Source organism: Acinetobacter sp. BD54, assembly GCF_044778325.1.
In the GTDB taxonomy this organism is placed as follows: Bacteria; Pseudomonadota; Gammaproteobacteria; order Pseudomonadales; family Moraxellaceae; genus Acinetobacter; species Acinetobacter baumannii.
Window position 1 is genome coordinate 57,672 of sequence record NZ_JANJEP010000011.1, and the last position, 54,596, is coordinate 112,267.

A 54,596-nucleotide genomic window follows, 5' to 3' on the forward strand; every position below is an offset into this window, starting at 1 on the left:
ATCGATTCTGGATTGTTATGCAACCAGTTCGCATGGACTACTTCAACGGTAAATCTCAACCGGCTGATACTCGACAATATATGGCTGAAATTCGTGTTGAAGTTACGCCACGTGATGTCTATAACCCGAAAGGTTTAGGTATCGCCAGTATCGTTTTACGTGCAAAAAATTAATTTAGGGAAGTCTCAAGATGCAGCTAAAGTTTAAAAATCTTGCACTGAGTATGGCGCTAGTCGTTGCTGGTAGTTCTTATGCTGAACCAAGCCAACAACAATCAGGCCAGCAACAGCAAGCTACGGCGCAGCAAACTGTGCCTTCTTCTCAACCACAGGGTAATAACCAATCTCAAGGGAATAACCAGCAACAAGGTCAACAGCAAGCCAATAATCAACAGGCTCAAGCTGAAGCGCCTTCGTATATTGGAACACCTCCACCAAATACGATTAATTTAGGTAATGTTCAAACTTTTGGTAATTCGTTCCCACCACCAGTACGTGTAGCGAAAACTAAAGATGAGATTGTTGCTGAAATTTTAAGTATGGAACTTACCCCGCAACAGGTTAAAAACATCAAGGATCTGCTCTTACGTCAAGAGCGGGATGCTTCTACACCATATACGACAACGGCGCGACCAATTGTACGCTCTGTTCCAATTGATTTGAGCCCAGCAGCTCAACCGCCAGTCTTACGGCTTTCTATGGGAATGTTAACCAGTATTGTTTTTAGCGATCTGAGTGGTAATCCGTGGGAAATTGAAAAAGTTACGTTCAACAAAGAACTGTTTGCAGACGACAGACCAGAACAAGGGCAGGGTCAAGGTGAAAAATCTGATATTTCATCTAAAAACACGAACATATTTTCAATTGAACCTCTTACCGCTACCGCTTACGGAAACGTGACAGTACGTTTAAAAGGTTTATCAACACCAGTAATTTTCATTTTAGCCACTGGTCAAAATGAAGTGGATATGCGTATTGATGCGCGACTAGCTGGGCGTAGTCCAACATCTGTCAACTCTTCGTTACGCGCAAATATGAATGCCACTGGCGTTATGTCGAGTATTGATAGTCAGACACTACTATTTCTAGATGGTACGCCTCCAGTAGAAGCAGAACGCATTAGAACTTCAGATACAAGTGTTGAAGCTTGGAATTTTAACGGTCAATACATTGTTCGTAGTAACGATACAGTGCTTTACCCAAGTTATAAATCAACAGCACGTTCAACAGGCGGCACAAGTATTTATGTCTATCCGGATCCTATTAATCAGGTAACGATTAGTAGAAACGGACAACCGACTACAGTGTATTTTAATAATTAAGGTGTGCTATGAGTGCTGAAAATAATACAAATAAACCAGATGACATCCAGTCTTCGCAAGAGCAATTCACTGGTCAAAATGAAGCGACTCACTCGACTCATAATTCCGATCCTGAACGCAGGGATCCTTTGACGCCTGAATATGAGACGTTTGAAGAAAATCAGACAGCAACTTGGATACCAAGAAATGATGCAGATAATCGCATCAATATGAAATTTGGTGATAAGTTCAAGCTCTACTGGCGTGAAAACGGTGTGTTCCGTTTTATCATCTTAACTGTTGGTGCAGTAATTCTTCTTATCCTATTTTTCCTCATGAAGTTCATCTTCAGACAGGATGCGCCGGAACAAATTAATCCGGCAAATATTAAGATGGATGCTCCGCAAAGCAATACTAAGCAAGCGGAATATGTATCACAAGAGCAATATACAGCTATACGTAAACAAGAAGAAATTCTAGCAAGACAGGCGGCGGCTAAAGGCGAAAGCTATACACCACGTAATCTTGTTATTGCTCCAACAGATGCTCAAGGTCAAGTGGTATTACCTTCAACATCTAATGCTCAATACGGCGCTATGAACCCGCAACAAGCTGGTTTAATGAATAGTACTGGCCAATTAACTTATGCAAATCCAGCAGTGGCAGGACAACAAGGTCAGATGCAACAGCAGGGAATGCAGCAAGGCCAACCGCAACCTCAATACATACCAGTTCAAACACAAGATTACGTAAGTGATGTTGCTGCGAATTATGAGCAAAATAACAATCAATTTGCGAACTGGTTTGATGAAGAAAGTCAACGCCAAATCACTGCAAATAAAGAGCAAGAACAAACAATTAACAGTTTTGTTCTTAAACAGATTGGTCAGATCACGGGTGCTGAGTTTGACGCTAACGGAAATATGATTCCGAAGAGCAAAGACAAAAAAACTAAAGCCGGTTCATACGCACAAAAAACCTATTACACGGCGCCAGCAAGCGCAGACAATTCCGGAAACGGAAGTAATACAGGTAACGGTGCAAACAATGCTCAGGATGCTTCGCCGTTTTCCGCTAACGGAAATAATCCAGTAAACGGTAAAAAGTCCGGAACCGGAAAAGTGTTGATTCCAGCCGGAACTCGTTCAATTGCTCGTTTATTGGGTGAAGTGAATACAGATGACGGCAACCAAGTCTTTGCACAAGTTACCAATGGCCCATTAAAAGGCCGCAAAGTGTTTGGAACAGTTTCTAAGTCAAATGACAATATTCAATTCAAAATTGATCGTGTCTTGAGTGATGGTAAGAACAAAGAATTTTCTATCGACGCCGTGGGTCAAACGTTGCAAGGCTCATATGGAATGGCGACATATATCAAACGCCATACTTTACAGCGTTATGGTGCATTAATCGCAAGTGGTATTGCACAAGGTTACGGTCAGGCATATAGCCAAGCTTATGGCCAACAAACTTATACAAGTGGTGCAACAGTGATTGAGACTAAGGATCCATCTGGTGAGCGTATTGCCGGAAACATCATTGGTCAAGTTGGCCAAAATGCAAGTCAGGAAATTCAGCAAATCGGGCGTAAACAAGTGACATATATCACTCCAGTCGGCACCGTTTTCTACATTTTCTTTAACCAAGATGTGACTGAATAACAATCGAATTTGGAGAAATTAAAAATGTCAAACGAACCACAACAACCTAATTATGATGACGATTTTGACTATCAGACACAGGCACAACAACCAGTTGATTCGACTGATAGACGTAATAAGTTCATTTTAATTGGCGCAGTTATCTTCGCTATTTGTGTTCTTACGTTCATGTTTATTTCAACAAAAATGAAAAAAGCACCACCGAAAGATCAAACTATTGAAGCTCCAGCTCCAGATCAAACGGCATATCAACCACCGCCACAACCAGTGCAAATGCAGCCACAACAACCGGTTGGATATTCGCAAAATTCAATGGTGGCCGTGCCAGAAACGATGCCAAAGTCTACTGATCCAGTGAACGGTACAGTGATGGTTAAAGATATGACTGGTAAAGACGTTGATGCTTATTCCGTGGACGGACAAAACGCCATTATTCAATTCAACAATGCTAATGGTTTACAGCCGATCCCATTGAATATGCCAGCTCCAGTAGCGCCAAATATCAATAATCAGGCGAATAATTTTAATGAGCAACGTGTGATTACGTTAGAGCAAGAAAATTCACAGCTCAAGGCTCAAAACAATTCACTACGTACATTGGCCCAAGATCAGCAACTTAAAATTGGACAGTATCAAGCATTGATTAAAAATGCACGCGCAAACAACGGCGCAAATATTGTGCAATTACGTGAAACTAAAAAAGGTGTTGCTTTGAATAAAGCATTACCACGTGGACAAGAAGTAGTAGCGACTGTAGGCAATCGTGTTTGGTTATCTGACGGTAAGCAATATAACTCATATGGAGTAGGCCAACGTCTACCAACGGGTTATCGCGTTCTTGATGTAAATGAAATGGCTGGCGAAGCTTCATTTAAGTAACAAAGCTACAAACTAGACCAAGATTATAGGGGGCGCGCATGGAAACTATAGATATTTTGCAAAATATGGGTTTCTTCTTCGTAGCAGCTACCGAATTGCTTCGATACTTCTTTGTAGTGTCTGGTTTTTACATATTTCTTCATGCGCTGGTTGATTTTGTTCAAATTTCACAACCAGCTTTAGCAGGACGATTTATGACTCAAATACGCCGACCAAGCGCATTTGGGGCATCGATGAAACTTATTATCGCAGCGTTTCTTTGTACGTTGGGTTTAAGACTTCAGTTGCTAGACATCGTTGGGTCACTCATTAGTGACACAACACCAGCAGGGGTAACTTATTACGATTACACACAGTACACAGGCAGCTCTTATACAGACGAGCTCAACTTAGCAGTATTGGTAATCATCGGGGTTTTACAATTTTTTGGATTATTAGCCATTGGTCGTGGTCTATGGATCTGGCGCGATAATGCTGACGGCATTGCCAAATTATCTGTAGGTCAAGGAACAATGTTCATGATAGGAGGAATGTTAGCTTATAAAGTTGAAGTTGTGCACGCATTTTTAGCGTCGTGGTTTGGCTTAGACTTTTTCAAAATCATAGGCTTAACCTAGAAATGAATATTAATTTTTTTAACATCTGAGCTGGTAGATCCACTCAGTCCAAAACCAACTCCTAGCCAATTTCGGCGGAAAAAGGAAAGAAGGAAAAATTTTTTATGAGCAAAATCAATAACTTACAGAAAGTAAAAAACGTTGGTCAAGATATCTATGCACAACTTGGCGTTGCTTTCACTATGGGTTCATTAGGTATTACTAATGCGATTGCGGCTCCAGATACTACCAATCTAACTGGTGGTAATCGTCAGGGACAAGCAACAGGTGGTGACTCTGTGGGTGACATCCGTGATCGTGGTATTAACGCAATGGATGCATTCATGTCATTCCTTCAATATGCGGGAATGTTAGTTGGTTTCATCGTTTTCGTAATGGGTGTTATCGACTTCTTAAATATCGGTAAGCCGGGTAAAGATGCCACTGCTGGTAAAGCTGGATTGAAGCTCTTGATTGGTGCTGTTTTAGCGGGTGCTGGTTACTTCTACTGGTCTGCTGCGAACTCTGCCTCTGGCAACGTCTAAGCGCGTTTAAGAGGTATTGTAGGGAGAGCTCCGGCTTTCCCTACAGCTTAATTTAAATATGCGATTAAGGGGATTATCATGATAAACAAAAGCATTCAACTCGATACCATAGGTGATACTGAGAAGTTTTTACATGCTTTAAAAATTGATTCTTCTTCCTTTTTCAAAAAGCATGACCATCGTTGCTATTTTTGTGATTTTCGGGATCTTCGTTTTCTTGAGGTCCACCATCTAGATGGAAATCACAACAATAATAATGAGTCGAATCTTGTGCCGGCTTGTACTTTATGTCATCGAGCGCATCATTTAGCTTGGGTGCTAACAGATCGTTCGGGGTTGTTAGGTATATGTCATGAGTTGGACCAGATCAGAATTAATCATCTACAACGTTTTGTTCTCGTTTTAGCTAACCATCCGGATCCTAAGCTGAAGGCATTTTTTATCAAGGGTGGGATGTTCCAGACCGTACTTGATAATATTGCAATGGAGTATTACCGTCCGGATGTTGATGAGAAGACGATTCGTGAAAGTATCGATTCTGAATTCCCTCAAGCAACGATTGATTTAAAAGAATCACTCTTTACTGACCGTATTAATGCAATTTATGTGAGACAGTCTCTATCATCAAATGATGGGTTAGAACGCCTCATTTATGCAATTAATGAGGTTAAGCAGAGTAATAAGACGATAGCGCCGAATGCGTTTTTCCCGTTTGTTCTGTTATATAACCAAAATATCTTTTCTAAAGAGCAAATTGATTATTACCTTTCATTAGATGAGTTTAATCCGGAGAAGTGGACTCAGCTTTTTGAAGAACAACTTCTTAAAGCCGGTTAATGGAGGTCATTATGATTGAAAGTAACCTAAATCCATTTCTGTTTAGAGCTCTGCCAAATATAGAGCATGCTTGTATTGGTAACGCTTACGATTTAATGGCCAATCAATTCGAACAAGCGCCTATAAATGTTCAAGAATGGTTTCACTTGCATACCGGCTTTATAGATACCGGATTAGAGCTTACTGACGATGTTGAGACGGCTTTTGTAACGATACTATCGAACCAAGTAGTACGTTTACTGGAGCAAACACGATTGCCTTTATTCAGTACTCCGGATCCTGAATTAGAACCATTTATTGCCGATAGTATGGATGATGAGCTCTGTCTGGTATCTATTTCACTAGAAAATTTGACGGCGCAACAAATCAAGATTCGTACTTTATTAGGTTTTGGTCCTCAACTAGTTATATTGAAGTCAAATAGTGATTTTTTTGACATGCATGGGTTCGAGTTGGTAGTAACTGATTCTTTCCCTTGTACTTCATTTCGATTGTTTATTGAGTCAAGTAAGCGGAATTTACTATCTACATTCAACAAAACTTTTATGCTTCAGCAAAACACTATTGCAAATGAACTTTTAAATGGTCCAGCAATCTATAGTGATTTATTTAAGCAAGCATTACGTCAACAAATCTGTTCAAAGCTATGTGCTGAAGATGATTTGGAAATATCAGTACATGACAAGGAACTTTGTGATGATGCTGGAAATTTATATTTTCATATTGGCTTTAATCAGACATTTAAGCATCAGTTTTTTCATTTAGTTTCTAAAAATATTCTTATTTCTCCTTTTCATATCGAACGTCTAATTGGCGAAGGAAACGAACTTCTTGAAACACCGGCTGCTGCTCAATCGAATTTAGAAAGTTTAGTTACATTCATGTTGGTGTACATGGCCATATATGAAAAAGAGGCTCTAGATTCAATCAATTCAACAAATATTAATGATGATGATGTTCTAAATATGATTATGTCTAAATTGGAACAACATTCTAATAATTACCCAAGTTTTAGTTAAAAAGGTGAGATCAGCTATGGTAAGCACTGCGACTCCAAAAAGAGCAGATACTAGAAGTACTGCGAATAATTCTAAAGCGAACACCAAGCCAACTAAAGTGAAAAGACGCTCTTCTTTAGTGTCTTCACTTGAGCTGATACTCGTATCGCTTGCGAAAATGTTTAAAGCTTCAGCAAATGACTATTGTGAAATAGAAACGGTTGATGGTCGTTTCAATTTGGTCATGCAAGACGGTACGATGGTTACGATCTTGAAGTATGAAGGTATTCGTTCAACAATTGATTATCACCAAACATTTATGGGTGAAATTGACCGCTTAAATAACTATCTGAAGAATAATTTAAATGCAGTAAACAGCCATAAGATTATGGTGTTATTTAGACGTGATGATGCAGTAAATTCAGAATTAAATCGTATTGTTGATATCCAGAAAAATACAGCACGTAAAGTCAATATTCGTCTGGATTCTTTCATTGATGAAATGCGTGATGTTTATGCACCGTATATTTACGATGAAGAGATCTATTTTGCTTTAATGACCAATCCGAAAATTTTGGATAAATCCGAAATTGCCGGTGATTATAGACGAACTGCTGATATTGTTAAGAAATACAATATTCCACCGATGTCAGATGCACAGAACCTTTTACATGGCTTGTCTTCGTTAAAATCAATTCATGATACATTCGTATCTGGTGTGATTAGTGAACTTGAACATCAAGACTTTAAAGGGGTTGTAGATAAGCTAGATGTAAGTGCTGCTATTACGGCAACTGGCCGTATGATGAATCCACGCTACTTTGATCCAAACTTTAAAGCATTTTTGCCGAATAGTGGAATGCCTATTCCTTTACGTTGGAAAAACCGTACTGATCCTCAAGATCTGTCTCACGTTTTATATCCTCGTATTTCTGATCAATTAATGACTCAGACGATTACTCCATTAAACAGTAAAGATAAAGCCGGAGACATCACTGTTCCAAAAAGTGCTGTTCAATGCGGTGATATGGTCTATGTTCCAATTCCTTTAAAAACACCTCCATCACCAAGTTTTTCAGGCACATCTTCTGTAATGCCTACATTTATTGATTTCTTCGACCGAATGAATCAACAAACAACTGAAACATCAGATGGTTCAAGTCGTGCAATTCCTTATGCCGTCTCATTTATGTTATCTGGCGATGGGATGGCATCTATCGGTATCAAACGAGCCGTAACGGCGGTAGTAGGCTGGCAAGGAGCTGCAAACCAGCAAATTAAGGCCGCTGGTGATTCATTGCAGCGTTATAAAGATTATGGTGGTTGTGTAGTCGGTTTACAGGTTTCGCTCATGACTTGGGATGAAGCTACTCCAAGAGGTATTGAGCGTTTACAGATTCGCCGATCTAAACTTTGGCGTGCTGCACAAAACTGGGGACATGCCGTTCCACTAGAGCGTACAGGAGATGCTGTTAAAGCTTATTTAACTCATTTTCCTTTATCTACTATGCATCATGCGCCACTTTGCCCAGCACCTTTACCTGATGCATTGCATTTACTTCCTCTTGACCGGCCAGCTTCCCCATTTAAAAAGGGTACAATGGTACAACGTACACCTTGCGGAAAATTAATTCGTATCGAGCACTTCTCTGAAGAGCTGGCATATAACTACACCATTATTTCCGGTACGATGGGTTCCGGTAAATCGATGCGTATGAACGATGAGCTGTTTGAAGCTTGTTTGGCGGCCGGTCTAGAACGCTTACCTTATATCTTTATTTCAGACGTTGGTGTGTCATCTTCAGGTCTGGTTTATGGCATCCAGAATGCTTTAGATCCTTCACGCAAACATTGGTGCGTGTATAAGCGAATCTCGAAGAGTGCTAAGGACGCAATTAACCCGATGGAAACTGCGGTTGGTCTTCAGTATCCATTATCAAACGAGTTTGATCAGATCCGCGCATTCCTTGTAACGCTTGTTACTCCAGCGGAAAACGAACATCCTGAACCTGAGATGAGCGCGGTAATCTCTTTGATTATTCGTGAAGCATTTAAATTCTTTGCTACTGATAATGATCAAAGTCAGCCAAAGATCTATCAAACAGGTCAGTCACATGAATTAGATCTACTTTTACGTGAATTAAGAATTTCATTATCTGAAACACTTCCGTTGCATGATCTGGCTTTATTGTGTCATCAACTTGCTGAACAAATTGTTTCTAATGAAGAAATACAACAAGTTAGAAAGAATAAGCTTTTACGTGCACGTAATTTGGCACACCGTTATGCAATGCCAATTTTGAGTGACTTAATTACGGTTGCCAAGAAAGAAGAAATTCAGCGTATTTATGGTGATTATAAAACCTCACACGGCGAAAATATTCTTGATGCAGTAACCCGTTCTCTTTCTCAAGCAGCAAACGATTACCCTAACTTTAGTACGTTTACTCAATTTGATATTTCTGACGCGCGTATTGCTTCTGTGGATCTGCAAGACGTAATTGTTAAAAACAACCGTAAAAATAACTCATTGTTCTTCCAGATCGTGCGTATGTTCTATAAAAAACGTATCGCATACAGTGAGGAAGACTTAACCCGTGGTGAGATACCTAAAGATTATCTTGACTATTACAGCAATTTAGTTGCAGAGCTGAAAATCGATAAAAAATATATGGTTTTCGATGAGATGCACAACATTAAATCTGACAACTTTATGATTGCTGAACTTGAGCGTGACAGTCGTGAGATCCGTAAATGGGGTATTGCTTACTACTTAAGTTCACAATATATCAGTGACTTTGGCATTCTTACCAAAGCTGCCAGTCGTTTTGTTGTATGTTCTCAAGGTTCACCTGAAGAACGTAAAGACATTGTGAAATACTTACAACTTACTCCAGCTCAAGAAAAACGTTTAACTTCCATTGTGGGTTTACGTTCATCTGGTATGACGTACCTTTCTAAAGTGATTAACGAGCGTAATGATCAATATGTTCAATTCTTCACCTCTATGATTGGGCCTAAACGCCTTTGGTTATTAACGACGAATCCGGAAGATCAGGCAGTTCGAAGCATCATGCGTAAAAAACATGATCTGGAGACATGTATTGATATCTTGGCTACAGTGCATCCCCGTGGTGTGAAAACCATTGTAAATACCCTGAAAGAGCAACGTGCTCTTGAAATCACTTCTTCAGCAGCTTTAAGTCTGGAAGAGGAAGAGAATATTAAGCTGGGTATTTATACCGAACTGGTGGATGAGGCGATTAAAACTTATAACTTCATTCAAAGCCAAAAACTCAGAGTTGCATAATTAAGGTTAAGGAAAAAGCTTTCATTTATGAAACCTTTTTCCTTTATTTCAGAAATTTGAGTCATGAATTTTCACGGTAATTCACTAAGTCAGATTCAAGATAAGATCCAGATCTTAATTTTTGAAAGTGATAAAGAAGAGTCATTTTTAGGTGAAACGATTCATTTTTATCAGTTCTGGATTGAACTCTTGTTTTTTCTAAATCAAAAGAAAGAGGTTGAGATTGATATGAGCAAAATACAATCATCAGAAGACCTTCAGGATTTGGCAGAATTGGCCTACGGTCACTTATATACAAGCTTCATGGAAAAGTATGGCAATGATTACTACCAGACAGTAAAGCCGCTGCGTGAATATCTTGATTCGCTGCCAGCTTTTAATCCGGAGGATCCTAATTCTTATGAATCTACTGCCACTAAAGAACAACATGCAAAGATCATTTGTAAATTTTCAAATACCGGTTTAAAGCAATAGGGATAAATGATGGCTACACCACGTTTTAAAGGTGCATCGGATAGATTTAAACCGAAGGACCAGCGTGTTGATACACGGGATATCATCACTAAAATACACGTAGCTCTTCAAACGTCAGAAGGGTCGATGTATTTTGCCATAACGATCACAATTGTAGTTTTTGTAAGTTTCTTTTTTCCTTTATTACTCATAATTGCAACGCCAATTGCAATATTGATCACACGTAAATATTTAATACCCCAGCTTCGCTATATCAATATGCCTTATCGGGTGCCGAAGCATGCAAATATGCCAGATGGATCATTCGATGGTGTAGCGCGGAAAGTAAATTTAAGGAAAAACCCTGAAAAAGCTTATGGGCAGGGGGTTTATTATTACGGTATTGACCGTCAAAATCATCAGCAAATCTGGAAAAGTGATAGTGATGAACGTGTACATGACTTGCTAATTGGTACGACTGGTGCTGGTAAAACTGAAACCATTAAGATGGTCTTGACGAATCCATTACTTCAGAATTCTGGTTTTATCTTATCGGATGCGAAAGGTACGACTGAACTTGTAGCCGAACTTATGTATTTACTGACGCGATTCATGCGTCAAGACGATTATCTAGTCACAAACTTCATTACTGCTGGCCGTGATTTGCTGGTACGCCAAGAAGATAAAATGACAAACACATTTAATCTTATGTCGTACACTTCTGCTGCAATGTTGAGTGAACAACTCGTCTACCTTCTCGCGGACTCTGAGGGTTCTGGCGGTGACATGTGGAAGGATCGTACCATTACCTATTTAACGGCCACAACACACTTATTAACTTTTTTAAGGGATAGAGGATTATTATTACTTGAGCCAAAAACATATGTTGAATACCAAGAGCTCAATCAATTAATACGAGCAGCTTACGGGGAAGATTTTGATGATAATTATAAAAATTTTGGTGAGATTTATATTACGGCCGTTTCACCTCTGCGTGCCTACCTTAAATCATTAGCAGGGTTTGATGAAGGTAAACTTTACAAACAACCGGAAAAATGTGTTGAGCAGCATGGTTATGTAATCATGCAATTTACTCGTGCTATTTCAGATCTTAGTTTTAACTTCGGTCATATCTATGGAACCAAATCTGGCGAAATTGATATGTTCGACGTAGTTCTAAACCGTCGTTGCTTGATCAATGTTTTACCGGCATTGCAGAATGCGCCCCCAACAATCCGGATGCTTGGTAAACTTTTTGTAGGCTCTATTAAGCAGATGATGGCAGGAGCGCTGGGGAACCGTATCGATGGCATGGTACGTAATGTCATTGAAGCGAAAATTACGGCTTCAGCGACATGTTTTAAGATTGTTCTAGATGAGCTGGCATATCAAATCGTAAAAGGCCTGTCTGTGATCCCAGCTCAAGCACGTGGTTTGACATTCAGCTTAACGTTTTCAGCGCAAGAGCTTAAAGATATCTTCGTTGCCGATGAAGCTGAAGGTGAAGCGATTGTAGCTAACACCGGTACTAAAACTTTTGGACGTATCAACTCCGGTACGGAAGGTTTATCGATGCAGCGTTTACGTAGTCTGGTGGACCAAGTGACACAGTCAGTAGTAAACGGCTACAACATTGCTTCTTCAGCAATGGGAATAAATTATCAATCTTCTACAAACGTTAATATCGAAAAGCAGGACCGGATTAGTTATCAGGATATTGCATCTCAACAAGAAGGTCAGTTCACGATCGTAGTTGCTAAAAAGATCGATGGTGGTAAAGAGGGTGGTGTATTCGCTATTCATGCTCAAACTATGTTTGTACAACCACCGAAACTAGCAAAGATCCGGTTAAATGATTTTGTTTCGATTGAAAAAGAGCTGACCTATTTTGATAGTAAGAAATATGATAATGAGCTTAAAAACTTTGCTTATCAGTTAGCAGAGAACAAGATCCTCCAAAGTTGTCCAAATTATAAAAAACATGCCATTGGCGTTCTAAATCAGGTCGATACTCACCTTGAAAGTATCAGTAAAATGGCGAAATTATACGAGACTGATGTTAAGTCCGGTTTCTTCGCAATTATGCGTACAATGCAAAATATGCTGGATTCAGTTCAAATATCAGGCTTTAGTGCTCCTTTTTATGAAGTTGTTGATTCAACTTTTGCAAATGAGATCGATGGAGCTCTAGATTCAATATTTACTGAAATTAAACTTGATACTGAAGAAGTCGATGTTGTTTTAAATAAAACAATTGATCACATTCAGGATGAACGTTCTCAGGATCTATTAACAAAAACTAGCGAAACAATTATCGATGAGATCGTCGATCAATACCTAAATTTAGATTCAAGCGAAATAGAGACAATAGAAGCTGTTAATGCATATATCGAAGCACTTCCAAACGTTTACGATGACCAACTTTATAGTGAAGAGTTTGCAACAACGGTTAGAGAGCATTTAAAGCAGCATGATATCTATATTCAATCGTTAGATATTCCATCATTCGAAGACTTATTAGAACTTGATCAATGTGCGGCCGAAGCTCAAAAGAGTATCTTCAGTGATGATTTTGAAGAAGATGATTTATTTTCAGATGCTCAAGAGCGATACAACTATGTAACCGACTTCATTAAATGCAAAAACTTAGTTTTTGAAGAAAAGGAAAAGGAAATCGAATCTGAAGATCAGGAGATCTTGAGCAAGCTGGAAAAGTATCACGAAATTGTATATCGCATGATCAGTGCGAAGCTCAAAGATAAGTAAACTGGAGAACAACATGTTAAATGAGGTTACTATGAGTGCGTACCAAATTAAGCATAATTATGATATTGGTGATCGAGGGATTTTTATTAAATTTCTTGATCAACCTAAAAGTGATGAAGTTAAAAACTTAGCTATTTATTTGCAATTTAAAGCAGAACTAATACTTGATGAAAGTATCACACTGGACAATATGACAATTGCTCAATTTCTTTGGCTTCAAGGTGCAAAAATATTAGATAATAAGCCAGATACATATTGTGTAATTGATATGTATTTTGACCGATATGAAAGATGTGGTGAATGGTATCGGCATAGTTTTAGCGCGTATGATGAAAAATATGGTGAACAAGCATCAAAATTTTTAATTAATAAAGCAAGAGGTAAAATTCTTGAAGGCAATGTAATTTAGTATGAGTTTGATACTACTTGATATGTATCTTTTTAGATGGAACTCTTTTGTATGCCTATACCAGTGTATGAAGAAGTGTGAGTTCTAATTAACTATGCGACATTCCAAACAACCATGCGATAAGGCTTGCTCAAGGGAATTTAGATGAAAAAAACAAATGTCCATATCTTCATTTGGAAATTTGTAATTGGATTATTCTTTTTTAGTTTTCTTATGACTTATGTTCACTCAAATGCTGAAATTACAAATTTATCAATGTTGTTTTATGGGTTTAAGGTAGGTCTGTGGTTTGCAACTATTGCTACCACTTTGATTTGTGTATTGCTCGGTTTAGCAAAGCTCTTAAACAATAAACCTGAGAAAAATGAGCTTATTTACTCATGGTTTTATACATCGACAAAATATACGCTAGTGTTTGTTTGCACATTAGCTGTTGCTATTTTTGTCGCATAGTTAAGTGTAATTTTTTTGGTCTTATCGCAACATTGATTAGTAAATTTGTCGCACAGTTCTTTAGAATATTGAATGTATTTTATTGATATTTTATAAAACTGTCGCTTAGTAAATTGGAACTGACACTTCATATTGGCATCGATGCTGAAACCTTGCAAATACGTGCAGTACAGCTTACTACAAATAATGTGAGCGATTCGCAAGTACTCGGTGATTTACTTGCTCAAATTCCCTTAGATGAACGAATTGATTCGGTCTATACCGATGGTGCTTATGACACGAAGCACTGCAGACAAGTCATTCTAGATCGAGATGCACATGCGCTCATTCCGCCAAGAAAAAATGCAAAACCATGGAAAGATCAGAAATTGAGATCTTTAGAGCGGAATGAGTTACTGAAAACAGTTAAACGTTTAGGAAGAACGCTTTGGAAAAAATGGTCTGGTTATCATCGTCGAAGTTTAGTTGAAACCAAGATGCATTGCATCAAACTATTAGGTGATAAATTAACAGCAAGGAGTTTTTCTAGTCAGGTGAATGAGATTCATGCACGCATAGCCGTATTGAACAAATTTACAGAATTAGGTCGTCCTCATACCCAAGTTGTCACTTGAATTCTGTTCAAATGAGCAGAGTGTTATCTTTTAAATCTTTGTGCAACAAAGCCCATCAGCTCTACGATGTTAATTTAAAAAAAACTAAAAACAGGGATAGAAAATTTTCGCTAAAGAGCTTTTTGATTTTCGATTTATAAAAAATATTGCTTTTTTTATACTATGGGGTACTATAGTATAAAAGCTAGCAAATAAGGAGGTCTGATGCCTAATCAGGTTGAAGACAAAAAAAAGATTCTTCTACGCGTCAGAAGGATCAAAGGTCAGACGCAAGCGATTGAAAAAGCGTTAGAAGACAATGTGGAATGTGGTGCAATTCTGCAACAAATATGCTCTGTGCGTGGTGCTATTAATGGTTTAATGAATGAAATGCTGGAGGTTCATTTAAAGGACACTTTAGTATCAGGTGAAACCACAGAACAACAACGAAAAGAAGAATTGGCTGAAATCGCCAAGATTCTAAAATCATATTTAAAATAGATCTGTATAAGGAATTATTCCATGAAGTCACGTGCTGCCGTTGCGTTTGCTCCTGGTCAACCTCTTCAAATTGTTGAAGTTGATGTTGCACCACCGAAGAAAGGTGAAGTATTAATCAAGATCTCCCATACCGGTGTGTGTCATACAGACGCATTTACTTTATCTGGCGATGATCCTGAAGGTGTTTTTCCGGCTATTCTCGGGCATGAAGGTGCTGGTGTCGTAGTTGAGGTTGGTGAAGGCGTGACTAGCGTCAAACCAGGTGATCATGTAATTCCACTTTACACCGCTGAATGTGGCGAGTGCGTATTCTGTAAATCTGGAAAATCGAACTTGTGTATTTCCGTTCGCGAAACTCAAGGTAGAGGCGTAATGCCAGATGGTACCACTCGTTTTTCCTATAATGGTCAACCGATTTACCACTATATGGGCTGCTCAACGTTCAGTGAATACACGGTAGTGGCAGAAGTATCATTGGCTAAAATCAATCCTGAAGCCAATCACGAACATGTCTGCTTACTGGGTTGTGGTGTCACAACGGGTATCGGTGCAGTACACAACACGGCTAAAGTACAAGAAGGTGATAGTGTTGCGGTCTTTGGTTTAGGTGGTATTGGTCTGGCAGTCGTACAAGCCGCACGTCAAGCTAAAGCAGGACGTATTATTGTGGTTGACATGAATCCAGATAAATTTGCGCTGGCAAAAGAGTTTGGTGCAACGGACTTCTTAAACCCTAAAGACTACGACAAACCAATCCAGCAAGTCATTGTCGAAATGACTGGTTGGGGTGTAGATCATTCATTTGAATGTATTGGCAACGTGAATGTGATGCGTGCAGCTCTTGAAAGTGCACACCGTGGCTGGGGACAATCCGTAATTATTGGTGTAGCTGGCGCAGGTCAGGAAATCTCTACCCGTCCATTCCAACTGGTTACTGGTCGTAAATGGCTAGGTTCTGCCTTTGGTGGCGTAAAAGGTCGTACGCAACTTCCAGGAATGGTTGAAGATGCCATGAAAGGTAAAATTCAATTAGAACCATTTGTGACACATACGATGGGCTTGGATCAGATCAATGAAGCCTTTGATCTAATGCATGAAGGTAAGTCAATTCGTACTGTAATTCATTACGAATAATTCCGTCAGACCTTATAGTTTTCCATGCATGTGCATCATGAATGACATGCATGGAATCCTCTAAAACGGCACATTATCTGTAAAACCGATCTATCTGTGTAGGCATCGTGTATAGGTTCAACAAACCTGCCTGGCACTGTTGCAAATAGAGATTTGAGTCGATGAAGTTCCTTTTTAAAAGTGCTTAGAGACCGAAAACCCTGTTGATTAGACACACTTCACCTTGAGGCTGACCATAATAAAATGACGATGCTTGTCCTTTACGTAGTGCACGCATGACTTCAATACCTTTAATTGTGGCATAAGCCGTCTTCATAGATTTGAATCCTAATGTGGCCCTGATGATCCGCTTTAACTTACCATGATCACATTCAATGACATTATTTTTATACTTAATCTGCCTGTGCTCAATATCTACTGGACATTTTCCTTCTCGCTTTAACCGTGATAAAGCATGGCCATAGGTCGCTGCTTTATCTGTATTGATGACCCGTGGAATTTGCCATTTTTTCACCGTATTGAAGATCTTTCCTAAAAAACAATAGGCTGATTTACTGTTCCGTCTAGCGGAAAGGTAAAAGTCAATCGTATGACCACGTTGATCAACTGCACGATACAGGTAAGTCCATCGCCCCTTCACTTTGATATAAGTCTCATCCATATGCCATGAATGTAAATCTGTAGGATTACGCCAATACCAGCGTAAGCGTTTTTCCATTTCTGGAGCATAACGCTGAACCCAACGATAAATTGTGGTGTGGTCAACATTCACACCTCGTTCAGCGAGCATTTCTTGAAGTTCACGATAGCTGATGCCATATTTACAATACCAACGAACAGCCCAAAGAATGATTTCACCTTGAAAGTGCCGACCATGGAAGGGATTCATCTGCTGTATCTCGAAATAAATAAGATATTTAGCTTATCATGTCAGCCTATTTGCAACAGTGCCTTCTATAATCCACAACTTTTTCTGAAGGGGTTTTAACCAGCTTGCCCCCATTTCTTTTACTTGGTTCAGGCATGTAATGCTCCTAGAGAATCGGGATCAACCTCTAGAGTATCTAAAGCTAGGTTTAGAACAGGTAAAGTTGTAACTGAGAGTACATAAGCTCCAATGTATAAATTTGGCTCATGGTACTGGTTTACTAAGCGATCAAAAACTTTACCTAAGATCAAAACAAAATGCTGAAGCGAAGCTAAATCGTTTTGGTCCTTAATTTGTCCGGTTGCAGACAATAAAGTATGAAGATGCTTCTTAAGTCGAAATGCAGAGCTAATTTGAATAATATTTTTGGCGTTGTTGAGCTTTTTAAGATAGCTCATAATACTTGAGCTTTGATTAATGATAGGGAGTATTTCAGCTTTGATAAGCTCATAGCTCGCTTCAGTTAAGTGAATAACATGAGTCTCAAGTACAGCTTGGTTTTGTACAAAATTTACTGTAATTGCTTTCATAAGTGCCTTCCTCATCAGTTCATCAAGAATCTGACTGTTTTGTTAATTATAAGACCTTAAGTCTGTGTTGTAGATAGATAACAACCTACAATCTCATTTTAGATGAAATCTTAGTTAAGTCAATATAAATTGTACAAAGTACAACTAATTAATATTTCATATTGTAATGCTAACTCTAAACAAATATAATGAATAGGCAAAAATTAAATATTTGGAGAGGGATAAATGAATAAATATAATGTAAAAATTTTTGAAGGTAATAATAGAATTTTGCATAGAACTGTAAAAGCTGGTTCGATTGAAGCTGCATACTATTGTGAAAATATTATTAATAATCTTAAAAAAGAGGTAGGTGTTTCTGTATTAAATTTAACTTACAGTACTATTTATGAATTTCAAGGAAGTGCAGAATTATGGCTTTCAAATACTAAAACTGGTAGAAAAATGTTTAGGTTGGAAGCTATAATAGTTTCGTAAAATATAAAATAAGGTATCAATTATGAACATTAATTTAAAGTTTATTATTTGGCATTATCTCATTCCGATTATTTTCCTAAGTATTTCTTTTTTTTATTGTTATTGTATTTTTTGGCTATATAGTGATGAGATTAATAATAGTATTCTAACCATTCTTGGTACTATTGTCTTTATAGAAGGAAAGGATCTAGATAGATTTATTTCTCCTCTCAATTGGTCTACGGTTGAAGGTGCTTACTCGTTAGTTCAATTTATGCTTGCTAATGTTACAGTTTTAGGCGTTAAATTTGTTTTTTGGGGATACCCTTTTTGTAAACTAGGAATTAATATTCTAGAGAAGCAGCAAATGCACGCTAAAACTGCTCACTAAGAGCAGTTTTTTTATTAAGTTCTCTCATAACTTAGAGATTTTTGATTTTCAAACTGGTTAACTTGTTTGTTTTCCATTTCGCTAATTGTTTCTTTACAAAGCTTGAGTAATGTTTTGCTCCACCGTGGTTCCGCTTCATCTGTTGCTTCAAATATATTATCTTTAATATTTGTGTAGATGTTTACTTTTTCGGCTCTACTAATGGGTAGATATCCAATGAACTCAATTGTGTTTTTAAGCATTTCTTCTGCTTTTTCCTTTTTAGAAGCATCTATAATGGTGTTGTTGGAAGCATAAAAGATTGCTTGTAAAGTCATATTAACCCGATTTAGAGCTTCTTTTTCATTGTTATTTCTTATCTCAACTTTATCGCTCATCAGGTTTAATGCTTGATCCAGATCGTGCCATCCATTTTTCTGACAAATTACTTTAAGCATAGGTAGGACTTGCTTTTGTTCATTGCTTGAAACAGCTTGAACAATATCTTTGGCCATACTTAAATCGACATCCTTTTCCTTCTGATTCTCCATGAGGTGTATTAACCACGAAGTAAAGATTGCTGGATCTAGAGCTGCTGTCGTTTTCTGAATATTGATTTGAGGTTTATGAATGTTTGCGGATGCCATTGCTGGCATTTTAAAATTTGACATATTACGGCTTTGGTTGAATTCTGCGATATCGATAAGCTGTTGTTTAATGATCTCTCGGCAATGCTGTGTACCGTACTTCAGTTCAAGATCATTCCAATCAGAGAGCGTTAACTCATCCTTTTTGATAGGAGGTATTAGTACGTATCCGGATACAGCTTGAGTTGCTTCATATGCTTTTATTAACCCTCCATTTGTCTTGGTGTTGCCATTTAATTGTTCATTTAAATCATTATCAGCGGCAATATATATGGTGGTATCTGGCCATTTGTTTCGTATTGCTATTGCTACTGAGATTAATGACTCTTTATCAAAAGCTGCGATAGTATTAGGTTTTTCTTTACAGATCCTTGCAAAACTTTTTCCAGTGGCAAAACCTTCAGTGAGTGCAAATATTTTTTCATCTTGCGCTGGCAATCTGTGAATTGGGCAAAAAACTCCATCTTTCCGGCCATGAGTTAAATTCCCTTTAAAGAATTTTAGTTTACCGGTCTCTCTGTCTTGTAGTGCTGAGATAAGCTGGCAATTCTGGATTTTTAAATCAACGTCGTAATATGCGTTAATCAAGGTAGGTCTAATGTGATGATTTTGGAACCATGCGTGCTGAAAATATTTGGGCTTGATATAGTCAATATTTAAACCTTTCGCTTCAGCTTTTTTTACTACTCGGCTAATAGCAATATGGAGTGATTTAGCAAACAATGGTTGCTTTTTAATAATGCGAACAAGGTCTAAGTTGTATCCTTCAGGAAATGCGGCTTTATTTTTAAGATAAGGGTGTTCATGTATGGACTGAACTGGCTGGGCTCTGTTGTATTCAATGCGCGACCATGTCTTAGCAATGCGTTGTAAGGTTCTCTGAAAGCGATGATTTCTACGCATTCGAATTTCGTATTGTTTCTTTTCCCTTTCCAATTTTCTGAGTTCTTGAGGTGATAGATTGGACTCTTTCTTTAACAATTTGGGATCTAGGTGCCATACCTCTTTATTGCCGGTATTATAATTGCCCCAAATTACACTAGGCACGTCAAAAGCGAAATTTAATCTGTACCACCCAGACTTTGAGTGCTTATTCTTTTGCGATCGCTTTAAGCATTTAACGTAATGGCGGGTGCCATCAACTTTTAGTTGATCCGCTGTGATGTCTAATTCAGCCGTTTCCCTTAAATAGTTGGCAAAAATTTGACGTGCATCATATTCGGAAATATTTAATCTCATTCCCATACCTCAATTGTTGTGTTCCTAGCATCAAGGTGTAGATGTCTAGGTGATTTATATAAAAAGGGTATTAGTTATGCGATTTTAACAGGAATATGAATTATTTGCTTTTGTTTAATGTTAATTTCGATGATGTTTTGCGAGTGTCTTTTTTAAAAAGTAAAGAATAGAGAGGGCTTCAATGTGGGTAAGTTCCATTTCCATAAAATGATCTAAAAACTCAATTTTTATGTGTGGCGGTATTTGACGTTCTTTTTCTAAATTAAAATAAAAGTTATATAAATAATGCTTTAGATCATCCCTATAATTAATTTTATAGAGGTCATCAATATAATTTTGGCATATAAAAACTAGTGTATCGGCCATTTGGGGTGATAGTGACTCTGGAAGGTTGCTCTGAACAATAGAAATATAATCACAAAGCATTTTATTGATATGCATAGACCAAGAAATTTGATCTTGGTCATTTTCTTTGCTTGTACGAGCCAAACTTTCTATGTAGTTCGAAACTTCGGATGAAATGGAAATCTTTCTTTTTTCGCCCATGATTAAGCAAGCTTGATTAATTAAGATCTATAGTAATATTTTTTAGTAAATATAGCCAAAAAATCATTACTTACAAGCTTTAAAAAAGTGCAGTCTTGAGATTAAAGTCATTAATGATTAATTGAGGTTGTACAGTCTTAGGATCTGATTGAGTGCTGCTCCAATTCTGCTGATAAGATAGGTAAAAGAGCCCAACATTCTTCAACTCATGATCATACGATTTAGAGGAAGATGTAAAGAAGCTGTGCTTTTTTGCAAGAGATACGGTGTATAAATTAGAAAAATCCAAAATAAGTTTTTCGTTCTTTTGGGATGAGATTTTGCTATTTCCTCTTAAGTTTTTGTAATCAATATAGAGGTCAACACAATAGTCCTTGCTGGTTAGAGTTGTGTTGACTTCATTGTTGTTAGTCACAACTCCAATGTAGGGGCGATCACATTTGTAAAAACCAGCATGTACTGGAATGAAGAATATATCTCGTATAGCACAAATCCAAAAAGTCAAAACGACTAGGGTTATAAAGATTATTAAGCATATGATCTTTAAGATCTTAACTAATAGGGCTGTATTCATACGTTGACCTTTAGATATATTTTTCTATTAACAGTTCTTGAAAGTAATTTATAAATCCAGATAACCCTAAGATCTTATAAAGCAAAATCTGAAGAGAAATTAGAAGAATGTAACGAAAGAAAAAACCATGAAAAATGGATGGGACATTAGGGAAAAACCATTTGATTTTAAAAGGAAAGTAAATTAAAAATGCTTGAGCTATCAAAGCCAATATTCCGTAAAGTAGAAACATGGAAAAGCCTAATCAAAATATTTTAAAAAAATTATAGTGCATAAATTTAAAAATAACATTAAAATATTTTAAAAAATTGATACTGCAATTTTTTAAAAAAGGGCGTTCATTATGCTGAAGAAAATTGGTAAGGCTTTTGTCTATTTGTATGTGACGTTGCCATTGAAAGGTATAGCTGGAAATTTAGGTTATAAACACCTGAAAAATGACTATGAATTCAATAAACAACAGTATAAAAGTCTAAAGAAAATACATTGTCCTGCATGCTTCAAGAGCATTGTTCAAACATCGCAAATCAAGCTAACTGATAATGAAATTGTTGAGCACAAAGCTCCAGCAAAAGCGGTTAAAGTCACGTTAAAATGCGCTAATCCTGAATGTTCTTTTGAGAATTCATTCATTTCGGGACCTAGTAAAAAAGAAATTAGTGAAAAGACTAATAATGCAATTTTGGCAGTTGGCCGCGAAAGTGCTAAACGGATCTTTGAAGTAATTCCGGTTGGTCAAGTAAATAATTCAATTAAAGAACATTATGAAATGGCGATTATGTTAAGAAATATAAGTATTTTTTGCGTAATCGGTTGTTTTGCATTTACTTTTTATCAGATTTTTTTCAAGGATAACTCATTATTTTTCACTGCCTTATCTGCCTTCTCGTGGCTAGTTATAGGGTTAGGAATATTTCTTAATGCCCTTAAGTATTCACATAAGTCATGGCAAGCACAGACTCTAAAGGTATTTGAACAGCAGTCTCAGTTTTATTTTTGGTTTAAAAATCATGCATGGTTTTCAAAACCTAAATACTGGCGTATAAGTGGAGAAAGGAAAAATGCTACAAAGTAAACGACTTTTCTACTTTCTTGGTTGTATGGTGTGTGTGTCTGGCATAACGAATGCTAAAGTTCCACAAATGAGCTCCCAGCAACTTGGTTTATATGCAAATCAGCTTAATGGTTCTCCAAGAGCCAATATTGCTAATAGCGGTACTATTAGCAATCAATCGAGTAATCCTAAAACTGTTGGATCTAGTTCAGCAGTTTTACATCAAAGAAGAGCTGGTAATTATACGACTGTAAGTTACACCAATCCTCCAACTCAATCGCCTGAAGTTAAGCAGCTTGAAATTGTAAAACAAAGCCAAACATCGAATACAAATTGGGTTCAAGAATATGCATTTAGAGCGAGTGTAACTACGCCCGAAGTTGTACAGAATTATAGTTATCAAAAACCAAATATTAATATCAATTATGTGCGTGGACGTGAAGCTAACTTAACATGTGTAATCGCTGCGGCTCGTTCGGAAGGTGTGCCTCTTTATGTGCTATTGGGAATTCAAAGTAAAGAAAGAGGTAGGAATGGTGAAGTTAATGCGACCAATGACATGGGGCATTTCCAAGTAAATAAGCAGCATTTTAGAAATGGAGGAATGTTTAACCCACAAGACATGGAGAGAGCTCGTACAGATGGGTGTTATAACGCTGTACTGGCCGCTAAAATATTACGTGATCGACTGAGTACTAAGGTTGCATCTGTAGATTTCTGGACTCGCGCCGCAGCTTATCATTCATGGACTCCATCTGTGAACGCAAGATATAGACCAGATCTAATAAGATATTCTATGCAATGGAAACAGTGGTTGACACAAAATGGAATTAATCCGAATTAAAGGTTATGAGGGTAAAATGGTTCAAAATCGTATTTCTCAAAATTACATCTTTAAGAAACTTGTTCACTTAACAAACCTTAATGATGATATTGAAACTTTGATAACATTGTTTAAAGAGAAAGATATCGTGGTTGATTCAACTTTGATTGAATCGTGGTTAAGCGAAGAGGGTCAACCTAACTTTAAAGAAATTTCAGAAACAAATTTATTTTCCTTTTTTGAAATTCTATTTAGCATTAAAAAGGAAGCTTTATATAAAGATATAAACTTATTTGATTTAAGTTATATTTTTGAAGATATTAGAAATAGTGAGGCATAAATGGAAAGTTATGATAAAGAACTATTAAATCAGTTGGGAAAAATTGAAAAAGAACATATACCTCAGTTTTTATCAGCTAAATTCTATAATGAATGGTTCCTTAACAAATTCAATCACCTCTTTGAAATCCCATTGTCATTTGAGGCGGCAATTAAGTTAGACGCAATTCGTAAAGTATATTATCAAAAAGAGCTTTCAGAAATTATTGATGAGTTAAAAAAGCAACCTTACTGGCAGCAATTTAAACCTATTTAATATTTGTAAATCTTAATCATTATTTTGAATAAAGTGCGACATATTTTGACGTTGTAAGTCATTTTAATGTAACCCGAATCTTGTTTAAGCCGATATTTCCATAATACGAATCATCGGCTTGTTTTGATGACATATTTGATAAGCACATAAAGATGCATAAATACCAGCTAAATAGCCTGCAACACTTCTCGCTCTAGTCGTCACTAGATTGTACGCCCCTTTCAGCAAACTGAATAAAGTTTCTATTTTATTGCGTTGTTTCAGATGGTATTCATCTGCTTTTGATAACTGTATAGATTTCATGTTCTTTCGGTGATAGGTAATTAAATCAATATCTTGTACTCTTAATTTGCTCTTTAATTCATGACTAATATAGCCACGATCAGCATACAATTTAGCAGTCATTCCTTTGACTAACTGTTCAACCATTTTTATATCTGCTGTATGCCCATTTGATAAAGCTGTGCTGAGTATTTCACCTGACTGATTCATAAGTACATGCAACTTACAACCAAAGAACCAACCCATAGAACTTTTACCACGAGTTGCAATTGCTGCTAGCGATTTATGTCTTTTTATTCGCTGATTTTTACAGACAGCCAATGTCGTTGAATCGATCCATAAATAAGAACTTTGCTGATCTTTCATCAGGGCGAAATGTAAGGCATGCAAAGCCAGTTGATGAGTATTGATCAGGTAAATCATACGTTGGTAACAAGGCAGGCTTTTGAATAAATGAAAATAGTTATGTCTCAGTGCCGTAAAGAATGCTTTAAAGTTATTGAAATGTGAATGTTTATACCAAATTGCAATAAAGACAATTTCAGAAATACTGAGCTGTGCAGGGCGAATTCTTAGGCATTTAAGATTTTGCTTTAAGAATTTCCAGTAAATTGATTCAAATTTTAGAAAGAAATCATCAATTATACAGAATAATTGGGTACTATCGAACATAAGGACTAGAGTCGTAAGTTTTGTGTGGTAACTCAACTGATGGCTCCAGTCCTTCTCTTTTTCAAGTCTATGGCTTATCCGTGATTCAGGTTAATGTAAGCCCAATATTTATACTGCTTTTAAAGGCGATATAATACATTCAATGAAAAATATAGTGAGAGAATATATATGGCAAATCTAACTAGCTACAGTAAAGAACAATTGTATCAAGATTACCAAAACGCATCTCGAAGTTTGGCATATTCTATGTGGACTTTAGGAGCCGTAACAGTTATATATCATTTATTAAAATACAAAGAGTTAGTAGAAACAGTGGGTATCACGCCTGAGAAAATTGGATATGCTATTTATTTGGTAATATGCGTAGGTTTTATCTTATATAAATATTTAAAAGTCCAAAAATACAGTAAGCTGATAGATGAGCTTAACTAGAAAGGTTTTAAAATTGAAATTTGATATTAAAAAAGCCTTTACTTTAAAGCCTTTTGACGAAAGTGAAGATGAGAGTAGAGATGAATTTACTGGAATTAAAATAAGAACGTTCTTAATTTATTTTGCTTTCTGTTGCAGTATTGCAGGGTTTTCTGCTGTGCTGCTTTTTCCTATGAGTGATACTCCAATTATTTTATTTTCATATTGTTGAAAGAGCTATAGAGCTTTTGATTCTTCTTCAAACAAAGCAATCAGCAGAAGATGGAGTTAATAGACCTCATCCGTTAGAGTTTGATAGATCGAAAGAAATTGATAACTTTTCTCTTGATATACAAGAAGTCATCACATACTTACTCCTTTCAAAAGAAAACAACAAATCTATTGATAGGCTCACTCAAATTGGTAAAAAGCTTATTGAGTCAAATAAAGTAAATGAAAACTTTGATGTAAAACTTAGTGAAGTTGCACTAGATTATATTGAAAAAGAGTATGAATCTTTATTACTCAACAATGTTTCATAAGATTCACTTTTGATTGATCTAGTATGAATCTTTATTTTTTATGGATTCGATAGCGTTAAATAAAATCAAGGGTTTGAGAGTAAGCCAGTATGATACTTTTTTACTATCTTACACGTATAAAATAAAAAAGGCCCAATTAGGGGCCTTTTTTTATCTTAAGCTTAATCGGCAATAATCTTGCAGGTTGTCTTTGAAATCTAGACATACATAATTTATAGATTTTTGAAACTGGTTAAATAGGAACTTATTTAAATCAGAGATACTTAATTCATCAATTATATCTAATAAAGCTGCTTTAGACTCTTCATAAATTTTAAGGCATTTCTCTAATGCGAACTCCGGATCTGAGCAATCTACAAAGCTCAACGTACCATCTAAAAAAGATAAAATTCTGTTTGATAAGAAGTTGTTGTAATAGCTTTCAATATTGCTTTGTGATTGTGCCAAGCACTCCAAAAAGCGAACTATAATTTCAGTATTTAAATGACCACTGAACGTAGTTAAAAGTTGATCATGTGCGTCAACAATTCCATACCCTAAACTAATACGATTATTTAGCGCGTTAGTTGAATTGAACACTAATGGGTTGCCTTTTAGATCCAGCGCAATAAATTGTTCACCATCTTTGAATAGTTCCTTTTCTTCAACTGTTTTTTGAACGGCGCTAGCAATCAACAACATCTTTGATAGCTGCTCATTAATAAGATCTCTTGAAGATGCAGAAAGGTCTGTATGTAACGGAGTGAAATTTTTTATACAATGCTGAATTTCTATGCCAATTTGTTTCTCATTATAGTGATGTGAATTCTGGAGGTTGAAAATGTTATATAACGAGATATTTAAAATTAAATCGTCATTATCAGAAATCGAAATCTCTTCAGGAGTAGCGACTAATACTGTTGCAACACATTCACTATACATCTTTTGTAAGTGTTGTTCGCAGAAGTGAAGGATAGAAGGGATGTAAGACTCAACCTGAGAAAACTTTTTTAAGTTCAAGCAAGCAATAATTCTTGGTTTATGGTAACCAACTAAAGGATCTATTCCGAAATTGTTATTAAACAGCATAGAATTGCTCGGCATATATACAGGCTAAGTTTGTTTCTTTAACTACCAAATGAGCAAACTTGTTGACTCACGAAGTAAATAAGTTCAAATCATAATGATTATAAACTAACCAAAGTTTAAAATTTTGAAAAATGTTTCAAAATTGTATATTTGTTAACAAATCGTACAGAACGATCCGCTTTTGTGTAATTTTACCGAAAAATAGAGGTTATGTGAACGAAATTTGTATCAAAATTAAAAATTAGATAAATTCAATTATCTGATTTTGTAAGGTAAATATAAGAAAGGCCAAATTTTAGTTTGGCCTTTTTCCTTTTATTTTAATGAATTAGAGGCATTGAGCTCATCAAAGAAATTATTAATTTGTTCGTCGATTTCGACTGGTGAGTTCATGCGTGGGGGCATAAATTTAAGGCGAATTTCATAATCTTGAATATAAGCTGTCCAGTGAACACCTGTTATTCTATATTCAGTTTTGGATTCATATTTTTGCTGACGTGCTACGAAAGCTCGATAATCTACTCCGTATTTGACGCCTATTCGCCACATTTTATGATTAGCTGGTGCATTTACTCTATATTCACCTTTCTGCCAATAAGCAGCCTCTAGATCCTTAAATGAGGGCTTTTTAGTTACATTCTGTCGAGTAGAGTTCTTAGTAAAATTATCAATAGCAATTTCATCTGTACATATTGACGAAATTAGCGAAATAACTGGAGCAATTTGTTCATTTAGTTCTTCTGGACTTTCCAGATTAATACCCCATTTGAACTTGATTTGTTGACTCACTTTGCCAGAGCGTTTTATGTCGAAAACGATCGTAGGGAGAGGCTTGAGCAGAGCCAAATTATTTTCTTCAAATGGGTTATGAGTGTCTAATGTAATAATGAGTTGGTCTGGTAGAGTATTCTTTAATGTGTCTATGCTAGTCGAAGAGAGATCAAGGACTGCATACACACCATAAACCTTATGATCTGCAATTTTTAAAGGTGTTGCTAGATCAATGTAGATACAACCTTCTGGTAAATTAGTCAAAAGGTGGTGATCAAGATATTTCCCTGCTGAATGTTTAATCAAACATTCAAATGTATATTCATCAAATCGATAAATACTTTTTGTGTATCTCCATGTAAATGCTGCAACAAAATTTGCGAAATATGCATCGATTACAAATGGATCTTTAGTTTTATTTATTTGCACTTGTTCATATAGTTTGGCCATGATGGTTGGTCTTAAGACTTCTTGCCATAAGCTTGTTGGTAAAAATACACTTGGATGCCACTTATATTCTGTTATTGGTGCATTTAGGCGGCCTTTATTTATTGATTTTGTGTCTGCAACTGTTTGATAAAATGTTCGTTTAACATGCTCAAATATATGTTCAATTGTTGCTAAATAATCGAGTGGTTTAACATTCATAATTTATTCAGGCCCTTCATGTCCTTAGACATATTAAGTTTGTCTCGATTCTATCATTTAAAAATTGACACTTTAAAAAAATAAATTGAAAAAATACATAGGTAACTTATCATCTATACTTGAATACACAAGTTCAGATCGCTGGCGACTGAATGATAAGAAGGAATGTAGTAATGACTGATTTAGTTATCGTAGAGTCATCTAATAAGGTTGACTCTATTCAGGGCTATCTAGATAGCCTTTTTGGTCGAGGTAAATTTAAAGTTTCATTTAGTAAGGGGCATATTCGGGACTTACCTAAAGACTCACTAGGATTAACTGCCGAATATACACCTAACTATGTATTTAATGATTCTGGTGCAAGTCGTGTAAGAGAGCTAAAAGCATTAGTTGAGAAATCACAAAAAGTATATCTTGCTACGGATCCGGATCGAGAAGGTGAGGCTATTGCATGGCATCTTAAAACGGTTCTCCGGCTTAACGAAAATTATGGTCGAGTTACCTTTCAAGAGATTACAAAGACAGCAGTAGCACAGGCTATGGGTAACGAGCGTAAGTTAAATATGCAAGTTGTTCAAGCACAAGAAACACGAAGAATTTTAGACCGAATTATTGGATACATTGGGACACCGGCTTTTACTTTAATATGTGGTGAAAAACAGATTGCTGGTCGAGTTCAAAGTAGCATCGTATGGTATCTAGTCGATCTTGAAAATAAGATCAAACAATTCTCTTCGGTCTTGCACTTTGGTGTAACTTTCAATTTTGGTTCTGTAGATGAGTCTTGGGAAGCAAAATGGGATACATCAAATTTCATAACTAAGTTAGATCCTTTTGTAATTGATCGAAAGCTTGCTGAAGAAGTTTCTAAATTACGTGAATTCACTGTAGAAACTTTTGAAGAAAAACCAGAGAAAAGTTCTCCACCAGCTCCTTTTACAACTCCCACCTATCTACGAGCTGCACACGTTCAATTAAAACTTAAAACGAAACGAGCAATGGAAATTGCTCAAAAATTATTTGAAGATGGCCACATTACTTACATTCGTACTGACAGCCCAAATTTAAGTGATGATGCAATTCAAGCCATTCGTGAATTTGCACTGAAGAACAAATTACCTATACCGGCAACACCACGAAAATTTAAATCTAAAGCTTTGGCACAGGAAGGTCATGAAGCTATCCGACCGACTGATTTTAATCAATTGAAAGTATCAGATGATTCAACCATTCAGGCGGTATATCAAATGATCTGGTTGCGTTCAGTGGCTTGTCAGCTTGATGACGCGACATTCACAGCGCGTATTGTCCGTATGAAAGGTCGCCAGTTAGTGCAAGGTAAAGAAGTCTTTGTTAAAGCTCGTGGACGCAAACTAATTGATCAAGGCTGGTTACGACTTACTGCAAAGCTAAACTTTTCTGAAGACGAGAATGAAGATATTCCGGAAGACGCTGCTCAAGAGCTGAATAATCCAGTGCCGTTATTACAAAAGGCAGGGAATTTAGTTGCATTAAAGTCAGATCTGAATGAGAAAAGAACCGAACCCCCACGTAGGCATTCTGAAGCTAGTCTCATTAAATTCATGGAAGATGTGGGTATAGGTCGCCCATCAACTTTCGTAAGCATCGTTTCAAAAATTATTGAACATGGTTATGTACACTTAGACAGTAAAAATAAAATACATGCTACTGATCTGGCTCAAAGATTGGTTGGGAAAATTTCAAACCAATTTGAATTTTGCAATCTCAAATATACAGCAGAGTTAGAAGGAAAGTTGGATCTCATTGCACATGGTGAAAACATAGGTAAGAGGCTATTAAAAGAGACACATCTCAAAATTGAAACCCAAGCAAAAGAGTCTATTAAAAATTTAGATCAAGGTGGACCTAAACAATATTGTTCAAAGTGCTCAGAACAATTGGTGAATATGACAAGTGCGAACGGTAAGTCTTATTTCAAATGTACAAATTTGAAGTGTGGTCACATGATGATGAATCAAGATGGGATAGCAATTGATAGAGAATCGCTTACCTCAGAATTTAAGTGCATTGTGTGCGAGAGTGGCCTAATTTCGCGTTCAGGCCAAAATGGTGAGTTCTTTGGATGCTCAGGTTTCTTCAAGAAAAGAAATAAATGTACAGCCAGTTATCAAAAGAAACCAGACGGTACACCTGACTATCAAGCATTCCTTGCCAAAAGGGAGCTGAAGGAATCTAAGCAAGAACAAGGTGAAAAACCTATTCCTAAAAATACAGAGAAAAAGGAAAAAGAATTTAACTGTCCGGAGTGTAAATCTCTACTCCAACAACGTACTGGTAAATCAAAAACAACAAACAAGAAGTGGGAGATTTGGTCGTGTTCGGCCCCTAATTGTAAAAATGAATATTGGGGTGAGCGAAATAAACCAATTTTCGATAAAAAGATCGTTAAATGAATAGAATTTGAGGTGAAATCGTGGATATAGTAAACACATTGAAAGCATACTCATTGAGTGAGAAACAATATTTTCAGATCAATAGTATTCTACTGCTGGTACTCGTAATTATATTAGGTGTTCTTGCAAAAGGCTCCTACAATGGTGTGCTGACAAGCTTGAAGGTATCTCTGTATATACAATGTTTTATTTGTATTATGATGCAAGTCGTAGCAGTGATGGCAAATAAAACTTCACATATAAAATATTTATTACTTGGCAGTTATTTTTTCCTTTTCTGTACAACGTTTTATTTAGATAACTTCTTTTATGGGAGTACTGCCGGATTTTTTGTGAGATTCTTATGTGTCTACAGTATTTTACAAGGCTGTTTTATTATCTGGCTTTATGAAAAAAATAAGTGAATATATTTATACAGTCTTATACTATGTATAAGACTGTAAATAAATATCTTATAAAGATTTGATATTTTTTTTGTAATTATTGTCCTCAAATTTTAAGCGCTCAGTATATAACGCATCTTTAATTTCAAGACCTTCGTAAATTGAAATAAAATTATCACTTTTAGCCTTATTTAAAAGTTCGCGTATAGACTTATTGTCTTTAAATTCTAAATAATCTTTGTTTTTTAATAAAATATCGAGATTTTCTTGGGATAATGGTAACTTCTTTAAATCCATATCAATGCATTCATTGAAAATCTTTGTATCGAGCTTAATATTATCTTTAAGTTTATATGAAAAACGTTTTGAAAATGACTTATCCTTTTCATAATCATTCTCTTCAATATTTAATGTTTCCTTACATCTATCTTTAATTGCATATATTGTCTGAATATCAAGTATTTGATAATCCAAATTCTCATCATTAAAGGTGTTTACCGATTCAAAGCTATTCTTAAAGGATGCGTTGAGATGTTGATATAGCAGTTTTTCAGAGATTTGTGATTTAGCTACAAAATATTCTGATTCGGAGGTGCCTGAGTCAAAACAAGCAGTAATGAAAAGACTTATGGAGATAAGAATAGATAACTTTGAATATTTCATAGTTCAGTCCTAGAAATGACATGTAAGTTAGAGCATGTTCAACTTAAGTGAATCATGCATTTATTGTTAACAGGATAAGATTAGCATATGTGGGCAAAGTTTTGTAGCAACATAAAATTTCCTTAAGTGCTGAACTAGGATAAAAAATATTAAATATCAAAAGTATAAGCTATTTAACATAATTATGAAACTTTATCCTTATCTAGTCCTTACTTATTGTGAAAATTTAACTTTTTAGTTCTCACCTTCAGTATTTTTTACGGCTCTTGGATGTGTATCCATATAAACATTTGTCATTGAAGTATGGTCCAGATCTGTATAGATCTGAGTAGTATTCAAATTACTATGGCCCAGCATTTCCTGAATTTCACGAATACCTACAGAATTATTTATTAGATGAGTTGCAAATGAATGGCGTAACATGTGTGGGTTGGATTGAATTGGATAACCAGCAAGTTTAAAAGCATTTTTAATTCTTTTATTTATTTGGACTCTTGATAGTTGGGCTCCAGTTGTGGTGACAAAAACATAATTATGTTTTTGATTGGTATCTTTATTCATAATTTCTTCTCTTAAAGGCAACCATTCTAGATACGCTTCAATAGCTTTTGAACCCAAAGGTATAATACGAGTTTTATTTCCTTTTCCTGTAACTCTTACTTGTTTGCGTTTTACCTCTACATTTTCTATTTGTAATGAGTGTATTTCTTCAAGTCTTAAACCACATGAGTATGCTATTTCAATTAGTGCTAAGTCTCTTTTAAAAATAACTGTGCTTGATGGTCGTTCAAATTCTAAATTCTTATTTGAATCTAATACTTCATTTATTACTGTGACTTCATGAAATTTAGGTAAAACTTTACTACTTTTTTTAATTTTAATATCTTCTGCTGGATTGAAATTAATTAATTTTTCTTTAGTTAAATATTGGAAAAATGTTCTTATAGCAGAGATATTTTTTTTTAGTGTAGAAACTCCTACTCCATTTTGAGCTCTATAAGCTATAAATGTTCTAATATCGGATGCTTCGATTTCCTCTAATGCTAAATCGGTATATTCAAAAAATAGATTTAAACTATTTTTAAGCGTGTATATTGTTTCATTAGATTTATTTGCTAACAAATATTCATCTAACCATTTTTTTAGAAGTATTTCTCTGTCTAGCATTAATAAATCCTATTAACAAACTGTAATGATATTATATACGTTTATACAAAATAAGTGGTAAAATATAGCTATCGCAAGACCTGTCCTTATGGTGGTGCTTATGAATAGCAAATTTTCTGTTGATCATTCGAACAAGATTTCTCTTAAAGCAGTGCTTGAAGATCTTGGTTATCAAATGTTTGAAGCAAATAAATGTCCTGATACTCATCCTGTCTATGATCAGTTGCGTGAGCGTTTACGTAAAGATCGTGAACTTCTAGATGCCTTAGATGCTCAAGATGAGAACGCAAATACTGAAGAACGTTCTAGGAGTTTGGATATAAATTAAATGACACAAAAAAATGAACTAGACACCAAGTATGCAGTGATAGTTGCTGGTGGTAATGGAGCTGGTAAATCCACTCTGATAGACAATGTGATAATTCCAAAATTTAATAGTTTAAATCTTGATATAAATTTTATTAATGCTGATGTTTGGCAATTACAACACTTTGGTCATTTTGATAATACCAATCCTACCCATGCACGCGAAGCTCAGAAATGGGCTGAAGCTGAACGTCAAAAACATTTAGATGAAGGACGTTCTTTTATTGCTGAAACAGTTTTTTCGCATCCTTCTAAAGTTGATCTCATCAAGGAAGCTAAGAGTAAGGGATTTTACGTAGTCCTGTATCACATCCATTTAGAAAACTCAGATATCGCACTTGATCGTATTAAAGATCGAGTTCGTAAAGGTGGTCATGATGTTGATGAGGATAAGGTAAAAGCTAGATATGAGCGTGTACTACCCTTAGTTGCTGAAGCTACTCAATATGCAGATTTGACTTTTGTACTTGATAACAGCGTGAGAGATAGGCCTCATCAGCAAGTATTTAAATTAGAGTACGGGAAAATTACTGCGATTGACAACAATGTTCCGGATTGGGCCATTAAAGCTTATGAGAAGCAGCTCACTGATTATCTTGGATTGGATCAAGCAACCAAAATTTCAAATACTAATGAAGATTTAACTATGTCAAATACTAAAGAGAAACTTGGATTCGAGTATAACGCTAGACTGCTGGCTAATGATATTCAACCTCAACATCGAGAAACAGTTGTTGCTAATTATCGAAAGAATTTTGTTGAACATGTAGCGAACTCTGCTGCGGTAGCTGGTAATTCACATAAGCTTGATGATGTAGCATCTTTAATAAATGGCACCACTGTAGGTGGACACAGTGTTAAGGACCAGCGACAAGTATTAAATTTAATTGATGCGTCAAATGAACTGGTAAATATGGTTCGTAATGGAAATTTTGCATTAAATAAATCTACATATTTAAAAGTCAATGGAATTGTTGCAGATCGTGAATCGATTGAAGCTGGTGTTCTACGTGGCGAAGGAGTTGAACAATCATTTACTCCGGATGTAGGAATTAGACACTTTAGAACCCATCGACCGATGAAAACTGAAGAAGATGCTCCAGCGTTAAATAAATTCATGCAAGAAGGGTTTGATCATATCAACTCACTCAAGAACCCACTAGAAAAAGGTATTGCTACATTCCTTTATGGAAGCCTCAACCAATTCACATTTGAAGGTGAGAAAAGAACAGCTCACCTTATGATGAATGGAGTATTGATGAGTGCTGGTTTAGATGCTATTAGCATACCGGCTGATAAGGCAATTGACTTCCGTCAAAAAATGGTTCGTTTCTATGAATCAAAAAATGCGGATGAAGTGATGGAGTTTTTAGCTGACTTGCATCCGGCTCTCAATAATACGAAAAAATTAGATGCAGAAAAGGAAAAGAAATCAGAAAATGACTTTGGCCGCAGCTTTCAGTAATTTTCGTTTATCCTTTTAATATCAATACGAGAGACACTATAATTATAGTGTCTCTTTTTTAATTTAAAGTATTTTGTATTATTTATGGCCAGCCTTAATTCTGAGTTCCAGATCCCTTTAAAAGTGGTTACAACGCGCTTAAATCACATGAAAATTAATTTGCCGCAATTGGTAAAGAAAATTGAAAAGAGAGCGATTGAAAACTTAAAAAGACGTAAAGATAAGAAAGAACAAATTGATCTACTGATAACTTGGGATGATTGGATTTATGCCGCGCTAGATGCTGATCATGAACGTATACATGGGAGCGCGGATCCTCACCCACTTCCACCAACATTCAAAAATAATATGGTTAGTGGTGTATATGAAAAAGCTTTAAAAAATGTCATGGGGCATTTCGGAGTTAAAGCTACTGTTCCAGCATGGGCGGCAAATATAAAGGTTGGTGAGCATATTCCAAAGGAATTGCTTGATCGTCTGCCTGTGACCACTGGAGAGCTTGTAACTCTAGGAAATTGGATGCTCACAAAAAATATATACCGGTTCGAAGACATAGTAATTAATGAGTTAATTAAGACCGGCTTTAATGGGGTTATACCGAACCATATTTTGAACCTTCCCGATTTGTGTGTATACATTCAGACTGATAATGCTAAGGGTCTTACATTCGAAAATAGACAGGTTGTGGGTGTTCTATTCTGTGTAACTGAGCTTTGTGGCGACCGCCTTTTAGTTTCAACAATGTACCTTGATGATGGTATGCCACGCACAATTGCTATTATGTTGAATGAGGACCAAGATATTGAAGCAAGCCTCACAAATTTTGTGGACCAATTTCAACAAGACTATGATCCAGAAACAATGGCTTCAGATCTGAAAGAAAGACTTAAAATACAGAAAAAATTAATCAATCTTGTTTTATGGTTTAGTCAATCAAAACCTGAAGTGACTCCTCTAACTCCAGATGCCACCAATAAGCCGGTGCAATTTGTTGAGGTAAAGAAGGAAAAACGTTTATTTGAAGCTGGTAAATATAAGACTTTTAAAATTGGATCTGAAACAGCAAGGAAATTAACTAAATTATACGAAGAAATTGAAGTGGCCAAAGCTGAAGGAAAAGTGTCTGGTAGAGAGCCACATTTAAGAAAATCACATTGGCACCTTTACTGGTATGGTAAGAAAGGTCGTTATGAGCGTTATGATTTTTTATTAATTCCTGTCACAATTGTTGGCGGCGTTTCAAAAGATTAAACTTTATAAGCAGAGAAAAAATGTATAATTCTGAATCTAAAATATTGGCTGAATACGAGAAAGCGAAGAAGTGGGATAAATACGAGAAAGTATTTTCTAGACTTGGTGTGCTTTCTTTTTTCATATTTATGATTATGATCATAATTTCAGCACTTACTTTAAGTTTAAATGATACCTCACCAACAAAAATATTTAATTCATATTGTTGGGCTGCAATATTGTTTTTTACAATTTTATTCACCTCATTAAGAAATATTGCTGAGCAAATTTCTTTTAAGAAATCTATGGAAATCTTAATAGACTCAAATGATGATGAAGGTGAAAAAGATCATTTGCCAGTAGTAAGAAGACAGCACACAATTATTTGCATAACCGCTTTTTGTGCATTAATAGTTGCTGATTTTATTATATTCTACTTCGTTGCTTTTAATCTCACCCTTCCACTAAATATACTGATTAATAAACCCTTATTTATTATTATGCTGGCTTGTTTGATATTTTTTGCACTTAATTATATGATTTATAAATATAAGTTTAGTAAATTAAACAACGAAGTAACGGTTGCATATGGTAAATACATTGAGAAAAAAAGAAAGAAGTAATATAAGTAAAGGCTCATTAAATGAGCCTTTTTTATACCTTAAAATTTAATTATCTGTTTGATTTAAGATTTGTTCTAAGAATATCAAAAAACGTGTTTGTATCGACTTCTCGCCACTTATAACCATAGAATTCACTAATAGGTATAACCACCTGATGAGTGAATTCTTCTTTATCATTTATGTATCCGGTTTGAACCTTTAGGAACCCATCAAGACCAAAAAAGTCATATCCAATATCTCTACTTAGGGTTGAAAGTGGACAGTTAAAATGGCCTATTGGTTGCTTTAAATAGCCCTTTCCTCTTTTTTTGGGAATTAAAAGGTTAATATCATTTGTACCAAAGAAAACTAGAATAATTTTATCATCATGTTTTAGATTCATTTAGGTGTTCTCTTCAGTCTTGGTTTCACAATTAAAAACATTACTGAGTACCATTGCATTGAAATCATTAAAACCTCTTTTCTTAGCTATAGTTTCATAAATGAAACTTTGCCAAGTTTGCAGCTTTGGATTTCTGTAGCGTGTAGACTTAGGATCAGCCAGCCAAGCATTAAAGGTGTCATAGCTTAATCCGAATAACTCTTTATTCTTTTTCCCTTCCTCAACTGCTTTGAATGAATAATTTAAGTCATGCAGTATGTTATAGAGTTCTCGCGCATTTTGAGGCGTTGGTTGATCGATCATTGCTAAAAGTTTTAATTCAGTTTCATCCGGAGCGGTTGAGCTCGAATTACTATGTATGGTGTTATTAGATGAACTTAGGCTCTCCAGAAGTGGAATAAAGTCATTGCGAATAACAAAATCATGGAATCGTTCATAGAATTCAAAATTATGGCCTTCTTCATCGTCGAGAAGATGTGCATACTCATGGATTAAAATTAATAGTAATCTTAAATATGAATTCTGCTGGTAAAAGCTGATTGTCCTTATATCGAAGACAATATTCGATGTCATGTTGGTCCATGCATTATCTAGCTCTGATTTGCCTAGAAAAATCTCTCGCTTACCATAACAATCATTTATAAAATCTGGATAGGCATCACAAAATCTAGTATTCAATTTTTTTAGAAATTCAAGAAAGCCGGTTTGCTCGTTATTTAGATCTTTTTGGTCAATTATTTTTCGATCAAAAGATATCTTTTCCTTTTCATCCTTATAATTTAAAAGGGTTACTGGAGGTATGTCTGTGAACATTTCATAGTTGGTATAGGCTACAACTATATCTTTAAACTCAGATAACAGCTTCATAAGCATATAATCATAATCATATAAGTTTTCATTATCCGGCTGTTCATTCTTATCGATATACTCTTGAATTAGGCGTGTGCGGAGATAGCCTTGCAAATGCGAAATATCATAGGTTTCCTCCAAGATGAGACAGTTTGTTCTCTTTTCGATTTTTTCAACTACGAGCACGTCGTAATCTGACCTAATTACCATCATGATAGCTTTAGATTTTGAAATATCGATAAGGCTTTGTTTATAACCTTTATAATCGGTAAAGACGTCGAGAGGAGTATTTAGCATCATCAATATTGCCTCTTTATCATACCGGCAATCTTTCAGTGGATTTTTTAGAATATTAGCCAGCATACCTAAAGCTAATTTGCTCGATAGCTTCTTATTTTTTTTCTCATTGATTGTGGTGAGTTTAATAAAGGTTGGATCTACGACATCTCGGATCTTCCCTTCTATGTTTTTAAATAGCTCACAACGATCCTCAATAATTTCATTACGTGAAGATGTAATCTTGAATTGAGATTTAGAAATAATACTACCTTTAAAAATAGCATTTTTAAAACGGGCATAAGGAACCCAAACACCTATATTATAGACTTTAAGGGAATCAGAATTCGGATCTAGAATATAATATGCATAATCATCTTCAATGATTTTGCATTCAGAATCTAAACAATCTGATATATTTTTATTAATTTGATTTTTATTTATGAATACTGGAATTTGAACATATTTAATAATTGATTGGATTTCTTCTATTATTTCAGTAATAGAACCCATCGAATCTGTAATGTTTGTATAAATATAACCGGATATTTTGCATCCATTGAACTTTTTGGCGAGTCTAGTAATAGTAAACCCAAGTTCTTCGTCTGACTTTTCTCTTAGCGGCTTATAGATATCTACTTTGAGTTGGTAGTTGTTACTTGTCCATGTGGTTATAGCGTAATTAAAGACCTGTCCGCGACCAATACGAAATTTTCCGTATGTAGCATCACCCTCTTCATGAGGTGCACCAAACATTGCAAAGTATTCATCAATAGATTTTTTGGTAAAACCTTTTCCATCATCAATAATTTCAAACTGAAGATGTTTTTTGGCATTTAACCATAATTTTATATTTATTTGCGTGGCATTTGCATCAATAGAGTTCATTATCAACTCTACTATCGCTTTAGGTAAACCGTTGGCTTGCTGCTCAATGGCATTTACGATGAACTTGGGATGCAGCTTAAATTTTTTTGTTGTAGAGGTCATAATTATATCCGGTTAAGGTAATATAATTATTATATTTCATGTACAAAGTACAATCAATTAAAATAAATAAAATATTGTACAAAGAACAACAATATTAATTATAGTTTTAAATGTACTTTGTACAATAATATAAAGTTTTCTGTGTGATGTACAAAGTACATTTATTTGTGCAATGTTGCAAGGTAGAAAGGTCTAAATTTAGGTGCTGCCAATGCCAAGTCTTCCATACGTTTTTGTGGCATAGGATGAGTGCTTAGCATTTGCGAGAGTTTATTGTTCTGCCCTTTCTGTTGGTCCCCAACCTTCTTCCATAAGGTAATGGCTGCATCTGGATTAAAACCGGCTTTGGCTGCTATTTCTAATCCCAATAGATCCGCTTCACTCTCCTGACTTCGGCTATGCGGTAATGTTAATCCTAACTTTGTACCGAAGTACGCCAAGATCTGAGCATTGCCTCCAATTTGGCCTAACGCTAAATCCGATACGAGATTTCTTGAAGCTTTTTCTCGGCCATGCTCAAGTAGTGCATGAGCAATTTCATGGCCGATGATTGCTGCAATCTCATCGTCATTTAAATTAAGAGTTTTGATCATACCTTCAAAAATTGCCATTTTGCCTTGACCTACACAAAAGGCATTAATTGTAGTGGTATTAATTACATGTAGCTCCCAAGTCCATTGATTCGTTTCAGGTTTAATGTCTTGAACTTGCGCCGTAATTTTCTTGGCTATATTGACTACTCTTTTTGTTAATTCAGGTTTTCTATCCAAAGCGCCAGAATTTTTATAATTGTTCATTAAAACAACATAACCTTTGTTTGCTTCGATGTAATAGTCTTGAGACGGGATTAAGAGAAATTGTTTTCTTGAGAGTCCGGATGCTGAATTTTGAATTGTAGTCATGCAACCAGATAAGACGCTTGAAATTAGAATCACACTCAAAGCTTTATTTATCATAAACTTAACCCTGTATTATATTGTCTAATTTTATATCTCTAAAAAGAGTATACCAAAAAAAACAAGATTTTTAAAATTTAGATATATGCAAAAAATAAAAATCTTGCTACGATTATTTTAATACAGTTCCGACCTAAAAGTCGAAGGAGCCGCTTCATGCGTTCACCACAAGAACATATGCAACTTGATGTTCATATAGTTATAAAAATACGCCTTCTCGAACTTGAATATAAGCTGCACTTAAGAACCGCTATCTGTTTTCTATTGGGTGCTGTTTTAAGCTTAAGCTTCGCCTTCCCTTTTGATTTTGGCTTTTCTTTATCCACACTGTTTTTAATAGCCTCGTTTGCATCTGGTGCAGTTGCTTTGTACTGGTTAAACTCGGCCCAAGAATTTAAAGCAGCCCACCGAAGCTTATGTGATGAGTATTCACGGTACTGAGTATGGAGATTGAAATCATGACTAAAGTTATTTCAAAAAGAAAAACCATTTTGGATACCGCTTTATCACTCTTTAAGCAGTACAGCTTTAAGTTTGTCGGTGTAGATCGGATCATCAATGAGTCACAAGTTGCGAAAATGACTTTTTATAAACACTTTCCGTCTAAGACTTTGTTGATTCAGGCTTGTTTATGTGAAGAGCAAAAGACAATTGAAGAGTCTATTTTAAGTGAGCTGTCTTTACTTTCTGAGGCTGGAAATATCGACCGTTTAAAAGCATTGCTAAATTGGCATGTCACGTATATCAATCAGCAAAATTTTAATGGCTGTCTTTTTCAAAAAGCAGTGTATGAAAATGAGGTGAGTGAGGAAGTTTTATCCGTCATTCAAGCCCATAAACAATGGAAGTTCAAATTAGTTTCAGACTTAATGGAAGTTCCAGAATGCAGTACTGCCTTTGTCTCATCTTCGATGGTGTATAGCATGTTAGAAGGCATGCTCTTGCCTGCAAATATAAATCCATGTGTGGACCATGAAACAGCAATTAAGAGTCTAATTCAGACATTTGAGGCTTAAAGCCTCAAATAAGGAAAATAAATGTGAATAATTTATTTGATACGATTTATTCAGATATGTTTGTAATGATTGTTGCAAGTGCTTTTATTGCAGTGATGATCACTTCTTTAACCTCAATATTAGTTAAAGTAAATTTAAGTGGTTACGCCATACCATTGACATCTTTTATTTGGTTTCTTTTTTTATACGGTCCAATTCCAGCTCCGGCCCAACAAGCTTTAAAGAAAGATCTAGTTTTTTTAAAAAATAATAATGTTCAAACGAATGCAATGATAAATACAATTATTCTTTCATGCAGTGATGCTTTAAAGGGTAGCTATATTAAAGGTTATCAATATAGAGATTTCAGAGAAGCATATGAGCTTGATGTTAATGCATTTTTAGAAAGTAATAAACTTTTTACCCATCCTTTAAACTCCAGCCAAATTACCAAAGATCCAATCTATGCTGAAAGTAAAAATATTTGTGACGCTGCTTGGATGTATAATAAGTTTAAACAAGAGCATCAAACAAAAGGGTAGAACAATCAATTTTGTTATTAATCTATTGCATTAATTTTTAAATTAAACCAATCAGAACAGTAAATGTTTAATAACTTTAAAATGAGATATTAATGTTAGTTGTATTTTTAGAACTATTTTATAGAGAGTGGTGGATTCAGGTCCTAGTTTGTATTTTGCTTGCCAAAATTATAGCCGACCTACTATCCGTTTATTTTAAAAAGCCACTCAAATCTTTAGTCATACCATTTACAGCAATCTGAACCGTACCGGGTTTGTCGGAGACATTTTTATTTAAGTTAGGCCACGTGACCTAACGGGTTAATCTTATCATAGTACATTGCTTCAAACTCAAAAGGCGATACATAACCCAATGCGCTGTGTACACGCTTTTTGTTGAACCAATCTACCCAATTTAATGTCGCAAGTTGTACATCCGCTAAACCTTGCCAGTCTGCTTTTAAATATTCAATCACCTCTGTTTTGTATAACCCATTCACTGTTTCAGCCAAAGCGTTATCGTATGAATCACCGGTCGTACCGACTGATGCTCGTAAATTTGCTGCTTCTAAACGATTGGTATAGCGAATTGAAAGATATTGAACACCTCTATCTGAATGATGAATCACATTCTTAGGCATACCTCGGTCATGCAATGCTTGCTCTAGTGCATCGAGCACCATGTCTGTATTCATACGTGTTGATACTTTCCATCCAACAATCGCTCGTGAGAACACATCAATAATAAAGGCGGTATAGACCCAGCCTGAATGAGTTTGAATATACGTGAAGTCACCGACCCATAGTTGGTTTGGATAATCAGCAGTAAAATTACGTTTCACTAAATCATCCGCTCTTTTTTGATCATCTCGGCTACGGGTGGTGTATTTATTCTTCCCACGCCAAACACCCTGTATACCTAGCTTCTTCATCAAGCGAACCACTGTACAGCGTGCAATAACATAACCTTCACGTTTCAGTTGTTGCCAAACTTTACGTACACCATATCGACCTGAACTTTCTTTCCAAATTCGTTTAATTTGTTCAGCATGATGCAAATCATGTAGATCTCGCTTTGCTCGATGTTCTGGGTTTTCAGCAATATCTAGTGTTCGATAATAGGTAGAAGCTGAGATCGGTAAAATCCTACAAATCGCCTCAACACCATATAACGCCTTATTGTTATGGATGAAATCCACCATTATTTGTGTGGGCGGTCGAGCTCCGCCTGGGCGAAAAAAGCGGCTGCTTTACGCAGAATTTCATTGGCACGCTTTAATTCTTTGATTTCACGTTCCATTTGCTTCATTTTTTCTTGATCAGAGATCTGTTGTACTTTGATAGGATTTTGCTCATCTAAATGCTTTTGATGCCAAGCACGAAGTGTTTCAGGAGTACAACCAATCTTAGGCGCAATAGCTGTGATCGCAGCCCAATTAGATGGATAGTCTTTTTCAGATTCAATCAATAATTGAACCGCTCTTTCTCTGATTTCAGGGGTATATTTTAATTTGGTCATCGGAACATTCTCTCAGAATACTGAGTCTCCGACAAACCCGGTACGGTTCAATCGTATATTTTACATTCATCTTCACCCCTTTACCTTCAGTTGTTCAGCAAGAACTTAAAAAAGATTTGGTTTTTTTAAAGTTCAATAAAGTTAAAACTAATGGAATGATAAATCGAATCATCTATATATGTGATGATAAGAGTCAAGGAGGCTACATAAAAGGCTTTCAATATGAAGAAATTAAAGATGCATATCTCCGCGATATTGATAGACATTCTGAGAAAGACGGTGCCTATCTAAGTCCGGTTAAAAATGCTGAAGCGGATCCGATCTATAAGGATAGTCAGGATCTTTGTGAAGCTGCTTGGATGTTAAACAAATATAAAGCGGATCATCAAATTTTTCCTGAATAAGTGAGATGTCTCTATGAGTTCAATTAGATTAAATTTAATGTCGCCTAAGACTATCACTGAAGGTGTAAAAAAAATCCTGAATCACTTGTGTTTGCAAGAAAAGGATGCGGAGTACTTAGAATTTATAAAACCCAAGAAATTTACTCCAGCTCCAATTGAATGCCATTTAAATGTTTGGGTTCAATGTAATAAAGAAGGAGGTTCAGCAGTAAGCGGCTGGATGATTGCTGAAGATCCTAAACATCATTTTGTAGAGGCCCAATATCACACTGTATGGATCTCGCCTTCAGGCAAATTAGTTGACATAACCCCAAGACAGGATAAGGAAAAAAAAGTGCTGTTTGTGCCGGATTATGCACGACCATTAAAATTTAATGTCTCTCCAGATGGGAATACAATATTTTTTATCTATACGAATTGTAAGATGCAATTTAAAAAAATTATCGTGGATATTGAACGTGTACAGATCATGAGCAATTCTAAATTTGCAATTAAGCACGGATTCTATAAAAAAGGATAAGATATGATTGATACCTTATTGTCTCCTTTTTCAGTTAAACACGAGCTCTATAGTCAACTGAAGAAGCATCAAGAAAACAAAATCAATATTGTCGATAGAGACTCAATTTATCTATTTGATATTTTTAGTTTTGAGTCTTTCAAAATAAAGAGTGAAAGCCCCTATTCCCATGTTGCTTATTTCTCTTGTTCCTATACAGATGATGTCACTGAGCTGGAACTTTGCTTTAATCCAATTTTTCAGGATTTTGATATACCTAAATTGACAATAGATATTTCACAGCTAAGTGGTTTTGGCCACTCTAAATCTGACCTATTCAAGTATAAATCTATAGATGAATTTGTTGAAAGTGAATGCCCTTCTTATATTGAGACAATTAGTCAGGCTCAGTTAAGACTAATGCTCTCTCATCGGGGGATCCAGATTGTAAATAATCAAGATTCAACATTTGACAATTTCTATATGTATGGCTGGCAGCCTAAAGTATTTTTAAGCAATGAAAATGGTTCACATCATCTTGCGTCAGCTCAATACATTGCGTTAAGACTTAATCAGCCAGTACCATTGACTGCACGACTTATTTATAAAGTCATTAGAGGTGAGCAACTTGCTAATTTTCATGATCGTTATGCAGCGTACATAACGCCTCTCCATGAATTAGATGACTACTTTAAGTGGTTTGATAATTCCAATATTAAATTTATCCGGTTAGATGATTCTTTGCATGAATATGCAGTGTATTTCTTTAAGCGTACAAGTGAAAACAAGCGGATCATAGAGCTGTTTAGTTCAAAGTTTTCTTCATTAAACCAAATATTATGGAAAAGACTGTCAGATCAAACAAATAATATGCTGTTAAAAGCGCTTGTACCGCTTAATTCAGGCTGTTGGAGCTATTAGTATGGCTAGCCCCCAATCTTGCAATAAATTTGCCCTAAAAGCCTCCTGTAAGGATTGTCCGTTTAGAAAAGATAGCGGAGGTTATCTACATCCGGAAAGGGTACGGGAAATTGTTAATTATATGAGTAAAGATGATGCTCTATTCCCTTGTCATAAAACTGTGGGTACAGCTCGGACTAATTTAAACGAAGCTTTAGAGTTGCTAGAAGATGAACTGTCGTTTAACGGACTCTCACAAAATCTTACGGCACGAAAAGAGCTTGAAGAGAAGTACCAGATTGACAATCTTCAGGAAGCACTACTTGAAGAAATGAAGTCAGAAAAGGTTTGTGCTGGCTGGTTAATATTAGGGAAAAAAGAGCAAATCATTAACAATAATTTCCCATTGAGATTAGCTCAAATGCAAGGACTTTTACGGTTAAATGAATTAACAAGAGAGGAAGAGATATATGATTCTATTGAGCAAGCAATTTCAGATCATTCTTGAGCAGCTCCAATATTGTATTTATAGGAATTAAACTGTTTATCTATCCTTTATTAATTTTAAAATGTACATAGGCTTGTCTTCACAACCCGTATCATAACCAATTTTTGAGATTTCTTTAATGTTTACATTCCTTCAAGAGCACTGGTATTTCGTTTATATCATTGCAATAACGATTGGTTTGCTGTCTCTTTTTATCCGTCTTTATATATTACCTAAAATTCGATCATCGGAAGGTCCACAAAGTGAAATTTTTTTCGCAAAGAATTTAATCGAAATCTTGAATTCTGATCATAACTTAGTAATGTATGTGAATAATTCTGATGGTAAATCACCAGATTCTAATATGCGTGATAATGTAATTATCAAAGACCCTTTACGTTTTGAAGATGATTATTTAATAACTAGAGCATCTTCACCACATATTTATTTTGATCCAAAGACATTAAAGGTTAAAGGATATTTCTTCCTTCATAGTAAGGGAACATTCCAAGATAAGTACGCTGATACAGTATATGAAGGACAATTAGAACTACTTGAAGTCGAAAATAGAAAAGGTGTTAAATAAATGGACAATTTAATTTTAATTCATATTTTAAATTTTTTCTTGATTATTTGGTTTTTTAATAGCTCTATTTATAGCTTTATTCGAAATAGGATTATTGACAAGCGTGATGGTGCTGCCATGCGAGCTACAGCATCACTTAGTGGATATGTTGAGAAGTATGGTTTAAAAGCTTGTTATGTAGATAGTAGCCAAGCTGATTATAGAGTTAATAAATCTAAACTACCTCCAGCAACCAGAAAGGCCGTTAATGCTCTAGAAAATATAGAGTTCAATACTCGTCAATTTATATTCTATGTTACGGACGGTGAGACTAAAGAGCTTATAGCACATTGCTACCGTAGTGAAGATGGCCAATTGCTTAAATACAAAGTCAAGTTAAGCCCGAAATCAAAATAGAAATTTATAGACACGCCTGAGAAATCACTGATGACAAATAAAGCTTCACAGCCTAGAACATTTACATTATCTGATGAGAAGAGGATCCATATCTTAACGACAGCTCTAAACTTATTTGATCAGTTTGGTTTTCAGCATATAAGCATTATGCGTATTATCACTGAAGCAAAAATTGCTAAACAAAGTTTCTACATGGCTTTCCCTTCCAAAGATTCCTTCATCATTGAATGTTTAGATATGGAAATCTCTAGACTGAAGCAATCACTAAGCAACCTCTTGGGCCAGTGTGGTAAAGATGACCATACAAGTATTTTAAAATCCTTCTATCAGTGGCACGTGGACCTAGCTTATAGAGAAGGATATAACGGTACGCTGTTAACAAAAGCTGTGATCGAATATTGGAATTTACCAGATATAAAAATGAAGGTTGAAGACTTCAACAAATGGAAATATGAAATTATTGCAGAGTATCTGGCGGAAGAAATCAACAATGCTCGACTAAGAATTATAGTAAGCGCAATGAATGGGATTTTATTGCCGGCTAGTACTTACTTGCCTACATGGGAAGATATTGAAAGTTTATATGGTGAGCAATTTTGAAAAAAAATAGTTTGAATCGAATCATCTTCAATGAAGGACTAAATACATTAAAAATTTTAGTTTTTGTAGTATTTGTAGTCTATATTCTAAAGTACTTCTTAAATGTATATTTAGGTGTCGTATTAAGTGGAGAAATGGCTCGTTTCTTTGGCATTTTTATGACACTATTAATTGTTATCTATGATTATATCTCAGGAATTATTAATAAATTATCTAATAAACTTCAAGAAGAGACTGATCGAAAAGAAGCTATTAAAATACTTGAAGCAAATCAATTAAAAGTAGGTTTAATCTTATCAGAATTACCTTTGGATTTAAATAATTTAGAAAAGCGTGAATGTGTGGAAGCTTATATAACTTTAAAGGATCAAAATTCACAATTCGTCCTCGTTAATTCTGATAACGAAGTAAATGCACGATTGTACTTTTTAGGAAAATATGCAGATAAAGATCACAATAAGTACAAGCTTATACTTAAGAGAAATTTAGATTAATTTTTATACCATCATCATTAATTAACATCGCAAGGTATGCCGTTTTTGGTGATGATGGATTTAAATTGAGCTATTAATGGTTTCTCTGAAAGAATGACTTTCTGTAGTGAATAGTCATCTTGAAGTTCAAATTTTGCAGTATTTGAAGCAATGTAGTTATGTTTTTCTTTTAATAAAGAATATGCATAACAGGTCTTTAATCCATTATTAGGCTCTTTGGTAAGTTCTTGGAATACTTGAGCAATTTCCATGTCTCTTTCAAACAGACCTTTATTGAACTGTTCTTTGGTCGCTTGTGGTTTTGCGTCAACAATAACTGGTAATAAAGCTAAAGAAAGTACTAAAAGAATTTTAACGTTCATGAAATTCATCTTTTTACTGTTTTCATAATTATAACATTACAAATAATTCTTGATTCGAAATATTCTTTCAAAAACATATATCCTTATGATAACATTGGCTTGCTAAATGCGGCTTCTGGTGCAGCTTACTTGTGTGAAAGTAAAAGCCATCTTTTTAAATCTTATATCTACAAATTTAAACGAACCTTGTCGTCTATTTGTCTAATTTCACACCAAATAGCAATTTTCAAGGAATCGTTATATCTAATGAAAAGAAGTTCTTCTTAAACTCTTTTAAACGCAATGCAAAATTGCTTAATACTTCTTTTGATGTTGTTTCAAATACACTTAACACACCTTTTAAGGCACCAACTTACTCTCAATGCTTAGAAATCTTAGCACGATCCCTCGGATTTAAATCGTTTAAAGGATTGACTATTGGCGATGTCAGTGGTTTAAAAGAAATTGGCTATCTAAGTGATTTTGATAAAACTAAATTAATAGAAAGTTACTTAGAGGTTAATCGAAAAAAAATTATTACAATGCCGCTTAAAATCGATAGCTCTTTGGATTTAAATTTAACAATCGATGCTGTATGTACTCTCGCGTATCATATACAAACCTTTCCTTTACTTCGCGATTTCTATCTACCAAAAAGATATCTCAGTAAACATCTAGATTTTGATAATGGCCCCTTCAGAATTAATGATACATTATCAAAAATTTGTGCACATTGGTGTATATCGCTATTGCTTGAAAAACCGCAAGGCTATGAATTTTATAAAGGTGTTTATGAGAACAACAACGACATTCTTTACGATGTATCAATGAGTTTCTTCACAAAGAAAAAAATTAATGATTGGTATAAATCACGTGACTTTTTGCACGACTTTACTGATCTTTTTCAGCACTGTGATTTTATACGTGTACAAAGCGGTTGGACCGATTTTGATAACTTAAGTAATTCGAAAATCAATATATTCTTTCCTCCAGCACTACATGAAAGAATAGTAAAGTTATCTTTTCCTTCTAATTAATCAGCTAATTGAATATATATTGGAAGCTGAATTTAACAGCTTCCAATTTTGAATAATTCGTAACAAAGGAATGTTTGCAAACCTAGACGTAATTAATATTATTAAATAAAACGTTAAGAATAAAAGGAACTGAATATGATTGACTGGTTACTGATAAGACGGGCAGTATCAGTTCGGACTTATCATAATATCATTACTTATTTTTTTCTGATTATTATCCTTCTCTGCCTTGTAAATATTGGTATGCAACATTTACATGGATTCGAACCAAGATCTTATAAATACAATTTATCTTTAATTTCAACGTTATCGGTTTTACTTGGGTTTTATCTTGTAAGAAGTCATTTTAAAGATGTTCAGAGATCGTTACCTCGATTTACTAAAGAGGAAGTGCACATTCTAAGAAAGTATAAGGAAATAACATGGGTTCTATCGGAAGATTCAAAAAAACTTTGGGCTGAAGGATATCTTGCATATTCAAAATTTCATATAACTGAAAATCCTTATCAGGTTGATACTCAAGAGTACATTTCTTGGCAGGCTGGTAATGCTAAAGCAATTAAATATGATGATAAGCCATCAAACACTAATTAAAAAAGGAGTTCATAGAACTCCTTTTTTTTCACTGCTGATTAATTTTGCCTGTGCTAAACCTTACTTTATATTCACACTCTCTTTCTTCAGAGTTCGATAAATTTTCAAAAATGATTTGATCTTCAAATTTTTGGTAATGCCTGAAGAGCTGACTCAATTTTTGGAAGTCAGTTTCTAAGTTGAATGTGGAAGCATCTTTTTTAGAAAAAGGTAGAATGAAGATTAAATGCAATGTACCTAGCTTGAAATCTGCTACCACGTGCGGCCACTCCGGATCCGTATCACTGATTCGTGTATATAGAGTTAACTCCGGATGTTCCGCATAACTTTGGCCATACATTTTGGCTATATGAAATTGCTGCTTTTCCTCACCAATCTCCGGATCTGAAAATAACCATTCAATAGTCGATTCGAAAGCTGGTAGTTCTTTAGCCGGCAATACTGAGATAGCGTATTTGCATAATGACTTAAAGATTTTAAGTTTGTTAACTTTTTGATTGGCCGATAAGCTGACAATTAAACCGTTTTCTGTTTCTACAATGTCCTGTGAAGCAATCACAATAGAGTTTTCTTCAGATCCTTCTTGCTTGTGCTGGAACACTTGGCCATTCTTAAACTTCAGATGTGGAATGCCCTTCTTTCCTCTTGTTCCATAATATACACGTAGGATATCAAGGTACTGTATGAGATGAGGTTCATAATCACGACCGAACCTCTCATTGCATGTATCACATTCATCTGCCGTTACGATTGATTTATTGCCCAGCGCTTCAGAAATCGTATGAGCCACTTTTCGAAAGGTTGTGTTTTCATCAACCGGTGATTTACAAAACCTACAAACGCCGTGTTCTTTTGTTGGTTTTTGGCCTATAACAGTTCTCCGTTCTGTTTCACCAAACACAGCAATGTTGTATTTCTCTAATAAATCATCAAATAAGCTATTAAATCCTTCCATGTGAGTTTGCATGTATTGATTTACTTCTTCATCGCTGTTCAATGAATTTTTGGCTCTAAGAAAAGTTTGCAAAAGCATTTGTGCTTGCATCTTTTCTGTAAACTCATAGGGAAATACAAAGAAGTATTCATCATCTTCAATCGAATTGAGCTTACTAATCGCTTTATGAATACTAGGCTTGAGTTTAGTGTAATCGCTCAACATAGCATTAACTTGTGTCCGTAAACTTGGTGTCATGCGTTGTAAAGCGCTGGCTTTGATTTGATTGGGATGTGCTGGATCGAGATCCTGTTTGACATTGCTGGCGTATAAAACTCTGTACATATCATTGACGAAGTTTATAAGAGTTTCATTCTCATCTGGCCCTTCTACGCTAACAAAAAAACTATTCGTATTTTGAGTAATAAAGTGGAAAGTAAATCGAAATAGATTTACTTCAGCTTCAGTATTGTTTTGGTTCATATCGATGTCACCCCAAATTTATTAAAGTGGCCAACATGTTTGGCCACAGCATTGAAAATGCCATAAGGCTAATTATGCTCGTCCATCAATATTGTGTTTCATATATAACTTCTGAGAAAAATGAACATATTCATTTTCTGAGAGCGGTGGACCATTAACCACATGTTGTGCTGGTATTAAGGATGTTTTCTCTTTCCAGTGAGCCAGCAAATCCGGACTTAAAGCCATGATGCTTAGTAGTGAATCTAGGAAATCTGGATCGTTGTGATGGCGTGTTGTTTTAATAAAGAAAGTCGCCGTGATCTTTTTATTACCGGTTGAATTGTCTGCTACGCAAACAGAATATAAATTAGGTAGTTCGTTATAGATCTCTGGATCTATATCTTGCATAAAGTGTGTGATCGAGTCACTACCGTTATAAACACAATGAAATAGTAAAATACTAGCTGAACCGTACCGGGTTTGTCGGAGACATTTTTATTTAAGTTAGGCCACGTGACCTAACGGGTTAATCTTATCATAGTACATTGCTTCAAACTCAAAAGGCGATACATAACCCAATGCGCTGTGTACACGCTTTTTGTTGAACCAATCTACCCAATTTAATGTCGCAAGTTGTACATCCGCTAAACCTTGCCAGTCTGCTTTTAAATATTCAATCACCTCTGTTTTGTATAACCCATTCACTGTTTCAGCCAAAGCGTTATCGTATGAATCACCGGTCGTACCGACTGATGCTCGTAAATTTGCTGCTTCTAAACGATTGGTATAGCGAATTGAAAGATATTGAACACCTCTATCTGAATGATGAATCACATTCTTAGGCATACCTCGGTCATGCAATGCTTGCTCTAGTGCATCGAGCACCATGTCTGTATTCATACGTGTTGATACTTTCCATCCAACAATCGCTCGTGAGAACACATCAATAATAAAGGCGGTATAGACCCAGCCTGAATGAGTTTGAATATACGTGAAGTCACCGACCCATAGTTGGTTTGGATAATCAGCAGTAAAATTACGTTTCACTAAATCATCCGCTCTTTTTTGATGATCTCGGCTAAGGGTGGTGTTTTTATTCTTCCAACGCCAAACAGAATTTATACCTAGCTTCTTCATCAAGCGAACCACTGTACAGCGTGCAATAACATAACCTTCACGTTTCAGTTGTTGCCAAACTTTACGTACACCATATCGACCTGAACTTTCTTTCCAAATTCGTTTAATTTGTTCAGCATGATGCAAATCATGTAGATCTCGCTTTGCTCGATGTTCTGGGTTTTCAGCAATATCTAGTGTTCGATAATAGGTAGAAGCTGAGATCGGTAAAATCCTACAAATCGCCTCAACACCATATAACGCCTTATTGTTATGGATGAAATCCACCATTATTTGTGTGGGCGGTCGAGCTCCGCCTGGGCGAAAAAAGCGGCTGCTTTACGCAGAATTTCATTGGCACGCTTTAATTCTTTGATTTCACGTTCCATTTGCTTCATTTTTTCTTGATCAGAGATCTGTTGTACTTTGATAGGATTTTGCTCATCTAAATGCTTTTGATGCCAAGCACGAAGTGTTTCAGGAGTACAACCAATCTTAGGCGCAATAGCTGTGATCGCAGCCCAATTAGATGGATAGTCTTTTTCAGATTCAATCAATAATTGAACCGCTCTTTCTCTGATTTCAGGGGTATATTTTAATTTGGTCATCGGAACATTCTCTCAGAATACTGAGTCTCCGACAAACCCGGTACGGTTCAAGCACCACCTTGAACAGTGGCCTTAGAAGACATAATTTTCATTTTGGAATCCTGTTTGAAAATTAAATGGAACTCATCAAAAGCTTATAATTTTGAGTTTAAAGCTATCTAAACTAGATACTAGTGCATCTACACCCTATCTTCAAATGCCCACCTTAAACGCGCTCTACGGCGCAGCTATAACGAAGAAATTTTTAATTCTCGCCGTGATTAAAATATTTACAGCAAATCCGGATACGGTTTTGCTGTAAATTTGCTCAGGTTTATCTAGATCAACTAAATTCAAGTACCAAAGCTTTATGTAATTCATCTAGTAGCTGAATAGCCCATTGATGTGACGCGCCAAAACCAATATGAGAGCTCACATTGATACCGGTTTTTTTCATTTGCGGCCGTAAATGATCTTAACCGATAACTATAAGAAATGTATGCAGAATTATACCGTTGACATGATATTATAAAATAAGACTTAAGCTCACTAACCAGCTTAAGAATATATAAATTGTACGCCAAAATAGCCTAAGGAGATTTTATCGAACCCCATAAAAGGACTCACGGCGTCCCCTTTTTACACTTTACAAAAATCGCTTCTTCCGTTGGCGGTCTTTCTAGTCCGGTTACGTTATTTATAATTCCGCTTACGGTTTTATCTATTCCGGATACGGAAATATCTACCACAAAAAAACCATACTAAATTTTTATTTTTTGCATATATTAAATTTTTAAAAATTAGTTTATTCTATTATTAACGCAGATCAGCCCCCTTATTCCGGAGCCGGAATAATCCATAAACGGTATTAAAACCATGAACGGACCTATACCAGAAATGGAAAAGGTCCATAGACGGAAAGTCCGGCAATGGAAGAGTCACTTAAATAAGGTACTCAAAGGTAGAGCGAAATCGGCTAACTATAAAGCAATAGACCTGCTTAGGCTATTTTATAATAGGCGTTTAACATGAAAAAATTTTGTTTGGTACTTATACCAGCACTTATCGCTGGTTGTTCCTCCCCAGCAACTGAAGCTGAAATTCGTGCCGCCGTGCAAGAATGTGAAGCTGTTATGCATGATATTGAAAATCAGATTCAACCGGCTTTGTTGCACAAACCTATCTGTAAAGGCTTTTTCAGCGATATAATTTTCAAATGAAGAAGCCTACACACAAAATCTACCGCACAACCAATTGGCCCGCATATAACCGAGCACTCATGAGTCGTGGAAATATTGCCATTTGGTTTGATCCTGCTACGCAATGGTATGCTCCATCAAAAGGCAAACAAGGGCGAAATCAAACCTACTCCGACGCAGCTATCCAATGCTGCTTAATGATTAAATCCTTATTCCGTCTATCTTTACGTATAGTCACTGGCTTTGTGCAAAGTCTGATTAAACTTTGCGGATTAAATTGGACCGCACCAGATTACACCACGCTTTGTAGAAGACAAAAGCATATTGATATTGTAATCAACTACCAAAAAAGTAGCGATGGGCTGCATCTACTCATGGACTCTACAGGCATGAAGTTTCTAGGTGAGGGCGAATGGAAGCGCAAGAAACATGGACCTGAATATCGTCGCCAATGGCGTAAACTTCATATTGGTATAGATGCTAAAACCCTACAAATACGAGCAGTTCAGCTTACAACCAATAATGTCAGTGATTCACAGGTGCTTG

Annotated in this window: 61 protein-coding genes, 1 pseudogene and 2 other annotated features (1 of these 64 only partly in view); of the genes and pseudogenes, 45 read left to right on the forward strand and 17 right to left on the reverse strand. The window is 35.7% G+C overall.

Going from position 1 to position 54,596, the window contains the following annotated elements; genetic code table 11:
- The 16 genes and pseudogenes from NQ782_RS16245 to NQ782_RS16320 all read left to right on the forward strand — a co-directional run.
- On the forward strand, positions 1–173 hold the 3' end of the coding sequence (locus NQ782_RS16245; RefSeq protein ID WP_000003236.1) for a DotI/IcmL family type IV secretion protein. 544 nt of this gene lie to the left of the window's left edge; only the last 173 of its 717 coding nucleotides appear in the window; its start codon lies off the left edge, out of view; its stop codon occupies positions 171–173.
- A 17-nt stretch (positions 174–190) separates the two neighbouring features.
- Positions 191–1,321, forward strand: coding sequence for a DotH/IcmK family type IV secretion protein (locus NQ782_RS16250; protein ID WP_001176129.1), 1,131 nt, complete (start codon positions 191–193; stop codon positions 1,319–1,321).
- Positions 1,322–1,329: 8 nt separating this feature from the next.
- Positions 1,330–2,961: a DotG/IcmE/VirB10 family protein gene (locus NQ782_RS16255; RefSeq protein ID WP_001271963.1), complete on the forward strand. Its 1,632-nt coding sequence runs from the start codon at positions 1,330–1,332 to the stop codon at positions 2,959–2,961.
- A 24-nt stretch (positions 2,962–2,985) separates the two neighbouring features.
- The gene (locus NQ782_RS16260) at positions 2,986–3,840 is read left to right on the forward strand and encodes a hypothetical protein (protein WP_000064220.1); all 855 of its coding nucleotides are present in this window, start codon (positions 2,986–2,988) and stop codon (positions 3,838–3,840) included.
- Positions 3,841–4,034: 194 nt separating this feature from the next.
- Positions 4,035–4,457, forward strand: a complete 423-nt coding sequence (locus tag NQ782_RS16265) for a type VI secretion protein (protein WP_225472448.1) — start codon at positions 4,035–4,037, stop codon at positions 4,455–4,457.
- Positions 4,458–4,561: 104 nt separating this feature from the next.
- Positions 4,562–4,981, forward strand: coding sequence for a hypothetical protein (locus tag NQ782_RS16270; RefSeq protein ID WP_000036098.1), 420 nt, complete (start codon positions 4,562–4,564; stop codon positions 4,979–4,981).
- A gap of 78 nt (positions 4,982–5,059) precedes the next feature.
- Positions 5,060–5,818: a hypothetical protein gene (locus NQ782_RS16275; RefSeq protein ID WP_000608872.1), complete on the forward strand. Its 759-nt coding sequence runs from the start codon at positions 5,060–5,062 to the stop codon at positions 5,816–5,818.
- An 11-nt stretch (positions 5,819–5,829) separates the two neighbouring features.
- Positions 5,830–6,837, forward strand: a complete 1,008-nt coding sequence (locus NQ782_RS16280) for a hypothetical protein (protein WP_000573069.1) — start codon at positions 5,830–5,832, stop codon at positions 6,835–6,837.
- A gap of 16 nt (positions 6,838–6,853) precedes the next feature.
- Positions 6,854–10,126, forward strand: a complete 3,273-nt coding sequence (locus tag NQ782_RS16285) for an ATP-binding protein (RefSeq protein WP_000255072.1) — start codon at positions 6,854–6,856, stop codon at positions 10,124–10,126.
- A gap of 63 nt (positions 10,127–10,189) precedes the next feature.
- The gene (locus NQ782_RS16290; RefSeq protein ID WP_001009075.1) at positions 10,190–10,600 is read left to right on the forward strand and encodes a hypothetical protein; all 411 of its coding nucleotides are present in this window, start codon (positions 10,190–10,192) and stop codon (positions 10,598–10,600) included.
- Between the two features lie 9 nt (positions 10,601–10,609).
- Positions 10,610–13,345, forward strand: a complete 2,736-nt coding sequence (locus NQ782_RS16295; RefSeq protein WP_000235147.1) for a hypothetical protein — start codon at positions 10,610–10,612, stop codon at positions 13,343–13,345.
- Positions 13,346–13,358: 13 nt separating this feature from the next.
- Complete coding sequence (locus NQ782_RS16300; RefSeq protein ID WP_000931461.1) at positions 13,359–13,754, forward strand: hypothetical protein; 396 nt, start codon at positions 13,359–13,361, stop codon at positions 13,752–13,754.
- Between the two features lie 144 nt (positions 13,755–13,898).
- Positions 13,899–14,207 (forward strand): hypothetical protein, encoded by a 309-nt coding sequence (locus NQ782_RS16305; RefSeq protein WP_000753507.1) that lies wholly within the window; start codon positions 13,899–13,901, stop codon positions 14,205–14,207.
- 125 nt (positions 14,208–14,332) lie between these two features.
- Positions 14,333–14,821, forward strand: a pseudogene (locus NQ782_RS16310) (IS5-like element ISAha2 family transposase); the annotation flags it as partial.
- Positions 14,822–15,025: 204 nt separating this feature from the next.
- A complete protein-coding gene (locus tag NQ782_RS16315; RefSeq protein ID WP_001133625.1) occupies positions 15,026–15,301 on the forward strand; it encodes a metal/formaldehyde-sensitive transcriptional repressor in 276 nt (91 codons plus the stop codon).
- Positions 15,302–15,322: 21 nt separating this feature from the next.
- Complete coding sequence (locus NQ782_RS16320) at positions 15,323–16,435, forward strand: S-(hydroxymethyl)glutathione dehydrogenase/class III alcohol dehydrogenase (protein WP_000842132.1); 1,113 nt, start codon at positions 15,323–15,325, stop codon at positions 16,433–16,435.
- 184 nt (positions 16,436–16,619) lie between these two features.
- Here NQ782_RS16320 and NQ782_RS16325 read toward each other — a convergent pair whose 3' ends face one another.
- Positions 16,620–17,324: an IS6-like element IS1008 family transposase gene (locus NQ782_RS16325; protein WP_001067790.1), complete on the reverse strand. Its 705-nt coding sequence runs from the start codon at positions 17,322–17,324 to the stop codon at positions 16,620–16,622.
- A gap of 128 nt (positions 17,325–17,452) precedes the next feature.
- On the reverse strand, positions 17,453–17,893 hold the full coding sequence (locus tag NQ782_RS16330; protein ID WP_000644490.1) for a hypothetical protein: 441 nt from the start codon (positions 17,891–17,893) through the stop codon (positions 17,453–17,455).
- A 225-nt stretch (positions 17,894–18,118) separates the two neighbouring features.
- Between NQ782_RS16330 and NQ782_RS16335 the strand changes: the two genes are divergently transcribed.
- Both NQ782_RS16335 and NQ782_RS16340 read left to right on the forward strand, forming a co-directional pair.
- Positions 18,119–18,370, forward strand: coding sequence for a hypothetical protein (locus tag NQ782_RS16335; protein WP_001046277.1), 252 nt, complete (start codon positions 18,119–18,121; stop codon positions 18,368–18,370).
- Positions 18,371–18,392: 22 nt separating this feature from the next.
- Positions 18,393–18,740, forward strand: a complete 348-nt coding sequence (locus NQ782_RS16340) for a hypothetical protein (protein WP_001024681.1) — start codon at positions 18,393–18,395, stop codon at positions 18,738–18,740.
- Positions 18,741–18,754: 14 nt separating this feature from the next.
- On the opposite strand, the gene NQ782_RS16345 is transcribed toward NQ782_RS16340, so the two are convergent.
- Positions 18,755–20,605 carry a hypothetical protein gene (locus tag NQ782_RS16345; RefSeq protein ID WP_001238797.1) on the reverse strand — a complete coding sequence of 617 codons (1,851 nt, stop codon included), beginning with the start codon at positions 20,603–20,605 and terminating at the stop codon, positions 18,755–18,757.
- Positions 20,606–20,725: 120 nt separating this feature from the next.
- Complete coding sequence (locus tag NQ782_RS16350; RefSeq protein WP_000504198.1) at positions 20,726–21,151, reverse strand: hypothetical protein; 426 nt, start codon at positions 21,149–21,151, stop codon at positions 20,726–20,728.
- A gap of 917 nt (positions 21,152–22,068) precedes the next feature.
- On the opposite strand from NQ782_RS16350, the gene NQ782_RS16355 reads away from it, so the two are divergent.
- Genes NQ782_RS16355 through NQ782_RS16370 form a run of 4 tightly spaced genes read left to right on the forward strand, consistent with a single transcriptional unit; the run spans position 22,069 to position 24,197 of the window.
- The gene (locus tag NQ782_RS16355; RefSeq protein ID WP_000913725.1) at positions 22,069–22,800 is read left to right on the forward strand and encodes a hypothetical protein; all 732 of its coding nucleotides are present in this window, start codon (positions 22,069–22,071) and stop codon (positions 22,798–22,800) included.
- On the forward strand, positions 22,787–23,623 hold the full coding sequence (locus NQ782_RS16360; protein WP_000941931.1) for a transglycosylase SLT domain-containing protein: 837 nt from the start codon (positions 22,787–22,789) through the stop codon (positions 23,621–23,623). The genes NQ782_RS16355 and NQ782_RS16360 overlap by 14 nt, the downstream gene beginning before the upstream one ends.
- Positions 23,604–23,942, forward strand: coding sequence for a DUF1456 family protein (locus tag NQ782_RS16365; protein ID WP_000420413.1), 339 nt, complete (start codon positions 23,604–23,606; stop codon positions 23,940–23,942). Before NQ782_RS16360 ends, NQ782_RS16365 begins: the two co-directional genes overlap by 20 nt.
- Positions 23,943–24,197: a hypothetical protein gene (locus tag NQ782_RS16370; protein ID WP_032019266.1), complete on the forward strand. Its 255-nt coding sequence runs from the start codon at positions 23,943–23,945 to the stop codon at positions 24,195–24,197.
- Positions 24,198–24,281: 84 nt separating this feature from the next.
- On the opposite strand, the gene NQ782_RS16375 is transcribed toward NQ782_RS16370, so the two are convergent.
- Positions 24,282–25,151, reverse strand: a complete 870-nt coding sequence (locus NQ782_RS16375) for an IS982 family transposase (RefSeq protein WP_000460543.1) — start codon at positions 25,149–25,151, stop codon at positions 24,282–24,284.
- 168 nt (positions 25,152–25,319) lie between these two features.
- Between NQ782_RS16375 and NQ782_RS16380 the strand changes: the two genes are divergently transcribed.
- The 3 genes from NQ782_RS16380 to NQ782_RS16390 are packed head-to-tail and all read left to right on the forward strand — an operon-like array spanning position 25,320 to position 26,104.
- Positions 25,320–25,583: a hypothetical protein gene (locus NQ782_RS16380; RefSeq protein WP_059246495.1), complete on the forward strand. Its 264-nt coding sequence runs from the start codon at positions 25,320–25,322 to the stop codon at positions 25,581–25,583.
- A gap of 13 nt (positions 25,584–25,596) precedes the next feature.
- The gene (locus NQ782_RS16385) at positions 25,597–25,794 is read left to right on the forward strand and encodes a hypothetical protein (RefSeq protein WP_139846613.1); all 198 of its coding nucleotides are present in this window, start codon (positions 25,597–25,599) and stop codon (positions 25,792–25,794) included.
- Between the two features lie 16 nt (positions 25,795–25,810).
- Complete coding sequence (locus tag NQ782_RS16390; protein ID WP_059246497.1) at positions 25,811–26,104, forward strand: hypothetical protein; 294 nt, start codon at positions 25,811–25,813, stop codon at positions 26,102–26,104.
- Between the two features lie 150 nt (positions 26,105–26,254).
- On the opposite strand, the gene NQ782_RS16395 is transcribed toward NQ782_RS16390, so the two are convergent.
- Together NQ782_RS16395 and NQ782_RS16400 are read right to left on the reverse strand one after the other, a co-directional pair.
- Positions 26,255–27,172 carry a hypothetical protein gene (locus NQ782_RS16395; RefSeq protein ID WP_032019252.1) on the reverse strand — a complete coding sequence of 306 codons (918 nt, stop codon included), beginning with the start codon at positions 27,170–27,172 and terminating at the stop codon, positions 26,255–26,257.
- 315 nt (positions 27,173–27,487) lie between these two features.
- A complete protein-coding gene (locus NQ782_RS16400; protein WP_001101324.1) occupies positions 27,488–28,591 on the reverse strand; it encodes a hypothetical protein in 1,104 nt (367 codons plus the stop codon).
- Between the two features lie 173 nt (positions 28,592–28,764).
- Here NQ782_RS16400 and NQ782_RS16405 point away from each other — a divergent pair, with 173 nt between their 5' ends.
- Entirely contained in the window at positions 28,765–31,026 is a 2,262-nt protein-coding gene (locus NQ782_RS16405) for a type IA DNA topoisomerase (protein WP_000131184.1), read from the forward strand.
- A 452-nt stretch (positions 31,027–31,478) separates the two neighbouring features.
- On the opposite strand, the gene NQ782_RS16410 is transcribed toward NQ782_RS16405, so the two are convergent.
- Together NQ782_RS16410 and xerC are read right to left on the reverse strand one after the other, a co-directional pair.
- The gene (locus NQ782_RS16410) at positions 31,479–32,072 is read right to left on the reverse strand and encodes a hypothetical protein (protein WP_000877660.1); all 594 of its coding nucleotides are present in this window, start codon (positions 32,070–32,072) and stop codon (positions 31,479–31,481) included.
- Positions 32,073–32,306: 234 nt separating this feature from the next.
- Positions 32,307–33,239 carry a tyrosine recombinase XerC gene (xerC, locus tag NQ782_RS16415; RefSeq protein WP_000886982.1) on the reverse strand — a complete coding sequence of 311 codons (933 nt, stop codon included), beginning with the start codon at positions 33,237–33,239 and terminating at the stop codon, positions 32,307–32,309.
- A 100-nt stretch (positions 33,240–33,339) separates the two neighbouring features.
- Here xerC and NQ782_RS16420 point away from each other — a divergent pair, with 100 nt between their 5' ends.
- The 4 genes from NQ782_RS16420 to NQ782_RS16435 all read left to right on the forward strand — a co-directional run bounded on the left by NQ782_RS16420 (position 33,340) and on the right by NQ782_RS16435 (position 36,923).
- Positions 33,340–33,567 (forward strand): hypothetical protein, encoded by a 228-nt coding sequence (locus NQ782_RS16420; protein ID WP_001085037.1) that lies wholly within the window; start codon positions 33,340–33,342, stop codon positions 33,565–33,567.
- A complete protein-coding gene (locus tag NQ782_RS16425) occupies positions 33,568–35,070 on the forward strand; it encodes a zeta toxin family protein (protein ID WP_000192314.1) in 1,503 nt (500 codons plus the stop codon). It begins immediately after the preceding gene.
- Between the two features lie 84 nt (positions 35,071–35,154).
- A complete protein-coding gene (locus NQ782_RS16430; protein WP_000157683.1) occupies positions 35,155–36,321 on the forward strand; it encodes a hypothetical protein in 1,167 nt (388 codons plus the stop codon).
- A 20-nt stretch (positions 36,322–36,341) separates the two neighbouring features.
- Positions 36,342–36,923, forward strand: a complete 582-nt coding sequence (locus NQ782_RS16435) for a hypothetical protein (RefSeq protein WP_000282778.1) — start codon at positions 36,342–36,344, stop codon at positions 36,921–36,923.
- Between the two features lie 49 nt (positions 36,924–36,972).
- Here NQ782_RS16435 and NQ782_RS16440 read toward each other — a convergent pair whose 3' ends face one another.
- From NQ782_RS16440 to NQ782_RS16450, 3 genes are all read right to left on the reverse strand, one after another.
- On the reverse strand, positions 36,973–37,305 hold the full coding sequence (locus NQ782_RS16440) for a hypothetical protein (RefSeq protein WP_001049486.1): 333 nt from the start codon (positions 37,303–37,305) through the stop codon (positions 36,973–36,975).
- Complete coding sequence (locus NQ782_RS16445) at positions 37,306–39,420, reverse strand: ATP-binding protein (protein ID WP_000204893.1); 2,115 nt, start codon at positions 39,418–39,420, stop codon at positions 37,306–37,308.
- A gap of 161 nt (positions 39,421–39,581) precedes the next feature.
- Positions 39,582–40,376 (reverse strand): M48 family metallopeptidase, encoded by a 795-nt coding sequence (locus tag NQ782_RS16450; RefSeq protein ID WP_000608397.1) that lies wholly within the window; start codon positions 40,374–40,376, stop codon positions 39,582–39,584.
- A 156-nt stretch (positions 40,377–40,532) separates the two neighbouring features.
- Here NQ782_RS16450 and NQ782_RS16455 point away from each other — a divergent pair, with 156 nt between their 5' ends.
- Genes NQ782_RS16455 through NQ782_RS16465 form a run of 3 tightly spaced genes read left to right on the forward strand, consistent with a single transcriptional unit; the run spans position 40,533 to position 41,913 of the window.
- A complete protein-coding gene (locus NQ782_RS16455; protein ID WP_001257461.1) occupies positions 40,533–40,817 on the forward strand; it encodes a hypothetical protein in 285 nt (94 codons plus the stop codon).
- Between the two features lie 17 nt (positions 40,818–40,834).
- The gene (locus NQ782_RS16460) at positions 40,835–41,392 is read left to right on the forward strand and encodes a TetR/AcrR family transcriptional regulator (protein ID WP_000169856.1); all 558 of its coding nucleotides are present in this window, start codon (positions 40,835–40,837) and stop codon (positions 41,390–41,392) included.
- Positions 41,393–41,415: 23 nt separating this feature from the next.
- On the forward strand, positions 41,416–41,913 hold the full coding sequence (locus tag NQ782_RS16465) for a hypothetical protein (RefSeq protein ID WP_001061021.1): 498 nt from the start codon (positions 41,416–41,418) through the stop codon (positions 41,911–41,913).
- A gap of 278 nt (positions 41,914–42,191) precedes the next feature.
- Here the strand turns inward: NQ782_RS16465 and NQ782_RS16470 are convergent.
- Positions 42,192–43,411, reverse strand: a protein-coding gene (locus NQ782_RS16470) for an IS3-like element ISAba34 family transposase (protein ID WP_085944009.1) whose coding sequence is annotated in 2 segments (ribosomal slippage) — positions 42,192–43,135 and positions 43,135–43,411 — 1,221 coding nt in all. Because the reading frame shifts where the segments join, the coding sequence is not laid out codon by codon here.
- Positions 43,020–43,136 (reverse strand) — a sequence feature (AL1L pseudoknot). (Overlaps the previous gene by 117 nt.)
- Before the next feature lie 155 nt (positions 43,412–43,566).
- On the opposite strand from NQ782_RS16470, the gene NQ782_RS16475 reads away from it, so the two are divergent.
- From NQ782_RS16475 to NQ782_RS16510, 8 genes are all read left to right on the forward strand, one after another.
- The gene (locus NQ782_RS16475; protein WP_000610367.1) at positions 43,567–43,815 is read left to right on the forward strand and encodes a hypothetical protein; all 249 of its coding nucleotides are present in this window, start codon (positions 43,567–43,569) and stop codon (positions 43,813–43,815) included.
- 13 nt (positions 43,816–43,828) lie between these two features.
- The gene (locus tag NQ782_RS16480; protein ID WP_002015155.1) at positions 43,829–44,335 is read left to right on the forward strand and encodes a hypothetical protein; all 507 of its coding nucleotides are present in this window, start codon (positions 43,829–43,831) and stop codon (positions 44,333–44,335) included.
- A 3-nt stretch (positions 44,336–44,338) separates the two neighbouring features.
- Entirely contained in the window at positions 44,339–45,235 is an 897-nt protein-coding gene (locus NQ782_RS16485) for a DUF6685 family protein (protein WP_000567443.1), read from the forward strand.
- Position 45,236: 1 nt separating this feature from the next.
- Positions 45,237–45,722 carry a hypothetical protein gene (locus NQ782_RS16490; protein ID WP_000168103.1) on the forward strand — a complete coding sequence of 162 codons (486 nt, stop codon included), beginning with the start codon at positions 45,237–45,239 and terminating at the stop codon, positions 45,720–45,722.
- Positions 45,723–45,840: 118 nt separating this feature from the next.
- Positions 45,841–46,287: a hypothetical protein gene (locus NQ782_RS16495; protein ID WP_000493808.1), complete on the forward strand. Its 447-nt coding sequence runs from the start codon at positions 45,841–45,843 to the stop codon at positions 46,285–46,287.
- Positions 46,288–46,683, forward strand: coding sequence for a hypothetical protein (locus NQ782_RS16500; protein WP_000369329.1), 396 nt, complete (start codon positions 46,288–46,290; stop codon positions 46,681–46,683). It abuts the gene before it with no gap.
- 30 nt (positions 46,684–46,713) lie between these two features.
- Entirely contained in the window at positions 46,714–47,283 is a 570-nt protein-coding gene (locus NQ782_RS16505) for a TetR/AcrR family transcriptional regulator (protein ID WP_000182207.1), read from the forward strand.
- A complete protein-coding gene (locus NQ782_RS16510; RefSeq protein WP_000742270.1) occupies positions 47,280–47,777 on the forward strand; it encodes a hypothetical protein in 498 nt (165 codons plus the stop codon). Before NQ782_RS16505 ends, NQ782_RS16510 begins: the two co-directional genes overlap by 4 nt.
- A gap of 17 nt (positions 47,778–47,794) precedes the next feature.
- Here NQ782_RS16510 and NQ782_RS16515 read toward each other — a convergent pair whose 3' ends face one another.
- Entirely contained in the window at positions 47,795–48,139 is a 345-nt protein-coding gene (locus NQ782_RS16515; protein WP_001101148.1) for a hypothetical protein, read from the reverse strand.
- A gap of 197 nt (positions 48,140–48,336) precedes the next feature.
- Between NQ782_RS16515 and NQ782_RS16520 the strand changes: the two genes are divergently transcribed.
- The gene (locus NQ782_RS16520) at positions 48,337–49,155 is read left to right on the forward strand and encodes a hypothetical protein (RefSeq protein ID WP_000064550.1); all 819 of its coding nucleotides are present in this window, start codon (positions 48,337–48,339) and stop codon (positions 49,153–49,155) included.
- 135 nt (positions 49,156–49,290) lie between these two features.
- Entirely contained in the window at positions 49,291–49,749 is a 459-nt protein-coding gene (locus NQ782_RS16525) for a hypothetical protein (RefSeq protein ID WP_000568115.1), read from the forward strand.
- Positions 49,750–49,777: 28 nt separating this feature from the next.
- Here the strand turns inward: NQ782_RS16525 and NQ782_RS16530 are convergent, their stop codons facing one another.
- The 3 genes from NQ782_RS16530 to NQ782_RS16540 all read right to left on the reverse strand — a co-directional run bounded on the left by NQ782_RS16530 (position 49,778) and on the right by NQ782_RS16540 (position 52,872).
- Entirely contained in the window at positions 49,778–51,166 is a 1,389-nt protein-coding gene (locus NQ782_RS16530; protein ID WP_001075210.1) for an HNH endonuclease, read from the reverse strand.
- Positions 51,167–51,238: 72 nt separating this feature from the next.
- Positions 51,239–51,556, reverse strand: a complete 318-nt coding sequence (locus NQ782_RS16535) for a hypothetical protein (protein ID WP_223236074.1) — start codon at positions 51,554–51,556, stop codon at positions 51,239–51,241.
- Positions 51,557–51,652: 96 nt separating this feature from the next.
- Positions 51,653–52,872 (reverse strand): IS3-like element ISAba34 family transposase gene (locus NQ782_RS16540; RefSeq protein ID WP_404215546.1). Its coding sequence is split into 2 segments (ribosomal slippage): positions 51,653–52,596 and positions 52,596–52,872, totalling 1,221 coding nucleotides; the frame shifts between segments, so codons are not numbered across the junction.
- Positions 52,481–52,597: a sequence feature (AL1L pseudoknot), on the reverse strand. It overlaps the preceding gene by 117 nt.
- 1,007 nt (positions 52,873–53,879) lie before the next feature.
- On the opposite strand from NQ782_RS16540, the gene NQ782_RS16545 reads away from it, so the two are divergent.
- Positions 53,880–54,071, forward strand: coding sequence for a hypothetical protein (locus NQ782_RS16545; RefSeq protein WP_000712916.1), 192 nt, complete (start codon positions 53,880–53,882; stop codon positions 54,069–54,071).
- On the forward strand, positions 54,068–54,596 hold a 529-nt coding region (locus tag NQ782_RS16550), incomplete at its 3' end, for an IS5 family transposase (RefSeq protein WP_188137495.1). The genes NQ782_RS16545 and NQ782_RS16550, both read left to right, overlap by 4 nt.

What these genes read in the sequence shown, in the direction of transcription:
- NQ782_RS16275 (WP_000608872.1), top strand. Translation starts at nt 5,060, where the DNA reads ATGATAAACAAAAGCATTCAACTCGATACCATAGGTGATACTGAGAAG.
- NQ782_RS16260 (WP_000064220.1), top strand. Translation starts at nt 2,986, where the DNA reads ATGTCAAACGAACCACAACAACCTAATTATGATGACGATTTTGACTAT.
- NQ782_RS16330 (WP_000644490.1), bottom strand. Translation starts at nt 17,893, where the DNA reads ATGAAAGCAATTACAGTAAATTTTGTACAAAACCAAGCTGTACTTGAG.
- NQ782_RS16545 (WP_000712916.1), top strand. Translation starts at nt 53,880, where the DNA reads ATGAAAAAATTTTGTTTGGTACTTATACCAGCACTTATCGCTGGTTGT.
- NQ782_RS16535 (WP_223236074.1), bottom strand. Translation starts at nt 51,556, where the DNA reads ATGCAAGATATAGATCCAGAGATCTATAACGAACTACCTAATTTATAT.
- NQ782_RS16410 (WP_000877660.1), bottom strand. Translation starts at nt 32,072, where the DNA reads ATGAAATATTCAAAGTTATCTATTCTTATCTCCATAAGTCTTTTCATT.
- NQ782_RS16515 (WP_001101148.1), bottom strand. Translation starts at nt 48,139, where the DNA reads ATGAACGTTAAAATTCTTTTAGTACTTTCTTTAGCTTTATTACCAGTT.
- NQ782_RS16430 (WP_000157683.1), top strand. Translation starts at nt 35,155, where the DNA reads ATGGCCAGCCTTAATTCTGAGTTCCAGATCCCTTTAAAAGTGGTTACA.
- NQ782_RS16530 (WP_001075210.1), bottom strand. Translation starts at nt 51,166, where the DNA reads ATGAACCAAAACAATACTGAAGCTGAAGTAAATCTATTTCGATTTACT.
- NQ782_RS16350 (WP_000504198.1), bottom strand. Translation starts at nt 21,151, where the DNA reads ATGGGCGAAAAAAGAAAGATTTCCATTTCATCCGAAGTTTCGAACTAC.
- NQ782_RS16345 (WP_001238797.1), bottom strand. Translation starts at nt 20,605, where the DNA reads ATGAGATTAAATATTTCCGAATATGATGCACGTCAAATTTTTGCCAAC.
- NQ782_RS16340 (WP_001024681.1), top strand. Translation starts at nt 18,393, where the DNA reads ATGAACATTAATTTAAAGTTTATTATTTGGCATTATCTCATTCCGATT.
- NQ782_RS16395 (WP_032019252.1), bottom strand. Translation starts at nt 27,172, where the DNA reads ATGCTGTTTAATAACAATTTCGGAATAGATCCTTTAGTTGGTTACCAT.
- NQ782_RS16380 (WP_059246495.1), top strand. Translation starts at nt 25,320, where the DNA reads ATGGCAAATCTAACTAGCTACAGTAAAGAACAATTGTATCAAGATTAC.
- NQ782_RS16285 (WP_000255072.1), top strand. Translation starts at nt 6,854, where the DNA reads ATGGTAAGCACTGCGACTCCAAAAAGAGCAGATACTAGAAGTACTGCG.
- NQ782_RS16450 (WP_000608397.1), bottom strand. Translation starts at nt 40,376, where the DNA reads ATGATAAATAAAGCTTTGAGTGTGATTCTAATTTCAAGCGTCTTATCT.
- NQ782_RS16325 (WP_001067790.1), bottom strand. Translation starts at nt 17,324, where the DNA reads ATGAATCCCTTCCATGGTCGGCACTTTCAAGGTGAAATCATTCTTTGG.
- NQ782_RS16365 (WP_000420413.1), top strand. Translation starts at nt 23,604, where the DNA reads ATGGAATTAATCCGAATTAAAGGTTATGAGGGTAAAATGGTTCAAAAT.
- NQ782_RS16420 (WP_001085037.1), top strand. Translation starts at nt 33,340, where the DNA reads ATGAATAGCAAATTTTCTGTTGATCATTCGAACAAGATTTCTCTTAAA.
- NQ782_RS16480 (WP_002015155.1), top strand. Translation starts at nt 43,829, where the DNA reads ATGAGTTCAATTAGATTAAATTTAATGTCGCCTAAGACTATCACTGAA.
- NQ782_RS16305 (WP_000753507.1), top strand. Translation starts at nt 13,899, where the DNA reads ATGAAAAAAACAAATGTCCATATCTTCATTTGGAAATTTGTAATTGGA.
- NQ782_RS16440 (WP_001049486.1), bottom strand. Translation starts at nt 37,305, where the DNA reads ATGAATCTAAAACATGATGATAAAATTATTCTAGTTTTCTTTGGTACA.
- NQ782_RS16435 (WP_000282778.1), top strand. Translation starts at nt 36,342, where the DNA reads ATGTATAATTCTGAATCTAAAATATTGGCTGAATACGAGAAAGCGAAG.
- NQ782_RS16445 (WP_000204893.1), bottom strand. Translation starts at nt 39,420, where the DNA reads ATGACCTCTACAACAAAAAAATTTAAGCTGCATCCCAAGTTCATCGTA.
- NQ782_RS16250 (WP_001176129.1), top strand. Translation starts at nt 191, where the DNA reads ATGCAGCTAAAGTTTAAAAATCTTGCACTGAGTATGGCGCTAGTCGTT.
- NQ782_RS16475 (WP_000610367.1), top strand. Translation starts at nt 43,567, where the DNA reads ATGATAAATCGAATCATCTATATATGTGATGATAAGAGTCAAGGAGGC.
- NQ782_RS16300 (WP_000931461.1), top strand. Translation starts at nt 13,359, where the DNA reads ATGTTAAATGAGGTTACTATGAGTGCGTACCAAATTAAGCATAATTAT.
- NQ782_RS16505 (WP_000182207.1), top strand. Translation starts at nt 46,714, where the DNA reads ATGACAAATAAAGCTTCACAGCCTAGAACATTTACATTATCTGATGAG.
- NQ782_RS16270 (WP_000036098.1), top strand. Translation starts at nt 4,562, where the DNA reads ATGAGCAAAATCAATAACTTACAGAAAGTAAAAAACGTTGGTCAAGAT.
- NQ782_RS16400 (WP_001101324.1), bottom strand. Translation starts at nt 28,591, where the DNA reads ATGAATGTTAAACCACTCGATTATTTAGCAACAATTGAACATATATTT.
- NQ782_RS16370 (WP_032019266.1), top strand. Translation starts at nt 23,943, where the DNA reads ATGGAAAGTTATGATAAAGAACTATTAAATCAGTTGGGAAAAATTGAA.
- NQ782_RS16495 (WP_000493808.1), top strand. Translation starts at nt 45,841, where the DNA reads ATGTTTACATTCCTTCAAGAGCACTGGTATTTCGTTTATATCATTGCA.
- NQ782_RS16255 (WP_001271963.1), top strand. Translation starts at nt 1,330, where the DNA reads ATGAGTGCTGAAAATAATACAAATAAACCAGATGACATCCAGTCTTCG.
- NQ782_RS16500 (WP_000369329.1), top strand. Translation starts at nt 46,288, where the DNA reads ATGGACAATTTAATTTTAATTCATATTTTAAATTTTTTCTTGATTATT.
- NQ782_RS16375 (WP_000460543.1), bottom strand. Translation starts at nt 25,151, where the DNA reads ATGTTCGATAGTACCCAATTATTCTGTATAATTGATGATTTCTTTCTA.
- NQ782_RS16315 (WP_001133625.1), top strand. Translation starts at nt 15,026, where the DNA reads ATGCCTAATCAGGTTGAAGACAAAAAAAAGATTCTTCTACGCGTCAGA.
- NQ782_RS16525 (WP_000568115.1), top strand. Translation starts at nt 49,291, where the DNA reads ATGATTGACTGGTTACTGATAAGACGGGCAGTATCAGTTCGGACTTAT.
- NQ782_RS16320 (WP_000842132.1), top strand. Translation starts at nt 15,323, where the DNA reads ATGAAGTCACGTGCTGCCGTTGCGTTTGCTCCTGGTCAACCTCTTCAA.
- xerC (WP_000886982.1), bottom strand. Translation starts at nt 33,239, where the DNA reads ATGCTAGACAGAGAAATACTTCTAAAAAAATGGTTAGATGAATATTTG.
- NQ782_RS16265 (WP_225472448.1), top strand. Translation starts at nt 4,035, where the DNA reads ATGACTCAAATACGCCGACCAAGCGCATTTGGGGCATCGATGAAACTT.
- NQ782_RS16295 (WP_000235147.1), top strand. Translation starts at nt 10,610, where the DNA reads ATGGCTACACCACGTTTTAAAGGTGCATCGGATAGATTTAAACCGAAG.
- NQ782_RS16280 (WP_000573069.1), top strand. Translation starts at nt 5,830, where the DNA reads ATGATTGAAAGTAACCTAAATCCATTTCTGTTTAGAGCTCTGCCAAAT.
- NQ782_RS16425 (WP_000192314.1), top strand. Translation starts at nt 33,568, where the DNA reads ATGACACAAAAAAATGAACTAGACACCAAGTATGCAGTGATAGTTGCT.
- NQ782_RS16460 (WP_000169856.1), top strand. Translation starts at nt 40,835, where the DNA reads ATGACTAAAGTTATTTCAAAAAGAAAAACCATTTTGGATACCGCTTTA.
- NQ782_RS16490 (WP_000168103.1), top strand. Translation starts at nt 45,237, where the DNA reads ATGGCTAGCCCCCAATCTTGCAATAAATTTGCCCTAAAAGCCTCCTGT.
- NQ782_RS16485 (WP_000567443.1), top strand. Translation starts at nt 44,339, where the DNA reads ATGATTGATACCTTATTGTCTCCTTTTTCAGTTAAACACGAGCTCTAT.
- NQ782_RS16455 (WP_001257461.1), top strand. Translation starts at nt 40,533, where the DNA reads ATGCGTTCACCACAAGAACATATGCAACTTGATGTTCATATAGTTATA.
- NQ782_RS16290 (WP_001009075.1), top strand. Translation starts at nt 10,190, where the DNA reads ATGAATTTTCACGGTAATTCACTAAGTCAGATTCAAGATAAGATCCAG.
- NQ782_RS16405 (WP_000131184.1), top strand. Translation starts at nt 28,765, where the DNA reads ATGACTGATTTAGTTATCGTAGAGTCATCTAATAAGGTTGACTCTATT.
- NQ782_RS16335 (WP_001046277.1), top strand. Translation starts at nt 18,119, where the DNA reads ATGAATAAATATAATGTAAAAATTTTTGAAGGTAATAATAGAATTTTG.
- NQ782_RS16355 (WP_000913725.1), top strand. Translation starts at nt 22,069, where the DNA reads ATGCTGAAGAAAATTGGTAAGGCTTTTGTCTATTTGTATGTGACGTTG.
- NQ782_RS16360 (WP_000941931.1), top strand. Translation starts at nt 22,787, where the DNA reads ATGCTACAAAGTAAACGACTTTTCTACTTTCTTGGTTGTATGGTGTGT.